A 57,671-nucleotide genomic window follows, 5' to 3' on the forward strand; every position below is an offset into this window, starting at 1 on the left:
AAGAACCGCGCATCGCGCGGTTCTTCCACCCCGAGTCCAGCGCTTGCGCTGGTTCGGGTCGAGGGGCGAACAGCCCCCGCGGGGTCCGGGGCAGAGCCCCGGCGCGGCGGCCCCAGGGCGGCCCCGGAAGGATCGTCAGTGCGAGATGTTGATGAAGACGTTCACGCTCCCGTCCTGCTGCGCTGGGGTGGAGACGACGAGGACATCCGGCCGCTGGTCTCCGTTCACGTCTCCGATTGCGAGGGCCTCGGTGAAGACGCTCTGGTAGATGATGGCCGTATCGAAGGTGCCGTCGCCTTTGCCGCGGAGCACGCCCAGCGTTCCACCTCCGCCGCGCGCGTAAAAAATATCGGGCCGCGTGTCGCTATCGAAATCCGCCGTCGTGAGTGCGGTCTCCAGGGGGAAAGGCGCCGGCATGGTGAGGGGCGCGCCGAACGTCCCGCCTCCCTGGCCGGGAAGCACGCCGATGACGCTCCCGCTGCCTACGGTCGCGTAGACCATGTCGAGCATGCCGTCGCCCGTGAAATCGGCGGGCGCTACGGTCCATGCGGAGGTATCCACTGGGCTGCTCGTCGGCGCCCCGAACGTGCCGTCGCCGACGCCGATCAGGACCCGGATATCCTTGCTGTCGTAATTTGCGGTTGCCAGATCGGGGATCCCATCTCCACTCAAATCGACGGCCGCCAGGTCCAGGATGTTCGTCCCCGCGGGATACACGACGGGCGTCGAGAACCCGCCGGCCTTGTCGTTGAGGAGCACCCGCACCTTGTCGAACGTGGTCGCGGCGATATCGACGGCGCCGTCTCCATTCATGTCCGCGAGCGCGATCCTCCGCCCGCCATCGTGGAGCGCCGCGGGGCCGAACGCGCCCGCCCCGTCGCCGAGGATCACGCCTACCTTTCCTGCTGAGCGCGTGCCGAACACGACATCGAGATGCCCGTCGCCGTTCACGTCTCCCGCGACGACCTGCTCCGGATCTGCGCCGCCGGCCTGCATGGCCACGGGCGTACCGAACGCTCCGCTCCCTTCTCCCGGGAAAAACGCGAGCGATTTGCCGCTGCGATAAGCGACGACCACGTCGAGTTTGCCGTCCTCGTTCCAATCTCCGAGCGCCGCGCCTTTGGCGTCCTTGCCCCCGAGGAGCGCGGGTGCGGCATGGAACGTCCCGTCCCCGCGCCCCCGCGCGACGACGAGGTTTGCCATCGACATGATGAGATCCGCCTTGCCATCTCCGTCGAGATCTCCCGACCGGATCTGCGATCCTCGGTCCCCACTGAAATAGGTCACCCCCGGCGCGAGCCCCCCGGCCCCGTCGCCCCGGAAGATGGTGAAGAGCGAGTCATCGGAACTCACGACCGCGAGGTCTTGCTTGCCATCGCCGTCCCAGTCGCCGATCACGACGCCGCTCGGCACGCGGCCGGCCGTGACGCGCTTGGTCGCGGTGAGCGCGCCTCCCGCGCTGCCCATCAAGAGGGTCATTCCCTTCGTGTCGACAGCGGCGAGATCCGGGTGGCCGTCGGCATTGAGGTCGCCCACCGCGAGATCACTCGCGCTGCCGACCGGAACGCCGTCCAGCGCGGCGAGCGTGTATTTCGTCAATGGCGCGAACGATCCACCGGCCTGCCCGAGGCGCACGGTGACGATCGGCGACGAGAACTCCGTGTCGTAGCCGATGATGTCGAGCTTGCCGTTGCTGTCGAGGTCCGCGAGCCTGATGTGGCGGGTGTTGGTCGCCCCGCTCAACGCATTCGAGAGGGTGAATGCGCCCGCGCCGTCCCCCGCGAGGATGGCGATGTGCGTGCTGTTGTGTGCGGCCACGAGGTCGAGGTTGCCGTCTCCCGTCATGTCCGCGAGGACGGGCGAGACGTAATCGGCGCCGGGGCTCGAGATGGGTGCCTGGAATGTGCCGTTGCCATTGCCGAGCAGGACGCGCACGCTGCTGGCGCTCAGCAGCGTGACGACCAGGTCCTGGTTGCCATCGCCGTTCACGTCGCCTGCGGCGACGTCGTTCGCTCCATTGACGGTGAACTCGGTCGAGGGGAGGAACCCGCCCTTGCCGTCGGCGAGGAGCACCGCGACTTTGTTGGCGCTGCGCAGCGCCAACGCGCTGTCGACCAGCCCGTCACCGTTGAAGTCTGCGAGCGCGAAGGGGGTGCCGTAATAACTCGAGTCGGTGTTGTAAAACCTGACGACATCGAAATCAATGGTCTCCGCCGCCTGAGGCGCGCCCCCACCCCCGCCTGCCCCGCCCGCGCCGCCTGCCCCGCCCGCGCCGCCTTGACCGCCTGCCCCGCCTTGACCGCCTTGGCCCCCGGCGCCGCCTTGACCGCCTGCCCCGCCTTGACCGCCTTGGCCTCCGGCGCCGCCTTGACCGCCTTGACCGCCTTGGCCGCCCTGCCCGCCGTGGCCGCCAGCGCCGCCGTGGCCGCCTTGACCATCCGATGGTGTATCCCCACACGCGGAGCCGATGAAAACGACGAAGGCAAATGCCAGGAGTCCGTGATGTGCGCGCATTTGATAGCACCTTTCAAACATGAGCAAACAAGACTGGACGGCCCGCCGCTCCGAGACCCGTGGAAGGTTCGAACGCGCCGCGCCGACGAGGACGTATCGTACAGGAGCCGTGCGGGAAAAGCATTCCCCATGGCGACACGCTCGAGCAGGCGGCGATCACCCACCGCCGTCGCCGTCCGCCACTCGTCGCGCCAAACACCTCGCCTCGTGCCGCCCTTGCTCGGTCCACCCTTCCTCGTAACGGACCATCGAGAGCCCCGCGCAGAGAGAAGGCAGCTCGCCGTCCTCGAGCAAGAACGCAGCCCCCGGTCTGGCGTGGCGCAAGAGGTTCGACCGCGTCGGATGCTCCACCACGAGGAGCCCATTCGGCGCGAGCAGGCGCGGATATCGCCGAAAGAGCGGGCGTTCGAGGTAGTGGCTTTGCAAGATCACGTCCCACGGGCCCTCGGGCAAAGGCTCCTCTTCGAGATCGCGCCGGAGCGTCTCGATCGTGACGCCCGCCTCCCGCCCGCGCTCCTCCGCAACGGAAAGTCCCACGGGCGAGATGTCCACGAGCGTCACCCGAAGTCCCCGCTTGGCCAGCCAAACCGCATTTCGCCCCGCCCCACCCCCGACGTCGAGCGCGCGCCCTTCCCGGGGCAAATGCCCGTCGAGCGACATGAGCCAGGCCGAGGGCTCCTCCGGCGCCCCCTCGGCCGCGTACCGCGCATCCCATTTCTGCCGATCTGCGTCTGCCACGTGCAGGTTCCTCCGCAGCGCATTCGATCAGATTCGCATCGTCCCGTCAATCCGGAGCAGTTCCTTCTCGGGGCCGCCGCGCCGGGGCTCTGCCCCGGACCCCGCGGGGGCTGTCCGCCCCTCGACCCGGACCAGGCACGGCCTGGACCGAGGGTGGAAGAACTGCGCTTCGCGCAGTTCTTCCAACGGGCCCGTTGGAAGGGACGATGTTGCCAGTCGAAATGGCAGCGACGCTGTTTCGGTTGGCAGGGTTCATTCCTCGGCCTGTTCGATGAACTGCGCATCGCGCAGTTCATCGACCCTGGGTCCAGCGCTTGCGCTGGTCCGGGTCCAGGGGCGGATAGCCCCGGTGGGGCCTGGGGCAACGCCCCAGCGAGACGCCCCAGATGAGAAGCGGGTGTCGGATGAGGTTCATCCGGGACGGCTCCCGTGGTAGCATGGTGAAACATTCTTCGCCTTGGCTGCGGTGGCCGCGCCGGAAAGGATCTCCATGCTCGGATCGAGCTCTCCCAGGTTTCCCGTCGTCATCTCCTCTTTGATCGGCGCCTCGGTCCTCTGCGCGAGTGGGGCGGCGTTCGCGGTCGTCACGCAGCCGAACGGCACCGTCATCCCCGTGGGAGGGGGCGCAGCGCTCAGCGGCTACCTCAACGGATCGGCCAACAACGACAACATCAACGAGGGGATCGACGTCGTGCAGAGCGCCGCCGTGGAGCCCCAGGTTTTCTCGCCGCTCTGCGACTTCAGCGGCAAGTACATCGCCAAGGGCGGCGGCGCCAATTTCGCCGTCGGCTGGTACAACGTCGACGACAACATCCCGAGCAACAATCCGCCGAAGTACGTCCCCGTGGACCTCGGCGCGAACCTCAACATGGCCGCGCCGGAGAGCGCCATCCAGATCCTGTTCCCGTTCTCGGGCGCCCTGCCGCCTCCCGACCAGGTCAACCTGACCGCCGTCTCGATCCGGGAGCACCCGGCCTACAAGGGGGGCTACATCGGCTTCGTGCTCGTCCCCAACCCGAACGGCACCGGCACCGGGAACGCGACGCAGTATCACTACACCGAGCACCGGTTCAACGTCACGTGCACGCAGTGCTCGACCCCGGGACCCTGGTACTCGGATCTCATCTACAAATCGAACATGCTCGCCAACACGATCTACCTTGGCTTCGAGGATCTCGACTTCAAGGACGCGGCGGGCGCCGAGGGCGTCAACGGCAACGACCTCGACTACGAGGACTTCCTCTTTCGCTTCACCGGTGTCGCCTGTCCCGGCGCCGGGCAGCCCTGCGACGTCCCCGACGCGCAAGGCGCGTGCGCCAAGGGCATCTCCGACTGCGATGCGCAGGGAACGCTCATCTGCAAGCCCGTCCTTCAGCCCGGCATCCAGGGCGAGGCGTGTGACGCCATCGACAACGACTGCGATGGCCTGATCGACGATGACGCGACGTGCCCGCCGGATACGGTGTGCAGCAATGGCACCTGCGTCGCGTCCTGCGAGTCGGGCGAGTTTCCCTGCCTCCCTTCGTTCGTGTGCAAAGGGAGCGTGTGCATCGAGGAGGCCTGCGCGAACGTGGTGTGCCCGGCGGGCGAGGTGTGCCACAGCGGCGAGTGCCGCGCTCCCTGCGCCGGCGTGGTCTGTCCCGCGGGCCAGGTCTGCAGCGGTGATCACTGCGTGGACCCGTGCGCGGGCGTCACGTGCGGAGACGGCCAGGTGTGCGTGAGCGGCGTCTGCATCGCCGGGTGCGCCTGCCGGATATGCCCCTCGGGCGAGAGCTGCCACGTGGACAGCGGCCAATGCGTCGAGACCGCGTGCCTCGGGGTGTCGTGCGAGGCCGGCACCCATTGCAAGGCGGGGAACTGCGTCGACCTCTGCGATGGCGTCACGTGCCCGCCGGGCGAGGCCTGCGAGGGCGGTCAATGCGCCGTGGCCGCGCCCTCCGCGACGAACTCGTCGTCCACGGGCACGTTCGTCGGGTCCGGCGGCGCAGGCGACGGCGGCGCAGGCGGCATGGGCGGCGCCATGACGGGCGGCGGCACGTCGTCCGCAGGCGGCGCGCCCCCCGGGAGCAGCGAGTCCGGGAGCTGCGGCTGCCGCGTCGAGTCCACATCCTCCACCGCCGGCGGCACAGGGCTCACCGCGCTGCTCGCGGCACTTCTGCTCGCTCGCCGCCGCCCGAGCGGTCGCGTACGCAGGCCGCGCGCGAAAGAGAGCCGCTGAGCTCCTCCCCACTGGAGGCCGCCGCGCCGGGGCGCTGCCCCGGACCCCGCGGGGGCTGTCCGCCCCTCGACCCGGACCAGGGCAAGCCCTGGACTCGGGATGGAAGAACTGCGCTCCGCGCAGTTCTTCCAACGGGCCCGTTGGAGGGTGAACAGGCGCGGTGGGGCGCTCGTGCTCGCGCGCGATGCGCGTGAGCACGCCCGGGGAGGCGCACGTGCTCATGCCCGGAGAGGGTGAGGACGCCCGGGGGCGCGCACGTGCTCATGCCTGGAGAGGCTGAGGACGCCCGGGGAGGTGCACGTGCTCGTGCCTGGAGAGGCTGAGGACGCCCGGGGAGGTGCACGTGCTCGTGCCTGGAGAGGCTGAGGACGTCCGGGGAGGCGCACGTGCTCGTGCCCGGAGAGGATGAGGACGTCCGGGGAGGCGCACGTGCTCGTGCCCGGAGAGGATGAGGACGTCCGGGGAGGTGCACGTGCTCGTGCCTGGAGAGGGTGAGGACGCCCGGGGGCGCGCGCGTCCTCGTGCGCGATGAGCGAGAGCACGCCCAGGGGGGCGCACGTCCTCGTGGACGGAGCAGGATGAGGATGCGCGAGGGGAATGGCTACGACGACACGACGCGGTTGCACAGGTCCGCGTGGCTGTCTTGATTGGCAGCGTTGCTCGCCGGTCTTGCCTTGGCCTGTTCGATGAACTGCGCATCGCGCAGTTCATCGACCCCGGGTCCAGCGCTTGCGCTGGTCCGGGTCCAGGGGCGGATAGCCCCTGGTGGGGCCTGGGGCAACGCCCCAGCGAAGCGCCCCAGATGAGACCAACCTCGAGCCGACCGCAGGGACTATGGAAGGGCGCAGGCGGGCACCTGGATCAGGTAGCTCGCGACGTCGTTCTCCATCGTGCTCTCCCAGGTCGAGGCGAATAGCACCTTCGTGAGGTCTCGGTTGGCGACTGCCTGCGCCGAGGTGAAGTAGCCGGCGTTGCCGTAGTGGGTATGGGCGAGATTGTAGACTTTCGGGTTCGCTTGGAGCTCGACGGCGATCACCTTATTGTAGAACCACTGCGCGGACGGGTCGCACGCTTTCGCGCCGTAGTCCTCGGAGCAGGCGTAGAACCCGATGACGGCGTAACCGGGCTTGTTCTTGGCGGTTCCGCTGATGTGCATGGCGGCGCCCGCGTTGTTCTCGCCGTAGAGGGGAACGAGCGGCGTCGCTGCTCCGCCTGCGAGCTCGACCATGACCACGTTGCCCGCATTCTCCCCGTCGTAGGCGGTGTAGACGAGCACCTCGTCGCCGCCCTTCGTCACCGCGAGATCGCTGTGCTCGCTGCGGTCGTGGAGCTGCGTGTAGCTCGAAAAATCGGTCTTGTAGGCGCGTGTCCCCATCGGGAGCCCCCAGGAGGGCACGCAGTAGTTCCCCTTCGGGCTCGTCGAGATGTGGTCGGGCGCCTCCGTCACCGGCATGTGCCCGAGGATCTTGTCGGCGTCGAAGTCATAAGCGAACAGCCCATCGGGCACGAAATTGCTGGCCGCCGTGTGGCCGGCTTCGAGGCACCAGATCTTGCCGTCGTCGGAGGGACGACCCTCCTGCTTCGTCCACATTCCGGTCGCGCCTGGGAAGAGCGCCTTCACGCGTGTCCCGAGATCTCTCGTCGTGGACTTCTCGTCGCTCGTGATGTCGTACGTCGAGATCGTGAGACCCTGGCCGTACGATTCGAGGAAGTAGAGCTTGTTCGGATCCGTCGGGTGCCAGTTTGGCTCCTGGGGCTCGCCCAGAGCGAGCGTCTTCAGGAAAGCCAGGGTGCCGTCCGGCTTCACCTCGTAAAGGCGTATCCACCCGTTCGAGCTGATCATGAGCGCGCGGGTCGAGTCGGCATTGAAGGCGGGCCGGCGTGAGTATTCGTGGCGGACCCAGCTCGGGATGTCGTGGTCGGTGACCTGCGAGGCGTCGGTCACGCGGGCGAGCTTCAGGTGGTAGTGCTCATCCTCGAAGGGGACGTTCAGCGCGGGGCGCATGTTCCCCTCGGTTGGCACCGATGTGTCGAGCCCCTCGACGAGCGTCACGTTGCAGGCGCCGCCGCCTGAGCCCGCGCTGCCGCCCGAGCCCGCGCTGCCGCCTGAGCCCGGGTCCCCGCCGCCCGAGCCTGCGCTGCCGCCCGAGCCCGCGCTCGAGCTCGAGGCTCCGCTCGGATCTCCTCCGCTCGAACCGCACCCCATTGCGACAAGGCCAGCGATCAGAACCAATGCCAAGGTCTTCATGCCGACGATGGTACACGGAGTCGTCGCAGCGCCCTTTGGAAATCGGTCGACATCCTTCGATATCGCGGGCCACCCAGAGCAAATAAATCCGGCTCGTTCGGATCCGGGTCACGCGTAGGCGTACACGCGCCGCTCGTTCGAATCGACCCCGAGATAGACGGCCCGTCCGCCTTCGTTCGCCGTTCCTCCGGGGGCGCGCTTCGGCGCCGGTCGGCCGTCGGCGACGGCGTCCTCGGCGCGGAGCCGCTCGTATTCGGCGACCGTCATTCGATGGCAGTCGCGCAGGGGACCGTCGATCTCCAGTCGCGCCACGAGCTCGGCAGCCTCCGGGTTCGTCCTGCCGGCGAAGAACTCCGCGCAGCAGCCCGATCCATAACTGAAGAGACCAATACGCTGACCGGCGAGCTCCCTCGCTTGCGTGTTCAGCAACGAGGCAAGCGCGAGGTAAAGCGAGCCCGTGTAGACATTGCCGATCCGGGACGGCAGGTCGAGCGACGGCTCTACTTCCGCCACGAACGACGCGTCGGCGGCCTCCTCGGTCAGGCCATCCAGCATCCGGCGATGCCGGTGGGCCTTGCGGGCCATCTTGCCATAAGGCACGTGATAACAAGTCCGCACGAGCGGCTCGTCCGTGGCGCCGTCGAGGCGGCGCCACGCATCGTAAGCGCCTTCCAGGGCGTCGAGATAACATTGCACCGAGTAATGCCCATCGACGAGGGCCTCCTTGTGGTGGAGCGGGCGCCAGAAATCGTGCACGTCGCGCGCGAACGTGCCGGTCTGGCCCACGTCGAGCGAGAGCAGCCGCGGGTTTTCCCGGACGAGCAGAGCGACGGCGCCCGCTCCCTGCGTGGGCTCGCCTGCCGAACGGAGGGGATATCGTGCAATGTCGGTGCAGACGACGAGCGCCGCGCGGCCGCGCGCCGAGCCGGAGGCGATCCAATCGACGGCGGAGAGGAGCCCCGCCGTGCCGCCGAAGCAGGCGTGTTTGGCCTCGAAGATGCGGCATGTGCTCGGCAGATCGAGCAGGCCGTGGACGAACGCGGTCACCGGCTTCGAGTGGTCGACCGCCGTCTCGGTGCCGACGATGCAGAGGCCAATCTCCGCAGGGCTCGCGCCGGAGCGCTCGAAGAGGCGACGCGCCGCGTTCACGGCCAGGGTCACGGGGTCCTCGTCCGGCGCGGCGATCGCCATCCGGCGCATCCCGAGCCCATTCGAATACTTCGACGGCGGGACTCCACGAGCTTCGGCGAGCTCGGACAGCTCGACGTAGCCACGAGGCACACTCAAGGCAATCGCATCGATCCCGACGTCGGGCACGCTTTTGCAAGAATTCATGGCGCGGAGCCTAGTGGCGACGCGTGCATCGGCCGAGGAGACTCGAAGGAGGGTCGAGGGAGCGGCCATGGGAAAACGGGGCGTATGCGCCGTCGCTCAGCGACCCGCCACACGCGCGAGCCACGCCCGGACACGCAGGAGTTCTTTTGCTTCCGCCTCACCCATGCTCGCGAGCACCTGCTCGGCCTGGGTCGAGAGCTGCTTGGCGCGGTCGCGCGCCTTTGCGCCGTCCCAGAGCGCCTGCGCGAGCTCGAAGCGCGCGAGCGCGAGAAAGACAGGGTTACCGTCGTAGGTTTCGAGGTTTTTCACGGCCTCTTCGAGCAGGGGCACTGCCTGCGCAGCGCGTCCCATCCGCCGCTCGACCTTGCCCCGCCCCGTGAGCGCGATGCCGATCTGGAAATCCTCGGGGCCGTTGACCTTCTCCCATGTCTTCTGCGCGCGGGTGAAACGCGCGCCGGCCTCCTCCGTTCGCCCGAGCTCCAGGAGGACATCGCCCATGGTGTTGAGGGCAGCGGCCACCTGGTCGTGCTCGGGCCCGAAGACCTGCTCGAAGGCCAAGAGCGCCTTCTCGCTCGCAGCGAGCGCCTTCTCCGGGCGGCCTGCGTCGACCTCCGCGCACGCGATTCCGATGAGCACCTCCGCGGAGAGCGGCAGCGCGCTCTTGTCCTTTTCGAAGATCGAGAGCGCCTCCTGGTAGGCGGCGAGCGCCTGGGCATTCTCGTGCAGCGCCGAGAGCGCGTGGCCCATGCCGAGCAGCATGCGCCCGACGTTGACGTGCCCAGGGTCGAGCGCCGCTCGCTGGATCGCGAGGGCTCTCTTGTAGACCGCGAGCGCCTCGACGTGATGCCCCTCGTTGAAATGCGCCGTCGCGAGCCCGCCCAAGACGAACGCGACCTTTGGGTGATGGGGGCCGAGGATCGCCTCGAGTTGCTCGCTCGAGCGGCGGGTGTGCTCCATGGCCTCCGCCATGTCGCCCCGCCACATCGCCACCTGACCCAGGTTGTAGAGCTCCGTGGCCACCCGCAGGTGCTGTGGCCCGACCACGCGCTGCCAGAGCTCGAGCGAGCGCGTGTACTGCTCCCCGGCGCGGGCGTGATCGGCCTGCGTCAGATAGACATCGCCCCGATTTTCGTGGAGCTGGGCAAGGAGGCCCTCGTCCTCTTTGCCCCTGCGGAGCAATGCCTCGGCGAGCCAGGCCCAGTGAAGGCCATCGTCGAAACGGCGTAGCTGCGCGCCCACGACGTCGACGAGCTGGATGGCCGCATCCGCCGCGGCGCGGTCGTGGCGTCCCGCCTGGGCCGCGGAGAACGCGCGCCGGAGCGACGCCTCGGCGGCCTTGGGGTCGCCGGTGGCGATCTGCAGATCGGCGAGCGCCGTGAGCGCCTCGGCCTCGGTCGGCGCGTGCGTGAGGGCCTCGGCGCGCGTGACCGTCGCCTCGGCGATGGAGAGGCCCTCCTGGTATCGGCCAACGGCGGACAGCGCCGAGGCGCGGGCGATCTGCTCACGAATCGCTCGGGCCTCGTCGGCCGCTGCTTGCCGCTCGGGCAGGCGTACCGGAGACCGGAGGCCCTCGACGTCCGCGCAAACGGAGACGTCGCCGAGCGACTTCGCGGCCTCGGGGGCCTTCGCCACCTGGTCCTTGCCGCTCGTCTCGAGCACGCCCACGAGCGCGCGCACCTCCTCGAGCCGCCGATCGAGGCAAAGCATCCGCAGCGAGAGCACCTCATCGGACTGATCGCCGCGCAGCCGCGTCGCCTCGCACGCCTCGGTGTGCATCGTCGACCACCCTCGCCCGTAGGCGTCGAGCGCCTGTTCGATGCCCCGCCAGGCATCCTGCGCGTACGAGAGCTCGGTCGCGAGGAACTGCTCGCGGATCGCGCGCTTCTGCGGTTCCCCCCAGGCGCCGGCGAACTTCTCCGGCGCCCCGCTGCAGAGCGGCACGCTCGGCTCGGCGCGCAGCGCGCCGAAGACCCCCACCCCTCCGAGCGCCGCCACGGCGAGCGCGCCGAGCACGCGGTTCCGGAAGGTGCGCTGCTCGTCTTGCGTGAGCGCCGAGAGGAGCGCGTCCATGGACGGGAAGCGCTCCTCCGGTGAGGGCCGAAGGCCTCGCTCGATCGCGCGCAGCACGCGCGCGGGCACGCCCGGCACGTCCTTCGGCCGCGGCAGCCTCCCGCCCGGCGCCTCGGTCAGGACCGCCTCGCGCGTGTTCACGGTGAAGGGCCGTTCGCCGTAGAGCGCCTCGAAGAGCGCGAGGCAGAAGCTGAACTGGTCGGCCTGCGCATCGACGGAGACGCCCTCGAATTGCTCCGGCGCCATGTAGGCAGGCGTGCCGAGGACGGCGCCCGAGCGGGTCAGCGATGCGAGGCTCTCGCCGTCCCCTCGCGTCTCCTGTATGTCCTCCGGGGGGAGCGGGGGCGCGGCGAGGGCGCGCGCGAGGCCAAAATCGGCGACGCGGACGCGCCCGTCGCTGGCGACGAGGACGTTCTCCGGCTTGAAATCGCGGTGAACCAGCCCCGCGGCGTGCGCCGCCGAGAGCCCCCGGCCGGCCTGTTCGAAGAGGTCGAGGATCTCGCGCCAGGAGCGCTTCCCCTGCGACAGCCACCCGGCGAGCGTGGTGCCGTCGACGTACTCCATGGCGAAGAACAGGCCCTCCCCGATCGTGCCCACGTCGTGGATGGCGAGCACGTTCGGGTGGGAGATGCGCGCCATGGCCTGCGCCTCGCGCATGAGCCGGAGCTCGGCGCCCGGGGCCCGCTGCAGGATCTCGGGCCGCAGGATCTTGAGCGCGACCTTCCGGTCGAGCTCGGGGTCGTAGGCGGCGAACACCACGCCCATTCCGCCCGCCCCCACCGTCTCCAGGATCATGTACCGCCCGAGGATCGCGCCCCGCGAGAGCTCCCCGGAAGGCGCGGCCGCCGCCGTGGCCCTGATTCGCGGCGTCGCCGCGCCCTCCGTGGCGACCGCCTCGCGGCCGGGGAGTTCCAGCACGGAGATCTGCTTGGCCAGCTCGGACAAAAGCCTCCGGCAGGCGGCGCAACCCGCGACGTGCCGCTCGACACGCTCGGCCGCCTGCGTCTCGAGCAAACCCTCCGCGAACTCGGCGACCGTGGTGTCACTCAGGCAGCTCATCCCATACCGTTTGCCGTGGACGACGTCGTTTTCCGCGGAAGCGCGCCCCGAAGCACGCGTGACTGTACAGGGGTCGCGTGAATCCGGTAAAGTCCGCGCGTGACCGCCCCGGCGTGCCGTCTCACCGAGGTCTTCCTGCAGCAGCAGGCCCGTGAGCAAGGGGCGGCGCGAGGCGAGGAGCACGACGCGCTTTCGGGGCTCCTCGAACGAGCCGTCGCATCCGCGCGGGCCGCATGGCCGGAGATCGATGTGCCCGCGGAAGCCTTCGTGCGCTGGCTCTCGGAGCGGATTGCCGCGGCGAACGTGGAGACACTCGAACGAGCGCTCGGCACGTTGCGCCTCGGCGATCTCTATCTCGCATGCGCTTGCGCGCGGGGCGACCGCGCGGCGCTCGCGGCGTTCGAGCGGTCCTACGTCCCGGATCTCATTGCAGCGATCCAGCACGTCGATCGATCCGGTAGCCACGCGGACGACGTCCTGCAGGTGCTGCGGCAAAAGCTGTTCGTGGGAGAACCTTCGACCGGGCCGAAGATCCGCGAGTACGGCGGCCGCGGGGAGCTGCGCCGGTGGCTCCGTGCCGTCGCGGTGCGCGGCGGCATCGACGCCCTGCGCGCCGCGCGTGAGATCCCCGTCGAGGACGAGCTGCTCGACGCCATCGAGGTTCCCGCCGACCACCCGGAGCTATTGCACCTGAAGCGCACCTCGCTCGCCGAGCTCAAGCTCGCCCTGCGCGACGCCCTGGGCGCGCTGTCCGCGCGGGAGCGGACGCTGCTCCAGCAGTACTACCTCGACGGCGCCCACCTGGAGGCGCTCGCCGCGCTGTACCGAGTCACACCCTCCGCCGTGAGCCGCAGCCTCGCGAAGACGCGCGCGACCCTCATGGGACGGGTGCGGAACGCGCTGATGGCGCGGCTACGGCTCAGTGGGCGTGAAGTGGACAACATCCTTGTCCTCGTCCAGAGCCAGCTCGAGCTCTCGAGGAGCATGCTCGACGGGCCGTCGTAAGGGGAAAGCCCCCGTAGTTTCGCACACAGACAAACAAAAAACGCAAACGCGCGCTGGTTCTCCGTCCTCTAGGGCGAGCGCCTGCTGCCGGGGCCTCCTCGGGCAGCGGAAGACGCATGCGGCTGCGCCCGCCCCTTCATACCCGGAAGACCATCGACCATGACACGTACGCTCGTTGCATCGCTGCTCGCCACGTTCGTCGCCGGATGCGGCTTCATCAAGGTGGGGGGCCTGCCCTCCGTCTCGTCCGGCGAGCCGTCGGAGGCCTCCGGCGAGGCCGGAGCCGCCGGCCCGAAGTCCACCGACGAGGAGCTCCTCAAGCTCTACCAGTCGATCGACTACACCTGCTGCACGCAGACGCGCGCGAGCGGCATGGGGTTCTTTCAGAAAGCCGGCGTCGATCAGACGGGGCTCTTCAAGCGGGGGAACGTCGATCCGGAGTGGATCCCCGGCTGGTCGAACGACCTCTCGACCATCGAGCTCACGAACGCGCTGGCGCAGGGCGCCGTCAACCGCACCTGGCAAAAGCAATGCTTCGCCGACTACGAGGACTATCGCAAGGGCTTTGCCGCCATCGAAGGAAAACACCGCCCGCGGTTCGAGGCGCTGCGCAAGCAGGGCAACTACTACGAGCAGGCCTCGGGCCTGAGCGCGCTCCTGTCCGACGTCGCGAAGGAGGCCGAGCAGAAGGGCCTGAAGCTCCCCGGCTCGCATCCGATGACGTGGGTGGGACTGCCTTACGAGATCGTCACCGCCCTCTTCCAGGTGCATCGCGACACGGGGCACGAGTACGCGCTCGCCGATTACGTGAAGCCCGTGGGGGATCAGGTCGAGAAGTTCTCGCGCTTCGGCCGGCCCTGGTCCGAGGACAAGACGTTCGATCGTGACGTCTTCTGCGCGTACGCCGAGGTGAACGGCACGCACCGCACGCCGAAGCTGCCCGATATCGGCGGCTGGGAGCCCGGCCGCGACGCGCCGGTGCGCTGGCCGGTCGCGGCCGAGCGTCACGCCGAGGTCGAGAAGAAGCTCCAGAGCCTGCAACCGCAATCGGCGGCGGCGCTCACGATCCAGGGATGGAAGGTCCCCAGGCTCGAGATGGGGACGCTCGATCGCGAGCCGAAGGCGCCCAAGCTCTTCTATACCGGGCCCTACACGATCACCTCCGTCCAGCGCGAGGGCGACAAGGTCGTGATCGGCGGCGAGCAGCGCAAGACCGAGCCGTTCAACTACGATTGCCGCTCGACGGGCGTCATCGAGTCGTACGACCTCAACAACAACCCCGTCTACGGGCGCAATTGCAAGGTGGGCTCGAAGACGAGCATCCGCATCGCGGAGGTCACGTTCCCCGACCTCCCTGCCTCGATTCAGCTCGGCAAGGGGGACGAGATCTCGTTTTATGGCGATCTCGTGCGGGAGGAGAAGGACAAGTCGGTGAAGCAGACCCCGTCGGAGGTCGTGACCAGCCGCGCCCACGCGTTCGAAGGGAAACACCTCGTGCAGGTGAAGCGCGAGGGCAAGGTGCTTCACTCGTTCTGACGCGTCGCGAGGGGACACGGCGCCGTCGCTGCGATTCCAACGTTTGAGAAAAGGCCCGGACGCAGGGGAGCGCCGGGCCAGCCCCTCGAGCTAGAACCGAATATCGCTGGGGTCGGAGACCAGACGGCGCCTGCTCCCCGCCTTCTCTTCCTGCCCGAAGCGATCGTGTTTCTTGAGATTCCCGAAATCGAGCCCCGTGAGCTGTTCGATCTCCTCGACGCTCACCTGATAGGTGCGGAATTGCCCATAGGCGAACTCCAGGTCCGTGATCATGCTCGCCTGGCTCAGCATGTAGGCCGTGACGGAGAGCTCCTTCGTCTCGTCGTCCCGCACCATGGCGACGACCTTCCAGAACTGACGCGGCAACTGGACCGATCGGTACTCCGGGTCTTCCGCGTCGAGGACCGGCCCGGTGAATACGCAGACCCTGAGCTCGTGCGCCCCCGCGTTGTCCAGCACGTAGTCTTCGAGATCGTTCCAGACCTTCTGGTTGAGGTCCTTGTGCTGCGGGCAGGCGTTCGTGAAATGGAAGGTATCGTCGTTCGCCTTCTTGGCATCGGCTCCCCAGACAGGGTCGAGGCGGCGCACCATGTGCCCCCGGTCGAGATCGTTGTTCGCGTACACGCTCGGCCCCGTCTGCCACTCGGCCGGAAGGCGAGGATCATAGCTCCACTTGTCGCGGGACCGGGGCAGCGCGAGTCGTGAACCGCCGTCGATGTTCACCGCCGTGAAAAACGGCATGCGCCGCGTCTTGTTCATGACGACGGAGAAGTTCGTGTAGCGGAGCACGAAGTCGTCTGTGCCGTCGATGACGGCGATGTGTGGCTCGAGCACCTGGGCGACCGTGGGAAGAGGAACCTCGTGACCCTTGCCGAGGAAGTCCTCGACGTACCCCACACGATCACTGTAATCGGTCTTGTTCCGGTCCTTCGCGCGCCCCTCGAGGTCGGCCAGCGACATCGACGGCGCCGCGATTTCGGCCGGCGCGCGGTCCAGCGTGCGAAGGAGCTCCTCCAGCACGGGGGCAGAGACCGCGTAATTCGCGACCTCCGACCTCCCGCCGAAATGGATCCCCACGACCGCGCCCGTCTCGATGTCGACGGCCGGCGAGCCGGAGTTCCCTGCGAGGGTCGTGCAGGTGTGGGCGAAGACCTTGCCGTCGGAGCTCAGGGCGCTGACCGTGCCCGGCGAGAGGCGCTTGACGTCGTAAATACCGAGGAAGAGCTCCTCCATCGCGCTTCGATCTTCGTAATAATCCAGCGCCGGATAGCCGATGACGGCGACGAGCTGGTCGACGCGCGGCGGAGCCTTTGCGAGGGGGATCGGCGGCGGAACGGCGAGCCCCGGGCGCTCCTCCAGGAGGAGGAACGCGACATCCGGCGTGTCATCGCCGTCCTCGGCAATGTACAGGACCTTGCTGATCCCGAGCTCCAGCGTGGCAGCCCGCTGATACTCTTCTTTGAAATCGACGCGCGCCTCCATCGGCGTGCCCATGAATTGCTTGAAAACGAACTTCTTCTCGGCATCCTTCCTGCCGAACTCCTGGGCGACGTGCCTGTTGGTCACGATCACGTTCTTCGCGATCACCCACCCCGTGCCGACCCAGGGAGCTTGCGGGTGATTGCGTAGCTCGATGCGACCGACCGACGCGATGGCGCTCTCGAGGACCCTCCTGTGCGGGAGCAATCGGGCCCTCCACGTATCGGTCTCCGGTACCTGAAAGGTGCCATTCTGGATGAAAAGGGCGGGGCGGCCTTTGCGGAGGACGATCTTCTCCGCCACAGGGTTTTTGGCGAAGAACGGCGTAGCCTCGGCCGCGCTCTCGGGAACGATGCCGACGGACTCGAGGCCTGCTCCCCAGGTTTTCCGCTTGCGGCCTTGAAACGATGCCGTGTACCGCGAGATTTCCCGGATGAGCTGCTTGTCGGCCAGAATCGCTTCCAGTTGTTTCTTGCGCATGGACTCGTCCCCTCCGCCCAGACGCCTGCCTCCCGTGCGTCGGCCGCCTCGGTGCGGCCATGCAAAGGTGGGCGTGACAAGACTCGACGCTGGATCGGACGTATGGTTAATCCCGAAGGGTACACACAACCATCATCCTTTGTAAATGATTTTTGTGCTACGCGGTCCCTTTTGTGCTCACAGATGATTCGGGTTCATGGCGAATGACTGTGGTAACCCGACGACCATTCAAGCTCACGTGGGCGAGGCGCACCGGAGTGCCGGTGCGCCTCGGGTCCCTCGCGTCTCAACCCTTGCGATCAGGCGTATTGACGGGGCGCCTCTGGTGCTGCTCCTGATGCGCCGGGAACATGGCCACGAAGAACTCCGACCAGCCCCCCATGCGCACGCGCAGGAGGTCGTACTTCTCGGGGTCCTTCCGGGCGCCTGCGAATGTCTCCGCATCGGCGCACGTGATCGTCATGATATTGGAGCCCTGGCCGTCGGCGAAGGCACGAAGGACGCGCTGGAGCGCCTCGCCGGGGAAGTTCTCGGGGATGTTGAAGTCCGTGGGCGCTCCGTCCCACATCGCCTCGGCGCCGGAACCCGAGAACCCCGCGAGGACCTTGGAGAAAGGCTGCGCTCGCGGATCGACGGGGGCATCGGCGTAGCTCGGCGAAGGGCTCAGATCGGAGGCGAGCGGATCGCCTCGATGACGGCCGTCCGCCGAGGCGCCGGTCATGGCTCCCCAATCGAGGTAATTCTCGAAGGTCCCCACGCCGGGCGTGATCTGGAACCCGCCAAAGGGGTGCTGGGGTGTCCCCATCCGCTTCGCGAGGTCCACCATCTTTTGCGCCGTGGGCTCGGCTGGATTCGTGAAGATCGAGACGATGGTCTCCGCGACGCGCTGGACGAATGCATTCCCGAACGCATCGATGGCGGCGCTCCCTCGGCCGTACTTGGGCATCGCCATCGCGACCTCGCGCAGCCGCTTGAATCGCTCGGCGCGCGCTTCGATACGCGCGGGGCCAGCCAGCGTCCCGACGAAGGGCTCGACCATGCTCTCGCCCCAATCGCAGAGAAGCGCCTCGACGAGCTCCGGCAGGGACGTGACCGCGGTGTTCGAATCGAAGACCATCGCGCGGATGGCCCACAAGGAGTCGATCGTCGTGGAGAGCCCGGTCAGGCAGGGCGCGATCATGTTGTAGCGCGGACCGCCTGCGTAGAAATCGAGGCCCTTTTCGACGCACCCTTCGACGAAGACCGAAAGCAAGGGCGAGGGGCAATAAGCGCTGAGCTGCCCGTAGACACCGATGGTGCCGTCGACTTGCTTGGCATACGAGAAGCGCATGTGCTCGAAGAACAGCTCACACAGCTCCTCGAAGGATCGGATCCCCTTCACGGCCTTCGACGTGAACGATTGCCGCTGCCCGCGGAACCAGACCGGCCCGGCCGAGGCCCACGTCATGCCCTGGTTCAGGGCCATCTCGAGCACCTGCGGCAGGGTCAACCCGCCGAGGGTGAACCAGCTCCGCCCCGAGAGCTGCGGCTCGTAGCAGCCGTCGCACGCGTAATCACGCGCATGGCTGAGCTCGACCTTGCTGTCGAAGAGGCCGCTCGACTTCTCGCGCACGGGCGTGGCAGCGGTGGGTTTTTCAGGGTCGCCCTCCCCGATCCGATTCCCGCACTGCGCGAGCCCCGGGATGATCTTCTCGTCCGAGAGCAGGATCGGGTGGGCCCCACCGCTCAGGATGGCGAGAGAGGCCTCGTGCAGGATCTCGTCGGGGATGTCCTTGCGTACGCGCAGGGATAGACACGGTGCATTGAGGGGCAGCCTGCGCGCGGCGCGAATGCAGAGGAGCGTGACCGCGTTGTACGCACCCGTCCCCTCCCCCGGCGCGTCATCGGCGACCGTACCCCCGACCGTGACCTGCTGGATCCACTGGTTGTTCGACGAGCCCTTCGGGTAATTGCCCGCGGAGCCGCCCATGGCCAGGTTTCCGTAGACCTGGTGATCCTCGACGAACTGGCGGTTGATCTGTACCTTTTCGCCGATCTTGATCCAGAAGCAATCGATGATCTCCTGGGCCTGTTCGTCCGTGAGGCGCCCCGCGGCGACGTCACGCGCATAGAAAGGCGCGAGGAGCTGATCGAGCCTGCCGATCGCGGTCGGCTCGCCCGTCAGGTGCATGCACGCATGCAGCGTGAAGACGAGCTGCGCGGCCTCCAGGAACGTCTCCGGAGCCGCCACCGCGAGCTTCTTCATGCGCTGCTCGATCACCAAGAGGTTCTTTCGCTCGGCGCTCTGCCCGGCGCCGAGCTGGGCGGCCATTTCCGCGGCGAGCCGCGCGTAGGCGAGGCTATACTCCGCGACGCCCTCCAGGGCGAGGATGGAGGCATTGTAGAACGAGCGCTTGCTCGCGTCCGTCGCCGCGTCGCGCAGGCTTGCGAGCTCCTTCTGGAGATTGCCGATCCCCTTCTCGAGCGCCTTCCCGAAGGCCGGGACGACATGCCCGACCCCGGAAGCATACCCGAGCCCGGCGAAGAAGTTCTGGGTACGCTCGTCGTCCCGCGCGTAATCGATGAGGTATTTGCCCTGCCCGAGCCCGAGGTTCGGCAATGCGCCGACGATCAGCTCCGCGGGCTGGATGCGGTAGGTGTCGGCGCCGTTGATCCAGTCCCCATGTTCGTCCCTCCGCCGCCCGCGGAATCCGTATTCGTGGCTCGTGAACACGTCTCCGAGCGCGACCTTGAAGGCCCAGGCCATGCGCTCCGCGACGGGCAAGGCCATCACCCTGTCGGCCTCCGCGCGGCCATGTTTTTTCTCGATGTAGGCGGAGAGATGCCCGAGCTCCTGCTGCGCGCGATCGAAATACCACCCGTCCTGCCAGCGCGAGAAGGCGTTCGCCAGGAGCTTGAGGACGCGGTTCGAGGGCGGCAGATACCGCTCACGATCCTTCCCGCTCATGGTCGCCATCCGGAAGAGGTACTCCTTGTGGTTGTAATGCATGTACCCGTTCTCGGACGCCTCGCGGAAATGCCGATCGAGCCGGCTCCAATCGACGCCGGGGAAGCGCTTCCAGTTGGTCGTCTCCAGCGGGGAGAGGTTCGTCGGCGCGAGGCCCAGATCCGTGAGGCTCGGGATATAATAAAACCCCCCGAGATCGGAGCGCGCATGAGCGAGGAGCCGATCGGCCATGAAGCCCTCGCGGGCGCCGATCTGCTGGTTCATGATGGTCTCGAGCACGCCCACGTTCTTCGCGTAACCCGCGAAATAGATGCCGGCCTCGTCGCGCACGCTCGCGCCCTTCGCGCGGAGATTCTCGCTGTTCACGGCCGCCGATTGGCCGAAGGGCAGCCCGAGGCGGAGCACCTGCATCGTGTTGCCATGCTGGTTCTGCGCCCGCGCGCACTTGATGTGGCTGTGATCGTCACGCGACGGGACGAGCGCGTCCTCCGTCGTTCGCCCGACGAGATCTTCGATGTGCTGGGGGCTCATGTCGAGGAGCTGGTCCCAGTTGAGGTAGAAGCGCTGGGCGAGCACGTACGAGGCGCCGATATGGTCGGGATCCTCGAAGCCGACGATGGTATTCTCCTGAATGCTCACGGGATCCGTGGGGTTGTTCAGGTTCTCGGAGAAGCGGCACCCGATGACCTTGCCCCCCATCTTGTCGGGGCTGTTCGATTTCGTGGCGGCACTCTGGTGGACGGTGCGCGTGGGATCCACGCAGCGATCGATCTCCTCGAGGCGACGCTTCAGGTACTCGAAGACCTTGGTGCAATTCTCGCTCACGTCGCTCTTGATGTGAAACCAGAGATCCGCCTCCGAGTCGACGAAGCTACTCCCGCGGCGCGTGAAGAGGGCCGAGCGGCTCTCGGACGTGGAGCCGTCCTCTTCCTGCGCGGGAAAGACGAGCTTCATGCCCGCGGGCGGCGCCTTGCCTTCCGCTGCGCACATCTCCCGCCAGAGCTCGAAGCCGACGCCCATGACGGCGGTCGTGTGGGAGTTGCCCCAGGAGATGTGGATTTCTTCGCGCATGTCCACGAGCAGGCGGCGGAGGGTCTGGATCGAGACCGGCGCGCCGACGCCAGGGGGATTGCGGAAAAAAGTCGCGAAGACCGCGTAAGGAGATGGATAAACGAGTCCCCGTTGCGTGAAAGACCAGATTCGATGACTCGTCTGGTTGCCCGCCTGGGTGGACAGATCCTCGGCGGACTCACGGTGCAAGGATTGACCGATCGAACCTTCCTGCATTGCAATGTTCTCCCTCGGAATTGGACAAACCATCCCCATGGCGAGACGTCTCCCGCTCCGGGAACCTATCCCCTCGCCCCGCCATGGGGCCGCGCCCCTGATCGACTGTCGACCGACGCCCCCGCCCCCGATTCGTTCGACCTGCGGGTTGTTGCAACGACAACAAGAAAGGACGAACACTGTCAAGAACTATTTGCCCACGCTCGCGCAAGCGCGCGGGCACAACGTGTTACGTGCCGTAACGTAGGCTTTGCTTGCCCCTCACCACCCGTTCATCCGAGCAGCGAGGGGCCCTCCACGAACGTGAATCCTTCCTGCGGCACCACGGCCCGCACCTTGTACCAGCGCAGCACCGCTTCCTCGGACCGATCAGCCATGGGCGCCGTCCACGCGCGGTCGAGGCGCATTCTGTCCCGGAGTCGCAGCACGAGCCCCCGGCCGTCACGCGCGGCCGCCACCCCCTCGAACCGCAAAAGTCGGAAGGATCGATCCGCGCGCTCCACCAGCACATCCGAGATCCCGGCATCACACACGGACGCAAAGCGCAGCCGTTCGACCACGAAGATCGCCCCGAAGAGCGGCACGTAATCGCAGCGGTTGCGATTGTGGCGCCCTCGACCTGGCACCGATCCTCGCGAAATGCGGCCCTCGTCGCTCGACAGCTTCCACATCCCATCGAGCACGCGCGCCGCCACGACCCCCTCGACCCGCCGGAGCTCTCGCAAGGAGATGAACGGCAGCGCAGGAAAACGCAGGCCGTGCGGCTCGTTCGGGGAATGATCGGGTCGCTTCAGCGGCGCGAGCGTCCGGTTCCAGCGCAGGCGCCTCACCAGTCGGATCCGCGTGGCGATTGCAGGGTTTTGAAGATCGTCCGGCAGCTCGCTCCCCGGACGCAGCTCGGGCTCCGTGGCGTCGCGCAATTCGAAGAGCGACAGTTCGTGCCGTGTCAAGCCATTGGCCTGCCTGAGCCGAAAGAGCAGGTCACGCGCCGACAGCGCCGTCAGGTGGACGAGCCGGCCATCCCCCGCGAACCCGAGGCCGATCGGCTCGATCACGCTCAGAGCCCGCTCGGCCCCGCGCCCGCTCCTCCCTCGGAGGAAGGAGCCCTCGGCGGCAGCACGTCGTCGAATACTTTGCTGATGGAGTCGATGACCCGCGAGAGAACGGGATCGTCCTCGTGACCGCGCCCGTTGGCTTCGTCGATGGCCACCTGAATGGCCGTGCCGAGATCCGTGACCATCTCCTCGAGCTTCTGGATGCGTCGGACCTCCAGTCCATAATCGATCTCGACCTGCTGGGATGCGCCGACCTTCTCGCGATAACGCTCCTCGTAGGTGCGCACCCGCGTGGTAGCGTCCTCCTCGTAGGGCTTGTAACGCACGCGTTCCTCGAAGGTCTCCTCCATTTTGCCCGCGAATGCAGGCCGACCGTCGACGGTCGTGTTGTGCACGACCTTCGGGTTTCGCCGCGGGAGCTTCTGGACCAGCATGGCGAGCGTGGCGTGAGCCTCCTTGAGCGCCCGTAGCTGCGGCACCGTCAAATCGGCCTCGATCCCCCTCCACGTGAAGCGCCCGGTGTTCTTGCCATTGGCGCGTTGCCGTGCGCCGTGCTGGCGCACGACCTCCACCACGATCCCGAGCACCTGACGGGCGACCTCCTCGGGCGGATAGTCGACGTAGGTCTCCCGGGTCTCGGTGAGCTTTTTGCCCTCCGCGTCGAAGGAGACCTTGCGGATCTCGTGGGCGCGGAGCCGCTCGATCCAGCTGGCCGCCTTGGCCAGCTCGCGTTTCTGGCGGGTAAATGTTGCCTGTACCATGTCGAGCCTCTCGTCGGATGGATCCACCCGCGCCGCGGCGCCGGGAGGAGGAAACAATGCGAGTGTTCGTGAAGGCTCCTGGCGCGCTTGGCGCCGCCGCGCCGTCACCGGCGCGGCTTCCCGGGGGCCTTGGGGACTTTCGTCCGGGAGTGCGGCACCAATCGACGCTCCACCCGCTGTGGCGCGCCGCCATTTCGAGCGGATCCTCGGGAGGCCTCACGGTTTTCGCCTGCCGCCGTCTCTGGATCCGCCCGGTGACGGCGCTCCCGCGGGAAACACGCCGCGGGCGTCGACCGGATCGATGTGCCGCGCCCTGGTTACTAGGCGCTCCCCGTGGCCCAGGGGGCGGCGGTTACCCGCCGGTCGGGGTCACGGCAGAACTCACGAATCCACCGCGCGTCACCGCTCGGCGGACCGTAGGGCTTCACTCCCGCACGCGCGACCATTCGTCCGGCCGGAGCCGGACCGGCTGTCGCTCGCCTGCCAGCAGAAGGAGGTGTTGTCTGCGAGGAGCCCCGCCAGGCCAGCGTGATGAGAGAAGTGAACGTTTCGTTCGATGACGGGCCCGCGTGGTGCAACCCTCGCGCGTTCATGTTCGTCTCCGGTGCGACATGGTCACTTGGACCGCCACACCGGACGAGGCTTTCATCGCTCACCGGGCCGAGGCCCGCGGTAGGGTAACAGAAGTACCCGACGGAGCTTTACGACCCCAACGACACAAGGGCTACCTTGCGGCTGCGGTTTGTCGCCGCAGCACCATGACGATGCGGGCACGCTCTACCTTCGTTCGTCCTTCGGTCTTTCGGGACCCGTCTGAGCCCCTACTTGCATGGCGGTGCGTACAGCCTTCGCGAGCCGCGCAGAACGCGTGCATTTCATTGCAGCATGCCCTGTGCGACCCTCGTGCTGCGTCCTCCAACCTTGACCTCCTTGAACCGCTCCGTCCTTCCTGATGACCTCCTTATGCCCTTGGACGAGCGCCTTGTGCGTGAACCTCGGTCCTTGCCGCTGCCAGCACCGGCAGACCGAGGTCACTCCCGGGATCACGAACACTCATGGCCAACGTATCCCAGATCGGCTCGCGGTTCAACCTGGTAGCAGGGGCGTTGGTCGAGGCCTCGGAAGCCGCACGCCTCCCTGGCGCTGCACGGGCGGCGGCATCACGAACTCGCGCGCTCCGCCGTCGGATCGAGGCCACAGGCATCGAAGGAGTGACCAAGGGACGATGCTCGAACGAAATTTGGATCTGCCTCACAGTCCTCCTAGAATGGGTCGTCTTCTGATGATGGCGGAGCGAAAGGGACATCCATGCGCGCAGCACTCGCTTTGGGATTGATCAGTTTCCTCGCAATTGGTTGCGTCGTCGGCGACGATTCCCTCGACGATGATGGTGTGGAGAATACGCAGGAGTCTCAGCTGGCACTGAAAGCACCATCCTGCGCGGACTCGATTCTAGAGCTCCCATGCGGTAGCGTTTGCATCCTCGACTCGCAGTACAAGGTTCGACACATCTGCTACAAGGATGGAAGTCACGCGTGGGAGATCATCGAGAGTCCTTCGTGAAGAGCTGCGACCACCGAGAACCCTACGTGGCGGTGCGTCTCTTCACCCCCGACGACCTGGAGCAGAACCAAGCGGGATCCTCGGCTCCTCGTGGAGGGGGCAGGAGGGCGTGAATCCAAATTGCGTCGCTGCGGAATGACCTTCACCTTCACCCTCGACACCGGCACCGTCGACGCCTTCTACTGGGGTGTGGCCTTCGGCTCGTAACGCGGACGATACAATGGTGCGCGGACGTGACACCGAGGTGTAACGACGGCGTTACTGCGCCCCCGCCGGCGTCGACACGCCGCACCGACACCGTGTAAAATTCCGAGAAACTGGCTCGGTGGTCGCTCTCCGGTGTGGAGAGGGAGGGCTTCTTCGCTGCCGCGGCCCGACGGCAGGTATGGCACGGCGTCTGCTATACCCGGCGGAGTTGCCGGGGGATTCTTTCCCTCCGGAACACCAGAGCCGTACGCGTGGGCTCCTGGAACGGCCTGCTCCTCGTCGCCGTCCTCCTCGCGGACGGGCCCCAAAACTCACATAGGAACGGTCCATGCTGGCGAATCTCCTTTTCCGCTTCGGGCTCGCGCCGCTCGCCTTGGCGCTCGCGTTCGGCCTCTCCGGCTGCTCTTGTGGTCCGGTGTATACCTGTACGTACAACCCAGCGATGGGTGGCACATGCAATGACCCGGACGCGGGGGGCAACAGCCTCCTGTGCTTTGCCGGAGACAACCTGATCACGACCGTCTGCGCCCCCGAGTTGCCTACAAAGAACCCCGTCTGGTGGTGCAGGCAGCAGTGCGAGGCAGATGGCCTGACCAATTGTGATGCGATCGATGAAGCGAAGAACGACTGCGATTGCGTCAAGTGCAGCCCGTCCGCGCCCCCACCTCCCCCTCCCTCGGGCTTCATCCAGTATGAGTGCCAGTGGAACACGAGCACCCCGCCGACCTACAACCTCCAGACCGGGACGGATAGCAATGGGCAGCCCGTGTGGTCCGAGGGGCAGCTGACCGCCTTTTATACGATCTGCGTCCTCGAGGAGCTCGAGTCCATGGCGACGGACCAGTGCCTCACCACCTTCCTGATCGACGTCGCGCAGGGCGGCGGGTATACCGGGAGCGGGGAGGACCCTGTGCTGTACCCGGACAAGCTGCCCAACGGCACCATGATCGAGGCGGAGGAGCTCGGCCCGTGCTCGGATGGCGTCTTCCCGTACACCCCGGTGACCTCCGATGTCCTCGTGACCCTGGTGCTGACGGAGGTGCAATCCTTCACGTCGCCCCCGTCGTCCACGTCGGCGCAGGCCGCGGGGCAGATGGTTTACGGCATCCCGAGCTTCGCGAGCGGGGCTTCCGCCGTGGTCGTCGAGGACCTGCAGCTCTCGACCCCGGGCCCGTACCTCGTCGACGGCGAGGAGATCTCGAATGTCACGATCAAGCTTCTCACGCGGGTCGCCGGTCCTCTCGACCTCACATCGTCCTCCGTGTCGATCCCGGCAGGCAGCGTGGACTTCCTGCTGGAGGCCGACGCAATCGCCGCGGATGGTTCCGACAAACGATACCTCAGCCGGGTCATCTCCCCCGACGACGTGACGCTGACGGTGGATGGGGGCGGCAACGCATCGATGAACGCGTTCTTCCGCGTCAGCCCGACCGAGACGTTGACGGTGAGCCTGAGCGGCGTGCCTCAGAGCCCGTGATCGAGCCACTCGTTCAAGTCATCATGTCATTGATGCGCGCGCTCTTCCGCTAGCCACAAGCGCCTCCGCGATCACGCTCGGCTCGATCGCCACGCGCGCAGCATACCTTCGCGCCTGCGGAGAACCACCCGCTTCTTTTTTTCGACGCTTCGCTCAACGAGGCGCGCGGGGCGCTTGCCGCTCCCGGGCGTCGGACAGGACGAACTCTTTGAGAGCGCGAGCGGCCGAGGACTGAACGGTCCCCCTCGGGTGAATCAACGAAAAGGGCCGGCTCGCCCCGCGGAAAGGCGCGAGGACCTCGATCAGGCTGCCGCGCGCCACGTCTTCTTCCACCAGGAAATCGTAAATCTGCACGAGACCGACGCCCGCCCGCGCGAGCCCGATCACGCCGAGCGCGTCCTCCGAGCACGTGTACGGCGCGTCAGGAACGAAGCTGCGCGGCGCGGGGTGGAAGGTCCACGGTAAAACCCGGCCCGAGCTCGGCATCAGGAATGCGACGCAGGCGTGCTCGGCCAGGTCGTCGGGCGAGCGCGGCGTGCCGTGCCGTGAGAGGTATGACGGGCTCGCATAAACCCCGAGCGGGTAATCGCCGAGCTTGCGCGCGACGAGCGTCTTGTCCTGGATGGTGCCCATTCGAATGGCGAGGTCGTGGCCGTCTCGCACGAAGTCGACGTTGCGGTTCGTGACGTTGACCTCGACGCGGACGCCTGGATATCGATCGCGAAATGCCCCGAGGATCGGCAGGAGGCGATGATGCCCGTACGTCGTGGGCGCGCTGATGCGCACGCGCCCCTCGACGAGCGCGCGTCCGCTCGCGAGGTCCCGCTCGCCGGCCGCGAGCAGGGAGAGGGCTTGCACGCACAATGCATAATAACGGCGGCCGTGCTCGGTCGGGGCGAGGCTCCGCGTGGTGCGGCGAAAGAGGGTGACGCCGAGGGCGTGCTCGAGGCGAGCGACGCTGCGGCTCGTGGCTTGCGGGGTGACGGAGAGGGCGCGGGCCGCGGCGGTGAAGCTCCCGGCCTCGTACGTGCGACAAAACGCCTCGATGCTGGGCAAGCTGCCGGCGAGCGCGGGGGCGATCATTTGAAACACGGTAGCACAGATGCTTGTACGAGCCGTCCTCTACCGGGCAGCCGCGTCCGTCGCTACCCTCCAGGCCATGACGAACCGAACTTCCGACACCGCGGGTGGGCGTCGCGTCGTGCTGCTCGCGCTGCTCGCCGCGGCGGGCCTCACCGCTTGTGGCGGCGCCCCGTCGCCCCATCTTTCCGACGTCTCGACATCCAAGAGCAAGGAAAAAGCCATGACCAAGCGTGTCCTCATCGCGACGACCAGCCACGACAAGAAAGGCGATACGGGCGAGAGCACCGGCGCCTACCTGCCCGAGGTCGCGCATCCGTATGCGGTCTTCAAAGAGGCGGGGTACACGATTGATTTCGCCTCGGTCAAGGGAGGCCAGGTGCCGCTCGACGGCGTGGACCGCAAGGATCCGGTGCAGGCGGCCTTTCTCGACGACGCGCAGGTCGTCGCACGGCTCCACGCGAGCGCGCCTGCGGAGAAGGTCGATCCTGCGGCGTATGACGCGATCTTTTTTGCGGGCGGTCACGGCACGATGTGGGATTTCCCGGACAACGCGGCCTTCGCGAGCGTCGCGGCGAAGATCTACGAGCGAGGCGGCGTGGTGGCCGCGGTTTGTCACGGCCCGGCCGCGCTGGTGAACGTCCGGCTCTCGACGGGCGAATACCTCGTGGCAGGCAAGCAGGTGAGCGCATTCACGAACGAGGAAGAGCGCGCGGTCAAGCTCGAGAAGGTGGTGCCGTTCCTGCTGGAGGACAAACTCGTGGAGCGCGGGGCGCGATTCGTGCCGGCGCCGAACTGGCAAAAGCAGGTGGTCGTGAGCGAGCGGCTGGTGACGGGGCAGAACCCGGCGTCGGCGGCGGGCGTCGCAGAAGCGACGGTGAAGCTCCTGGAGAAGTGAGCCGCCGTTTGTCTTGGGCACGAGGCCTCATGCTGCTATGCTGCGCCCGCAGACCAGCAGGAGATTGCCATGCCCCCGACGCTCTATTATCATCCCTTCGCCTCCTTCTGTCAGAAGGTGCTGATTGCGCTTTACGAGAACGGGACGCCGTTCGAGCCTCGGCTGATCGATCTCGGTGATCCTGCCTCGCGCGCGGAGCTCACGTCGGTGTGGCCGCTCGCGAAGTTCCCGGTGCTGCGGGACGTGGAGCGCGACGTCATCGTCCCGGAATCCAGCCTGATCATCGATTATCTCGGGCGCCATTACCCGGGGCCCTGCAAGCTGATCCCCGCCGATCCGGAGGAAGCGATGCGCGTTCACCTCTGGGATCGCCTGTTCGACAACTATGTCGCCAATCAGGTCACCAAGATCGTGACGGACCATTTCCGCCCCCAGGGACGGCGCGATCCGGATGGCGTGGAGCAGGCGAAGGCCATGATCGCCACAGCCTATGCGCTGATCGAGCGGGATCTGCCCCCAGGCGGCTGGGCTTGCGGCGACGGATTCACCCTGGCGGACTGCGCCGCGGCGCCGGCGCTTTTCTATGCCAATATCGCCGTTCCCTTCGCGGAGCACCCCAAGCTCGTCGCTTATTACGAGCGACTGTGTGCACGCCCGTCCTTTGCCCGGGTGATCGACGAAGCTCGGCCTTACCGGAAGCCCTTTCCATTGGGATGGCCTGCCTCCTACGCCTGAGCGCCGACGAGCGCGAGGTTCCTCGCCACGCGCCACGCGCTTCACGGTCACGTCGATCGTAACGAACCGCACATGGGTGCGCTCGCCCACCACGCGCGAGCGGCGCGGGGACCCCAGCCGTTTCGCTCTTGCCGCTTCTCCCTTGCCACCGACGCAGGGGCTGCTACCTTCGCGATGACCGGTTGACCAACTTCTAAAAATTGGTCACAGGGTCAGCAAGGAGCGCCCCTCGTGTCCGAACGCCCGCAACAGGTCCAAAGCCGCGCCGACCGGATCCTCGACGCCGCGGGCACGCTGCTCTTGCGCATGGGCTACCGGAAGGTGACCATCGAGGACATCGCCAAGCAGGCGGACATCGGCAAGGGCACGGTGTACCTGCACTGGCGCTCCAAGGAGCAGCTGTTCCAGGCGCTGCTCCGGCGTGAGTCCATCCTCCTCGTCGAGGAGCTGCTCTCCGGGCTACGCAAGGATCCGGCCGAGATCAGGCCCCACCGCTTCGCGCGGAGCAAGTTTCTGGCCGTCCACAAGAGGCCGCTCACGATGGCGCTGGCGCTCGGAAACACCGAATTGCTCGGCAACCTGAGGGAGGGCCCGGTCGGGCGACAGGAGCTGCTCGCGGCCGACCGGTCCATCGAGATGATGACCCGCCACGGCCTGATCCGCGCGGATATCCCGAACATCGTCTATGCGATGCGGGCCGCGTCGGCCGGGTTCTACCTGCTCGGCACCGTCGACCTCGGCACCGCCAGCCTCGACCTGGAAGCCAAGGCCGACGCCCTCGCGCACACCATCCGGCATTCCTTCGAGCCTGCCGGCGAGCCACGGAAGGAGGTGATGGCGGCGGCCGCCGCCGAGCTCTGCACCGTCTTCGAGGATCTCATCACTTGCTACCGCAAATGGATCTACGCCGCCGAGCCCGGCTGATCCCGGACCCGGAAGCGCGCGGAAAGGGGAACCGCAATGACGAACCTGGCCGACACCTGGGGCATTCACAAATCACAGTTCTGGCTACGCGGGCAAGTCCCGGACGAACCCGTCCACTTCGCTCCCGAACTCGGGATGTGGAACGTGTACGGATACCCGGAGACGCTGCGGATCCTCGGCGATCCCGGCCTGTTCTCGTCCAACACCATGCGTCTGGTCCCGGAGATCAGGCGGTCCATCGAGGGGAACCTGGTGCAGATGGACCCGCCGGAGCACAAGAAGCTCCGGAGTCTCGTCAGTCACGCCTTCACGCCGAAGGTCGTCGCGGACCTCGAGCCGCGAATCGCGCGTCTGACCCACGAGCTGCTCGACGCGGTGGATGGGCCGGATCGGCTGGAGCTCGTGGCCGATCTCGCGTACCCGCTCCCGGTCATCGTCATCGCCGAGCTCTTGGGGGTGCCCAGCAGCGACCGCGACATGTTCAAGCAATGGGTCGACAAGATGCTGGAGAGCTCCACGCAGTTCTCCCTCGTCAATCGCTCCGAGGAGCAAGAGCGCCAGGTAAAGGTGGCGCTCGAGCAGAGCCAGCTCCTGCTCGATTACCTCGGAAAACACGCCGCGGAGCGCAGGCAAAAGCCACGCGAGGACCTGCTCACCAAGCTCGTCGAGGCCGAAGTGGACGGCGACCGCCTCACCGAGACCGAGGTCGCCAATTTCGCGAACATCCTCTTGATCGCGGGGCACATCACCACGACCATGCTGCTCGGCAACACGGTGCTGTGTCTGGACGCGCACCCGGAGCAAGGGGCGAAGGTGCGCGCGGACCGGTCGCTGGTGCCCGGCGCCATCGAGGAGTCGCTGCGCTTCTTCAGCCCGTTCGCGACCGTCGGCCGATCCACGACGAGCGCGGTCGAGCTCGGCGGCAAGACGATTCCTGCGGACCAGTTGATCATGGTGTGGATCGCGGCGGCCAACCGAGATCCAAGGCAGTTTACGAATCCGAACGAGTTCGACCCGTCCCGTGACCCGAACCCGCACGTCGCCTTCGGACGAGGCATCCATTTCTGCCTCGGCGCGCCCCTGGCCCGGCTGGAAGGGCGGGTCGCGCTGGACATCCTGCTGGATCGTTTCCCGCGCCTGCGCATGGATCCCGAGGCGCCGCCGGAGTTCATCCCCAGCCCGAACATGACCGGCGTGCGCAAGCTGCCGCTGCTGGTCCGCTGAAATTCCCTGTCGATCTCCGCGAACCGCCCTTCCGGCGCGGCGGTTTCGTGCGCTGATCGCGCGGCGAGGCCCGTATGGCTGGAAGCTCGGCGCATGAGACCAGATCGAGATGCCCCGCGGCAGCCACGAATCCTCTTGGTCGAGGATGACGAGCGGCTCGCCGGGCTGATCCAGGCATTCCTCGCGGGGCAGGGCTTTCGTGTCGGGAGGGTCGCCGAGGGACGAGAGGCGATATCGATCATCCTCGGCGATCCGCCCGATTGCGTGATTCTCGACATGTTGCTCCCCGGCGTGGGCGGGCTCGAGGTTTGTCGCGCGGTCCGCGCCGGGTATCCCGGGTTCATCCTCGTGCTCACCGCGCAGGACGAGGACATCCACGAGGTCGTCGCGCTCGATACCGGGGCCGACGACTACCTCGCGAAGCCCGTACGCCCGCAGGTGCTGCTCGCGCGGCTGCGCGCCCTCCTGCGCCGCGGAGCGCGCGCAGCCGCGGCGCCATCGGACGAGCGCGCGCGCATCACCTCGGGCGACCTCGAGATCGATGCCGAGCGCCGGGCCGTCACGCAGAGCGGCGCGCCCGTCTTGCTCACCGACGCGGAGTTCGAGCTCCTCTGGCTGCTCGCCTCGCGCGCCCCGGCGGTGCTGTCGCGGGACGAGCTCGTCGCCGAGCTCCGGGGCATCACGTTCGATGGGCTCGACCGGTCCATCGACATGCGCATCTGCAAGCTCCGCAAAAAGCTCGGCGACGACGAGCCGCCGCATCGGCTCATCCGCACCGTGCGCGGCCGCGGCTACCTCTTCGCGAGGGAGCGATGAACAACCTCTTCCTGCGCTTTTATGCCGGTATCGTCGTCGCCCTCGCGCTGGCCGCGGTCCTCGTCGTCGGCTCGGCCGCGAGGCGCACCCACCCGAGCACCGCCTCGCCTGCGGAGCTCGAAGCCCAGGCGGCGCAGATCGCCGAGCATTACGTCGAGCTCACCGACGGCAACCACTGGCTCATGCAGGAGGCGCTCCGCGCCCATCCTCCCGAGCAGTGGGAGTCCGTGGTCGCGCGCTGGCAGCCCCATTTCCGCTACCCCATCGAGCTCAGGTCCGCGCCGGACGTGCTCGAGCCCGAGATGCCCGCTTTCACGCGCCGCCGCCTCGAGGCCGGCGAGAAAGCGGCCTGGGTCCGGGCCCGAGGGCCCGCGAGCGAGCACCTCGTGCTTTATCTGCCCCTTGAAGGGTCGGGCCGCGTCCTCGTGCAGGATCTCGATCTCGGCCCCCCCGTCGAGGTGCTGATCGAGCTCTTCGGGCGCGATCTCGTGGTGCTGCTCTTGCTCCTCGGTCTGGCCATTCTCGTGCTCACGCGCCCGATCGCGCGGCACGTGAACCGGCTCGCGGACGCGGCGAGCACCCTCGGTGATGGTCGGCTCGACGCGCGCGTAAATACCTCCGCGCCCGAGCCGGTCGCGCACCTCGCGCGCTGCTTCAACGCCATGGCCGAGCGACTCGAGCGATCGGCCGACGAGCAACAGGCGACGCTGCAGGCCATCTCGCACGAGCTGCGCACGCCCATCGCGCGCCTGCATTTCGCGCTCGAAGCGAGCGCGGCAGCCATCGAGGCGAAGGAGGCGCGCGTCCACCTCGACGGGATGGCGAAGGACGTGGGCGAGATGGAGGCGCTCGTCGAAGAGCTGCTCGCCTACGCGCGCCTCCAGCCCGGGGCGCCGCCTCTCGAGGCCGTCACGCTCGACCTCGTCGACCTGGTGGAAGGCGTCGTGCAGGACCTCGCGCCGCTCTCTCCGAATCTCTCCATCGAGATCGACGCGCCCGCGCCCGCCGTTGCCGTCGGGGACCCCCGGCACCTCCGGCGGGCGGTGTGTAACCTCGTGCGTAATGCCCAGCGCCACGCGCGCGCCCGGGTGATCGTTCGAGTTTCGGCGGGAGCGCGCGCGGTGGTGATGGTGGACGACGACGGTCCGGGCATTCCCCCCGAGCAGCGCGCGCGTATCTTTTTGCCCTTCGAGCGCCTCGACGCGAGCCGCAGTCGCTCGACGGGCGGGCACGGCCTCGGGCTCGCGATCGTGCACCGGGTGATGCAAGCCCACGCCGGCTGCGCGAGCGCCGAGAGCAGCGATCTCGGAGGGGCGCGGCTGATCCTCTCGTGGCCGGGCCCCGCCGAGACGCGCGTCGAGCGTTGACGTCGCCGTCAGCGCGGGAATGGATGGCCCTGGCGGGCGCGCTGGAATGCGCGCCGGACCTCGTCGAGTGCGCGGTCCGCGCGCGCTCCGGGCTCCGGCGCTTGCGCCTTGCCGCCGTCCTCCCACAGGTCCGCCGCGCCGAGCAGGGCCCCGGCCATCGCCGGATCGCCGTGGAAATCGAGGGGCACGAGGTCGGCGACGCAGGCCGTATCCACGGGCGCCTCGGGATCCGCTACGAAGCGCGCGAACATCGAGAGCGCGCACGGCGTATGCGGCGGCTCCACCGTCGGCGTCCGCATGACGAGCGCGTGGGGCGCGTCGGGGAACGTGACGAAGGTCTGATGGGGCTGGGTGTAGTTGGGCGCGATTTCTTCCGCGAATTCGAGCGGCGTCTGCGGATCGAGCGTCCCGTTCATGAGGAGCATCGGGACGGTGGTCGGCGCGTATTTGCCGACGTACGCGTCGCGGGCATAACGCGGCCACGCGTCGAAGAGGGCGTATTCGGTGGCGACGTCGCCCGTCCAGAAGAACGCCTGATCCTGGATCGACTGGGCCTCGGCGAGGGGCAGCGGATCGAGCTCCATCATCTCCGAAATGGCGACGTTGAACGAGAGCACCTGCGAGTACAGGTACGCGTCCGGGTTTGCCGCGGACGAGGCAGGCGGCGCCGTCAAGAAGCCGATGAGGTGCTCGAACGCCGCGACGTCCGACGGCGCGCATCGATGGCCCCGGTAGACGAGCGCGGGGACGAGCGGGCGCGTCTCCAGCGTCGCGACGAGCGCCGCGAAGAGCTGCTTCGCGAGGCCCCGCGTGACGCCGAGGTCCGTGATACCCTGGCACTTCTTCTCGTCGAGGCCGTCGAGGAACGCGCCCATGGCGGCGAGCGGCTCCGCCCCGAGTTTGCCGCCGCAGAAAGCGTCCGCGCCGCACGCGCCCATGAACTTCCGGCCGACGTGATCGACCCAGCGATCGAACGTCGTGAGCGAGCAGAGTCCCGCCTGGCAAAGGCCGTCGAGCGTCACCGAGGTCGGTTGGTCCGGGAAGAGCTGGAGGTACCGCTGCGCCCAGTACGTGCCATACGAGACGCCATAGACGTGCGCCTCCTGCCCCGGCGCGCGGGTCCGCTCGATGAGGGCGCCGACGTCGCGCGCGGCGTTCGTCGTGTTGAAATGGCCGAGGTCCGGCCCGAGGGTCGTGTCGAGGTGCGCGAGGCACGCGGCCCACTCGTTCGGATCGATGCCGTCCATGCCGGGCACTTCCTGGTCAGGGCATCCGAGCCGGGCCGAGCGCCCCACGCCCCGATGATCGACGAGATAGATGTCGCTCGACGGCGAGAGCGCCTGGAGCGGCACCGCGAGGGCCTCCTCGAGCCCGGCCCCGGAGCCACCCGGCCCGCCCGTCAAGAGCCAGACCTGCCGGCGTTCGGTCCCGGTCCCCGGAATGCGCTTCACGAAGACTTGCATTTGCGCGCCCCCGGGGTGCTCCCAGTCGAGCGGGACGTCGACCATGGCGCATTCGGCTTCCTTCCCTGCGCCATCGGTGACGATCGGGCAAGGGCTCCAGGCAATGGCCATCGGCGCGCCGCTCTCGCCGCCCCCCGTCTCGTTCGCCGCTCCCTCGTCGCTCCCGCAGCCAGCAACCATGGCGATTGCAGCGCCGGCGATTCCCCAGGTCATCCAAGACATGCTTTTCATTGTGGCTCCACTCCTCGATGGCCCCCCGGAGGACCACCGTGCCGCGTGAGCCGCAGCATGTCCGTCGCAAGTTTGTCGTCACCTTGTAAGTGTTCGTAACGCCGAGGTGAGAACTCTCACCGGCAGGTCGTCGAGGCCTTTTCTGGGGGCCGCCGCGCCGGGGCGCTGCCCCGGGCCCCGCGGGGGCTATCCGCCCCTCGACCCGGACCAGCGCAAGCGCTGGACCATTTGGGGAAGAACTGCGCGATGCGCAGTTCTTCCCACGGGCCCGTGGCAAGACCAGGGACAACGTCGTGGATTGAAGCCGTCTTGGTTGGCAGCGTCGCTCGCCGGTCTTGAATCGGCCTGTTCGATGAACTGCGCATCGCGCAGTTCATCGACCCTGGGTCCAGCGCTTGCGCTGGTCCGGGTCCAGGGGCGGATAGCCCCTGGTGGGGCCTGGGGCAACGCCCCAGCGAAGCGGCCTCCAGAAGAGACCCATGCTCAGCCTTCGGCGCGGTGCTCGCTGATGACTTCGATCGTCCCGACGATGGCGTCGTTGAAGGCTTCGAGCTCCTCGGCGGGGATCCAGTATTCGGCGTGGATCTTCGATCCGACCACCTGGACGTCGTACTTCGCGAGGAAATCCGACTGGACCTCGAACCGGGTCACGTATCCGACTGCGCCTTGCGCCGTGTTCCATCGGCTCGCGATCTGCGCGGCATAGGTCTCGTTGCAGACGGGGTAGAAGATCGGCTGATCCGGCAGGCGCGGCGGGAAGCGGCGGTAGCCGCTGGCCGCGATCAGGTCGAGCTCGGCCTGGCCGACGGGGCGGTAGAGGGTCGTGGAGGCGGCGGTCACGGGGCCACGATACACCGCTCGGTCGGGGGGGCAACTTTGGGACGCCGCTGCCGGACCTTCTTTCCCGGAGCACGAGCGCTGCGCGCCGCGGGGCGGACGTGGAGAGGATACGCGCGGGTGAAGCCTGGGGGCGCGCCGACCGAGACCTCGAGGCGCCATGCGATGCCGCGTTTGTGGGACGTGCACGGGGCTTCGCCGGGCAGCTCGATCGAGGCGTCGTATCGGACGGTTTTTCCTGCGTCCACGGACCGTCCTTGATCGAGGATGTATTCGGCGGAGAAGACCGGTTCTTTCTTTCGGCTGACTTCTTCCGCGACGAACCGCACGAGGAGCGGGTCGAGGGCGAGCGTGTTTCTTGGATTCAGCACGACCCGAAGGGAAAAGGCATGGTCCAGCGTCACCGAGAGCCCCTCGTCGTCGTGGCCGTCGATGCGGACGACCGAAGGCACCACGACGCGTGGATTCGCCCATGACCAGAATGCATAGACGAAGAGGGCGATGGCGCCGGCGCCGAATGCGATGCTCGCCAGGTCTCCATACCCCCCGAAGATGCGCGGCGCGAGCGGTACACCCCAGCGCAGCAGAACCACGGCCGTGACGACCATGCCCACGACGCGGCTGCGCTCGCGAGATTGAAGGCGAGCAAGGGAACGTCGATCCTCGGGCGCAGGTTCGACCAGCTCGCCCACCGGTTCGGTTTCGGGCATCGGGCCCTCCGGCGGCATGCGATATGCGGTCGTGCTCGTGGGATCCGCCGGAGCGCCCCTGTCACCCATGGGGCGCATATCTCACGAGCCGTAGTGGTTTGCAAGGCTTGGAATCACGGGTACGAAGCCTTCGTACCCGCCCCGCCGGACCGTGTCACCCAGGGGCCCGGTCTACGTGCTCGGGCCCCCGGTCTGCGCCAACCGAGGGGATGGGTTGACATCGCCAGCCGCAAGGAAGTGTCACCCGAGGTCCCGGTTTGAGGTGTCACCCAAGATCCCGGTTGCACAGCACACAACTCGCGTCCCTCCGCCCCCACTCGCACCACACTTCCAAGACAGTCGCCCGTGTCCCGCCGGTCACTCCCGCTTGGCCCTCCACCCACACCGGACCATCTCCCAAACTTGTCCAGAATCGTCCGGACATCTCCCCGCCTCCCCCCGCGACCTCTCTCTCCTCTCCCCGCGACCCGTCCACCTACCGCCGCCCACAGTCCCGCCCCTCTTCCCCCCGAAACTCTCCTCCTTCGCTGCCACGCCCGCCCATCCCCGCACCACCTCCACCACCCCCGCAAGCCCCTCGAAACCGTTCCCAGATCCTGCCCCGTCCCCCTTCCCATCCACCCCGCCCATCCACGCCCCCGACGCCCGATCCCTCCCTGCCACACTCGTCCCTCGCCCCTCGAAACCCCGACCCCACCCCCGCCCCCATCCGCGCACCCGCGACCCTGGCATCCCCCTTGCTCAAAGCCCCTGCACACACCGACGTCACCCACGTCGGAATCTCCTTCGACACACCATCACCCTTCCCTCGCGGGAGCCCTCTCAGGCCGCGTCGGCGAGAGCGAAGATCTCGACGTTTTCCGGGACGTTCTCGAGGAAGCTCCGCCGAAGCTCGGGATCCTCGATCTTCGCCGCCTGGGCGAGCAGACGCGCGCGGGCCTCGAAGAGCACCGTCCGCGCGCGCGCAAGGTCGCCGGTCGCGCGCAGGGCCTTGGCGTGGGTGAGCTGCACGAATGCCTCAAAAAGGCCGGCTGTACCGATCTCTTTGCGCTTCGCGACCGCTTCTTCGGTGAGGCTCCGCGCTTCGGCTGCGCGGCCTTGCTGGAGGAGGATGCATGCGAGCGTCGCCATTGCGACCGAGCGCTCACTGGGGGTCGCGGCCAGTTGCTCGATGGCCTCTCGCGCCTCGCGTTCGGCTTCTTGATAGGCCCCGCTGCGCCAGAGGACGTAGGACAGCTCCCTGCGGGCCCAGCCCTCGTAAAACCGGGCACCCCGCGCGTGCTCCCGGTCCACGAAGGAGGAGGCCATTGCGCGCGCTTCTTCCAGCGCGCCGCGGGCCACGAGCACCTCGATGAGCACGTTGTTTGCCCAGACGGAGACTGGGCCCAGCATATTGCCGTGGGAGCGCAGCACGCTCCGCACCTCTTCTTCTGCACGCGCGTATGCCCCGAGGTGGCGGAGCAACGACGCGCCCCATACACGCATGTCGTCGACCTGGAGCCGATCGCCCGCCTCGTCGAAGGAACGCTGTGCCTCTTGCGACGCCTTCAAGCTCGCCCAGAGATTCCCCTCGAATGCGCGCGCACTGGTCTGCGTCCTCTGGAGCCTGGCTCGGACCGTCGGATCACGCTCCCGAGCCCTGCCTCCCACGTGCTCCATCCGCGTCGCGCAGACCTTGGCGAGGTCACGCATGCCGAACATCATCACGACGGAATACACGAATCCGAGGGCCTCGACGATTCGCCCCACGCTCTCCGGGCTTGGCTCCACCTCGCAGATGGCCTGGACGAAGTCGAGGGACACTTCCCGCGTCCCGAGGAACACGGAAGCCACCAGCCTGCCCGTCATGGCCAAGGCCCAGGTCGTATCCCCGACTTCGACCTCGCGCAAAAGCTCATCGGCGACCGCATCGAGCGAAGCCCCGTTCCCGCTCCACCCGTGGGCCATCATGAGGACGATGAACAGCTCCTCGCGCAGCTCCCCCGCCGCTCCGCTGCGGAGCCCGCGCTCGGCGAAGGCGATCGCCGCGGGCAGGTCATTTCCAAGGAGCGTCTGCCTGGAACCTTCGAGGTACCATCTCGCTGCGCGCTCCGGCGCCCCGCCGCGCTCGAAATGCTCGGCGAGGATCATCGCGTCCGTCGACCCGGATCCCTCCAACCATTCCGCCGCGAGCCTGTGCCCGAGCGCGCGATCGGCGTCCCGCAGCGTCGCATAGGCCCCCTCGCGTAGCAGGGAATGCCGGAACGAATACTGCTCCTCCTCGGCAAACCGGCTCGTCGCGCTGCGCTGCACGACCTCGCGCTCGACCAGCATGGCGAGCCACTCGTCCACGCAGAGCGTGTCGTCGAGAGGTCCCAGGAGCGATTCCACGCCGCCCCGCCAGAAGACCTCCCCGAAGACGCTGGCCGCGCGCAGCACGCGGCGCGCCTCGGGCGGGAGCGCGGACAGGCGCGCCTCGACCATCGCGAGGACGGTCTCCGGCAGCACGTCGCCGCGGCCCTCGGCCACGGCCCGGATGAGCTCCTCGAGAAAAAACGGATGGCCGGAGGAGCGCTCGACGACCCGCGCGATCGTCTGCGGCCCGGCGGAATCCCCGAGGGCGTGCCGGGCGAGCTCCTCGGCGGCCCGCGGCGTCAGCTCCCCGAGGCGGAGCTCGGAGAGTCCACGCTCGCCCCATAACCGCGGGAAACGCTCGTGCACCTCGGGCCGGCCAAACGCCGCCACGAAGAGCGGCTTGCCCTTGAGCTCCCGCAGCGCGGCATCGATGAGCTTGACCGAAGCGAGGTCGCCCCAGTGCAGATCCTCCAGGACGAGCAGGAGCGGCTGGGCTCCACATGCGGCGGCGAGAAAGGTCTCCCAGGCGTCACGGATCTGCTCGCTCATGATCCGCGCCTCCCGCCGCGCGACTCGCAGCTTCACGCTCTCGGCGTCGGGGAACGGCGTGCCCGTCATCTCGCCGAGGAACTCCGCCACCCGATGGACGTCGCCCTCGGCCACGTGGCGCGCGACGCGATCGACGAGCTTTCTGCGTCGCTCGTCGACAGGCTCGCCCCCAACCACGGCCGCCGCGTGCCGGATCGCAGAGCCCGCCAGGGCGAACGCAGAGCCCACGCTCATCGGGTCGCCGCGACCGACCCACACGTCGACGCCGGGGCGGAGGCGGTGTACATCGCTGACGAACTCCCGGCGCAAGCGCGATTTGCCGATGCCTGGCGGCCCCGTCACGAGCACCACGCGCGCGACGGCCTCGACGACGGATTCGTCGAGCAGATCGAGCAGCACGCGGAGCTCCCGGTCGCGGCCGACGCAGGGGCTCGGTTTCCCGAGCAACTGGCGCGGGGCCTCGACGATGTCGCTTTCTCCGCGCAGCATGAGCCCGGCGGGTCCCGCTGTCACCTGGAAACGGATATCGAGCAGCCGCGCCGTCACCTCGTCGAGCAGCACCACGCGCGGGGGCGCGGTGCGCGAGAGCGTGGCGGCCCGATCGATCACCTGACCGACCGGGATCCGCTCCTGGAGCTCACTGAGCCCCGTCGCGATTGCAATGGGCGCCTCCGGCTCGTGCTCCGCGAAACGCAGCGCGCACCGCGCGGCACGCGCCACCTGGTCCGCGGCGCTGCCGGTGCCCATGAGGATCGCCAGCACCGAGCCATCCGCGAGCCCCTCGACACGCACGCCGAACGGCGCCGCGACGGCCTCCAGCGCCTTTCGCCGCGACCCCGTCTGCTCCATCGTGAGCGTGCTTTCCCGCGGCGCGCCTCCTCCGCCTCCGCCTCCGCCGCCCACGCCGACGGCGACGATGCTGAGCAGGCGCAGCTCGCCTCTCGTCAACGCCGGAAGGCGCGACGCGGCGGCGTCCCACCACGGCGATGCCTCCTCGGCCTCGAGGGAGGCGAGCGCGTCCGCGACCTCCGCCGCGTCGGCGAGCCGATCCGCCGGATCCTTTGCGAGCATGCACGCGACGATCGCCTCGAGCATCACCGGCACCTCGCGCCTCAGCGTACGCAGCGGCGGAGGGTCCTCGAGCAGGAGCTTCGCGAGCACGGCCATGGCATGCTGGCCCATGAATGCTGGCTGCCCGGTCAGACACTCGAACAGCACGGCGCCGAGCGCGAAGACATCGGCGCGCGCGCCGACCTCCGCCGCGCCGCGCGCCTGCTCCGGGGCCATGTACCCAGGCGTCCCGAGAATGACGCCCGGCTCCGTGAGCCGCGTCGACATGGGGCCGAGGCGCGCAATGCCGAAATCGAGCAGCTTGATGTGATCGAGGGCGCCGTCCACGAGGAAGAGATTGCTCGGCTTGATATCGCGGTGCACCACGCCGCGCGCGTGCGCCTTCGAGAGCGCCTCGGCGACCGAGTGGACCAGCGCGACGCTCTCCTCGACCGCGAGCCTCCCGCGGGAGAGCCGCGCGGCGAGGTCCTCGCCGTCGAGCCATTCCATGGCGAGGAAGGGCTCGCCCGCCACGGTGAACCCGTGCGTGAGATAATGGACGATGCTCGGATGCTCGAGCTCGGCGAGGAGCCGGGCCTCCACGTCGAATCGTGCGATCGCGCGTGGCTCTCTGGCATGGACGACCTTGATCGCGGCCGGTCCACCCTCCTGCAGGTCACGTGCCCGGAAGACCGAGCCCATCCCCCCTGAGCCGACCAGCGCCTCGACCACGAACCGCCCCCCGACGAGCTCGCCTTGCTGCATCGGCGACCCCCCGGTGATCTTTAATGTCGTGCCCGGGATCCGGTCGTCCCATGCGCGGCCGAGCGCCACAGCTCAGTCGATCTCGACGACGGTCTGCGCGAGGATCTCGCCGGCGCGCGCCTCGACGCGACAGGTGCCGCGCTCGACCGCGCGAAGCTCCCACGCCGAACGCTGATAATCACGCGAGCGAGGAAGGTGGAATTCGAGCACCTCTCGCGCGCGCTCCGGCTGCGGCGCGGGCGCGAGGGTGCAGACCTCCGGCGTGGCCGAGCGCGGCGCTTCCGGGAGACCAACGATCGCGCGGCCGTCGCCCGCTCGCAGCCGCACGAAAAGAAATCGCCGCTCGCCTCTGTGCAGGTGGCTCACCGGCTGGTCGAAGGGCGGCGCCGGCGGAATGCAGCCATATCCGACGTTGGTATCGTCCGCCTGCAGGTCCAGGTCGATCCCCGCGATCGCGCTCGGTTCGATCGACTCCGTCTGGATCGCCCCGCCGAGCAGCGCGAGTTTGCCCTCGCCCGCGCGCTCGGCGCGGACGTGAAGCTCCCCGTCCGTGCTCGGAAGCAAGGACACCGCACCCTCGGCGCGCGTCGTCTCGAGGGCCCGATCCCCGACCACCTCCCGCCCCTCGGCGTCGCGGAGGCGCACCGGCAGCCGTACGTCGGCGCCGACCAGAAGCAAGACGGGCGCCGCCGCGGTCGCGCCGGCGAGAGGAGGCAGGATCTCCGCGCGGACGGCGGGCGCGACGACCACGGAGATGCGCGCCTCCTCGCCGTGGCCATGGACGACCAGCTTCGCGGTGCCGGCCGCGCGACCGTGCACCAGAAGCCGACCGGGGCGCTGCTCGACGACCTCGAGCGTCGCGGGGTCCTCGCTCTGCACACGCAGCGGGAAATACTCGCTCGAGTTCAGCGACCCGTCGCAGCCGAGGCGACGCAGCCCCTGCAGATGCAGCTCGGTGGTCGCCCCGGGCGCGATCGCTGGGCTCCGAACACCCGCCGCCCAGGGCTCTAGCTCGAGCAGCGTGCTGTGACACTCCTTTGGACCACACCCCGTCAGCGTCCCGACGAGCGCGGCCGCAAAAAGCGCGCACGACGGCGCGCTCGGGCCGAGCCTCTCCGCCTTGCGAGCCATGACGCGGAGCCTACCACACCATCACGCATTCCTCCGTCTTCCTCGACCGGCGCGGGCATTCCTGCTCGCCACTTGTAAACCGCGTGGGAGCAAGGCAAGGGCGTGATGCACCAAAGAGACGCACCATGACGATCCATCGCTTGAACGAGTTGTCCCGAGCTCATCTCTCCACGGCCGGCGGCAAAGGCGCGAACCTCGGAGAGCTCACGCGGCTCGGGCTCGCCGTGCCGCCCGGGTTCGTCGTGAGCGCAGGCGCGTACGCAGAGCATGCGCGCGCGTGGGGGCTCGCCGAGCGCCTCGCGCCGCACCTCGCCGCGGAGAACTGGGAGGCGGCGGCCGCGGAGGCGGCGAAGCTCTTCGAGAAGGGCGAGCTCCTGCCCGGACTCGAACGCGCCGTCCGCGAAGCGCATCGCGAGCTCGGCGCGCCGCTCGTCGCGGTGCGCTCCTCGGCGACGGCCGAAGACCTCGCCGACGCCTCGTTCGCGGGCCAGCACGAGACCTTCCTGAACGTCGCGGGAGAGGACGAGCTCCTCCTCGCGCTGCGGCGGTGCTGGGCGTCGCTCTGGAGCGCGCGAGCCCTCGGCTACCGAGCCGCGCGCGGCGTGGAGCACCTGGGGGTCGACATCGCGGTCGTGGTGCAGCGCATGGTGTCGGCCGATTTCGCCGGGGTCCTGTTCACGGTCGACCCGGTGGCCCAGCGCGCCGACCGCATGCTCCTCGAGGTCGCGCCGGGGCTCGGCGAAGCCGTGGTCTCGGGACACACGACCGGCGACGTCTATCGCTTGCGGCGCGAGCCTCTGGCGATCGAAGACCGAGATCACCGCGTGGCAGGGCGCTCCACGCCGAGCGACACCCTCGTGCTCCAGCTCGGCCGCCTCGCACTCGACCTGGAGGCCCATTTCGGCTCCCCCCAGGACGTGGAGTTCGCCTTCGAAGGCCGCACCGTCTACCTCCTCCAGTCCCGCCCCATCACCACCCTCGGCGGGGCCGAGATCGAGCCGCTCCCTCCGCCCCCGGAGCTCAGCCGCCTGCAGCGGAAGATGCTCGAGTCGAATGACAACGACCGATTCCCCGTCGCCCCCAAGCCGCTCGATCAATGGACCTTCCGGATGGTGATCCCCGCGCTCATCAATGCGGTGCGCATCATGGGGCTCGACGTCGACGAGGCCGACGAACACGCGCTGATGGCCGAGGTCTGGCGTGAGTTCTTCGTCCTGCCCTCACCACGCCCCACCCTGAGGCTCCTGGGTTTGCCCGGGAGGGTCGCGGCTTGCCTGCGCAAGGACTGGATGGCGTGGTGGGAAGCCGAGGCCTTCGTGCGGATCCTGGAGGTCTGCGCGCCGGTGGATCTCCGCACCCTCGACGACGCCGCGCTCCTCGGCCGCGCCGATCGGATCGAGGAGACCACGCGAGAGATCCTGTTCAAGCGGTTCGAGGGGATCGTCAGCCAGATGGCCGCGGTCGCCTTGCGGATTCCGGTCACCGCCGCCGTGGGCCGGAAGCGGGCCGAGGCCGTCATGGGCGACCTCGTCTCGGGCCTGTACACCCGGACCTCCGAGGTCAACCTCGCGCTTTACCGCCTCGCGCGCAAAGCCGTGAGCGCGGGGCCCGAGGTGTACCGTTCGATTCGCGAAGGGCGCCCCGAGGACCTCCGCGGATCGGACGAGGGCCGTGCCTACCTCGCCAAGGTGGAAGCTTTCCTGGACGAGCACGGGCACCGGGAAAGCACGGGCTTGTACCTCTCGGCGCCGACCTGGCGGCAGGATCCCGCGCCCATGTGGGGGCTCTTGCGCAGCCTGCTCGACACCACCGAGCCCCCGTCCGAGGAGGCCGGGCAAAAGCGATATCAAGCGGCGCTCGACGAGGTCACCCACGCGCTTCGTTTCGTGCCGGGGCTGTCCGATTCGTTCCGCGGCACCCTTTCGCGGCTGCGGCAGGCGATCGTCTTCCGGGAGCGCTCGCATTACGATATCGCCCGCATCTTCTCGGCGATGCAGGCCATCGTGGCCGAGATCGCGCGTCGCCTCCACGAGCGGGGGCACCTGCCGAGCCCCGACGATATTTTCTACCTGACCGAGGCCGAGGTCCGGGCGTGGCTCCGCGAGGGGGTGCCGCCGCTCTCCGAGGTGAAGAGGCTCGTGCAGCGCAGGCGCGCGACGTACGGGGTGGTCAACGGGAAGTGGCAGAAGAGGGCCTTCGGGGCAGGCGCCCTGGCCGCCGAGGGCAGCGACGAGCTTCGCGGCACCGGGGCCTCGTCCGGCGTCGTCCGCGGCAGGGCGCGCATCGTGCGCGACGAGCGCGAGTTCGGGCGCCTGAAGCCCGGGGAGATCCTGGTCTGCCGGTACACGAACCCTGCGTGGACGCCGCTCTTCACCCTCGCCGCGGGCGTCGTGACGGATACCGGCGGCGCGGCCTCGCACGCGGCCATCGTCGCGCGTGAGTACGGCATCCCCGCGGTGCTGGGGGCCGCCGGGGCGACGACGCGCATCACGGATGGCCAGGAGATCCTCGTGGACGGGTCGGAAGGCCGCGTGCTCCTGTTGCGCCTCGGCGTCACGGGGGAGGTCGCCTTTGCCTGAGCCCTCGTCCCGCCTGCCGGTGCGGCTCCTCGTCGCCATCGCCCTGTCGGCGGCGCTCGCGCCGCTCAACTCCACGATGGTCGCCGTGGCGCTGCCGGAGATGTCGCGCACCCTCCCGGCCGACTCCGGCGCGCTCCGGCAGGCGCTCGTGACGAGTTATCTGCTCACGAACATCGTCCTGCAGAGCCCCGGGGGAAAGCTCGGCGATCGCCTCGGCCACCGGCGCGCGCTCGGCCTCGGTCAGCTCCTTCTGGCGGTCGGCGCCGCGCTCGCGTACGTCTGGCCCGTCCTCCCGGTGCTCGCGGTGTCACGCGTCGTGATGGCCGCGGGCGGCGCGATCGTGGTCCCGAGCGCGACGGCCCTGCTCCGCACCGAGCTCCCGCCCGAGGTACGTGGGCGCGCGTTCGGCGCGTTTGGCGCGGTGATGGGGATCGCGGCGGGCACCGGACCGATGGTCGGGGCGCTCCTCGTGGCGCGCTTCGGCTGGACCTCGATCTTCCTCGCGAACGTCCCGGTGCTGCTCCTCTCTGCGGCGCTCGCGCACCTCGGCGCGCCGGCGCGCCCCGCGGCCTCGACGCCCGCCGGGCCGCGCGCGCGTTTCGACCTCCTCGGCTCGGTGCTTCTGGGGGGCTCGCTCGTGGGGCTCGTCCTCGGCCTCGAGTCCGCGCACCACCGCTGGGCGGCCGTGCTCGGCGCGCTGGGCCTCGTGCCCTTCGTGCTCTGGGAGCGCCGCGCCGTGGACCCCATCATCGACTTCTCGCTGTTCAAGCGTCGCGCGTTCGTGGGGGGCAGCCTGATCATCGCCATCCAGAATTTCGCCATGTACGCGACGATCTTCGAATTGCCGCAGGTGGCGGGAAGGCTCTTCGGCGTCGCGCCGCGGGACGTCGGCCATACGCTGCTTTCCATGATGGGCACGATGGTGCTCGTCGCGCCGTTCGCGGGTCGCAGCTCGGATCGCTTCGGGGCGCGCGTGGTTTCGCTTTGCGGATGCTCGCTCGCCATCGCCGGCATGTTCCTGCTCGCGGCGCGGCCTCTGGGCGCGATCACGGACGCGGTCCCGGCGCTCGTGATCCTCGGCGCGGGCCTTGGACTCTCGTCCGCGCCGTCGCAGTCCGCGGCGATGAGCGACGTCCCTCGGGAGAAAAGCGGAATGGCCGCGGGCCTCACCTCGACGATGCGTTACATCGGGGGAATCGTCGGCCTCACCGTGCTCGGCCTCGTCCTCACGGACCGCCCGGCCGGCGACGTCGTGATGCACGAGCACATCACCGCCATGTCCATCTTCTGCGCGTCGTTGCTCCTGACGATAGGCTGCGCCTTCCTCCTCCCTGGCCGCGCTGCTGCGCCCGCGCCCGCCGCGGGCGCGCGGTGAACCCGCCACGCCATGGCTCTTGACGACGCGCGCCTTGGCGCATCGACTCGGGAGCCTCGTCGAACATCATCACGCCGTACGGCATCAGGAGGCCCTTCACGATGCATCAAGACCGCTTCCCACAGGCTGCCCTCGATTCGCTTCGACCGAACTTCCGCGGCGAGCTCATCGACCCCGATCACGGGCGTTACGACGCGGCCCGCGTCGTCTGGAATGCCCGCATCGACAAGAGGCCGGCGCTCATCGCGCGCTGCGCCGGCGTCGCGGACGTCCTCGCCGCCGTGCGATTCGCGCGGGAGCACGAGGCCCGCGTCGCGGTGCGCGGCGGCGGGCACGACATCGCGGGCAGCGGCGTATGCGACGGCGGAATCGTGATCGACCTGTCTCCCATGAAGGGCGTCCGCGTCGATCCTGCGCGGCGCACCGTCCGCGCCCAGGCGGGGCTCACCTGGCGGGAGCTCGATCACGAGACGCAGGCGTTCGGGCTCGCGACGACCGGGGGCCAGTGCTCTGCGACCGGGATCGCCGGGGTCACGCTGGGCGGAGGGATCGGTTGGCTCATGCGCCAGCATGGCCTCACCATCGACAACCTCCTCTCGGTGGATCTCGTGACCGCCGACGGCCGGCTCGTCACGGCGAGCGCCGACGAGAACGCGGAGCTCTTCTGGGGCCTCCGCGGCGGCGGCGGCAACTTTGGAATCGTCACCGAGCTCGAGCTGCGCCTGCACCCCGTCGAGCAGGTGATGGTCGCGATGCTGTTTCACCCGGTCGATCGCTTCGCGGATGTGCTGCGCTTCTACCAGACGTTCGCCCGGACCGAGCCGGAGCGCATGAGCAGCACCTTCATCCAGATCGCGCTCCCGCCGATGCCGCAGCTTCCCGCGCGCATGCACGGCGTGCCCGGGGTGATCCTCGTGGCCTGTTACAACGGCCCGAGCGTGGATGCGGAGGCGGCCTTCGCGCCGCTCCGCGCGTTCGGCCCCCCGGCCGCGGAGCTCGTGAGCCCGATGCCCTATACCGTCCTCCAGGGCATGTTCGATACGGCGCCGGCGGGCGCCTCGGGCTATGGCCAATCCATCCGCGGGCATTACGTCTCCACGCTCGGGGACGAGGGCATCGAGACCATCGCCGCGCAGCTCCGCGCGGCGCCGTCACCGCTTTGCCTCTTCGAGATCGCCCACCTGGAGGGTGCGATCGCGCGGGTCGGCGAGGACGAAACCGCGTTTCCGCGACGGAAAACCCCGTTCTTTGCGATGTTCCAATCGAGCTTTCAGGATCCGGCCGACGCCGAGCGCCACGTCCGCTGGACGCAGGACGCCTGGCAGGCCATGAAGCCGTTCGCCGCCGAGGGCGTTTATGTGAATTTCATCGACGCCGACGAACCCGCCGGGCGGGTGCAGGAGACGTACGGCGAGGCCAAGATGAAGCGCCTCGTCGCCCTGAAGCGCGCTTACGACCCGACGAATTTCTTTCGGTTGAACAAGAACATCGCGCCGTAGCGCAGAGCGCCGCGACGTCCCTGCTCGGGCGGCCCTCTCGTGGTACGGTGCCCTCGATGCTCCCCGGCGCTGCCCTCGGAATCCTCGCGTTTCTGGCGGGCGTCCTCTGGCGCCTGGAGGTCGAGTGGCGCGGCTGGGAGGGGCTCGTCTGGACGGGATACTTCCACCTCGCGGTGCCGGTCTCCGTCGCCGCATTCCTCGTCTGGACCTGGATCTTCCTCGACGTGCCCTCGCCTCGGCGGAGAGCCGCGCTCGTCGCCGCCCTCGCGCTCGTCGCGGCGCTCGCGGTACCTCTCACCGAGTCTTCTCTCCGGACGGCATTCAGCCGATTCTTCTTTTTGAGCAGCCTGCCCCGGCCCTTGTTTTTCTGGTGGCTGCTCACCCCTTCCCTCGTCGCGGGCATCCTCCGGGCGTTTCGCGTCCCCGTGGGCTTGCGACGCTGGGCGCTGGGCCAGGCCCTCTTCGTGGCGGCCTGGCCGATGGCCACGGCCGTCATGCAAGTGTTTCCGCAGCACGGGTATACCGATGCGATGCATGCGTTCAAGAGCGGGCTCGTCGTGCCCTTCTTCGTGATCGCGCTCGGCATCTCGATTCCCACACGAAAGCTCGGCGAAGCATGAAGCACGAGGCGCATCCCTCGGGACTCCTGAGCCCCGTGGAGATGGAGCGGACGCTCCGGAATGCCCGCACGATTGCCGTCCTCGGCATCAAACCGGAGAGCCGGGCCCACCTCGACGCGCACCAGATTCCGCTCTACCTCCAGAAAGTCGGCTACCAGATCCTGCCCGTCCCGACGCGTTATCCGGACGCGACCCACGTTCTCGGCGTCCCCGTCCGCCGCCGCCTGACCGAGCTGCCTCGGCCCGTGGACGTGCTCAACGTCTTCTGCAAGCCCGCCGATTTCCTGCCCCACCTCGAAGACGCGCTCGCCTTGCGCCCTTCGGTCGTGTGGTTCCAGTCCGGCCTCATCGAGCCTTCCGCCGCGCGCCGGCTGCTCGATGCGGGGATCCCGGTCGCGGAGGATTGCATCGGCTGCCGGCGAGCATCGATGTGGCCGTCCGTGGAGCCATTCGATGCACAACGAGGCTCGTGGAAACCATGAGCCTCAGCCGTGGATGACGTTCGTCGACTCCGTTTTCAGGTACCTCGACGCGAGCGCTCGTGGTAGGGACCGCGTCGCTCATGAAAACCGCCGGTGTCGTCGGGGCCTTGCTCATCGCAATCTCGTTCTTGTCGGGCTGCAGCGGAGCGGCCGGGACCGTCCCCGCCGAGCCGCCGCGCGCCACCCCGGCGAACGCCGCCCCGGAGGCCGCGAGCGCTGCCCCTTCGGCGGTGTCGATTCCCGCGCAGGGAGCCTCGGCGCCGGCCTCCATTCCGGCTCCCCTCCCCGCGCCCACGTTCACGGGGACGGCGGGAAAAGGCCTCTATTTGCTCAAGCCGGCGCGTGTCTTCGACGGCGAGACCGCGCGTCCGCACGAGGGATGGGTGGTCCTCGTGCGCGGCAATCGCATCGAGGCGGCGGGGCCCGAGGGGCAGATGCAGGCGCCGAGCGACGCGGTGGTCGTCGATTTGCCGAACACGACGCTCTTGCCCGGGCTCATCGAGGGGCATTCGCATTTTTTTCTGCACCCGTACGACGAAGCCTCCTGGGATGCGCAGGTGGCCCGGGAGCCGCTCGCCCTCCGCGTCGCCCGCGCGACGAATCACGCGCGGAATACCCTGCTCGCCGGCTTCACGACGGTCCGTGATCTCGGGACGGAGGGCGCGGGGTACGCCGATGTCGGGCTCAAGCAGGCCATCGACCAGGGGATCATCCCCGGCCCGCGGATGCTCGTCACGACGAAGGCCATCGTCGCCACGGGGAGTTATGGTCCAAAGGGCTTCGATCCCGGCTTCCACGTGCCGCAGGGCGCAGAAGAAGCCGACGGGCACGATCAGCTCCTGCGTGTCGTGCGCGACCAGATCGGCCACGGTGCCGATTGGATCAAGGTCTATGCGGACTACTATTGGGGGCCCGGCGCCGAGGTGCGGCCGACGTTTTCGGTCGAGGAGCTCCGGCTCATCGTCGAGACCGCGCATTCGAGCGGCCGGAGCGTCGCGGCGCACGCGTCGTCGGCCGAAGGAATGCAGCGCGCGGCCCTCGCCGGCGTCGATACGATCGAGCATGGAGATGGGGGGACGCCGGAGGTCTTCAAGCTCATGGCGAAGAATCACGTCGCGTTTTGCCCGACGCTCGCGGCAACGGACGCCATCGCGCGTTATCGAGGCTGGAAGAAGGGCAGCACGCCCGAGCCCGAGAGCCTCACGAAGAAGCGAAAGGCCTTCAAGGCGGCCCTCGATGCAGGGGTGAGCCTCGTGAACGGGAGCGACGTCGGCGTGTTCGCCCACGGAGACAATGTCCGCGAGCTCGAGCTGCTCGTGGAATACGGCACGACGCCTGTCGATGCACTACGCGCGGCGACCTCCCGCGGGGCGAAGGTGCTGCGCCTCGATGCAGCGATCGGCTCGGTCGCGGCCGGCAAGCTGGCCGATCTGATCGCGGTCGAAGGGGATCCCACCCGGGAGATCGTGGCGTTGCGGAATGTCCGCTTCGTGATGAAGGCAGGGGCGGTCTACCGGCGCCCGTGAGGCCCGTGAGGCCCGCATCGCCTCGGGCCGCGCGCCCGCTTCCGCGAACGAACGATCCCGACCTCGAGAACTCACGGGACGGCGGCGGTAGCGGAAGTGCAGGCGGAGGCCTATGGATCCGGCCGTGGGAGCTCTCGCCCTGGTCTTTCCCACCGGGCGCGTCTGTTGGTGGAGCCGATGAAGAGAGGGGCCCGGAGGCCCAGGAGCCGGTGCCTTTCATGTACACGCTGACAGAGACGCTCTCCGAGCGTGACGGGGTCGCCGTTTATCGTGGACGCAGGGACGCCGATCAACGTCCGGTGGTCATCAAGATGCTCGATCCTCGGCGGTGCCGGCCCAGGGATCTCGAGCGCCTGAAAAACGAGTACGAGCTCGGCAGGATGCTCGACATCCCCGCGGTCGCGAAGCCACTCGCGCTCGAATCGCTCGAGGGCTCGCCGGCTCTGGTCACGGAGGACGCGGGCAGCGTCTCGCTGCTCCACCTCCTCGGGGCGCCGATGGGCGTTCCCAGGTTTCTCCCTCTCGCGGTGTCCATCGCGCAGGCCGTGGCGGAGATTCACGCCCAGAGCGTCATTCACAAGGACCTCAAGCCGGCGAATATCCTCGTCCATCCCGCGACCGGCGCGGTCCAGATCGCCGACCTGGGAATCGCCTCCCGTCTCCCACGCGAGCGACGGGCTGCCCAGCCCCTTCGCCTCATCGAAGGCTCCTTGCCGTACCTGTCGCCGGAGCAGACGGGGCGGATGAACCGCGCCATCGACAATCGCTCCGATCTCTATTCCCTCGGCGTCACGTTTTACGAAATGTTGACGGGCCGGCTGCCCTTTCAGGCGACGGATTCGCTGGAGTGGGTGCATTGCCACATCGCTCGGTCGCCCGCTCCCCCTCGGGAGCTCGTGCCGTCCGTGCCGGAGGTGCTCTCTCGCATCGTCATGAAGCTGCTCGCCAAGGGAGCGGAGGAGCGCTACCAGAGCGCCGCCGGTCTCCGGCACGACCTCGCGTGTTGCCTGGCGTCGTGGCAATCGACGGGCCGGCTCGATCCCTTTCCCCTGGGCGGTCGAGACGTGGGGGATCGATTTCGAATCCCCGAAAAACTCCATGGTCGTGACGAAGAGCTCGCCGCGCTCCTCGGGGCGTTCAGGCGGGTCGTCGCCGAGGGGACCCCCGAATTCGTGCTGGTCTCCGGCTACTCGGGCGTCGGCAAATCGTCGCTGGTGCACGAGCTCGACAAGCCGGTCTTCCGGGAGCAGGGCTTGCTCGCCTCGGGGAAGTTCGAGCAATACAAGCGCGACATTCCCTACGCCACGATCGCGCAGGCCTTCCGGGACCTCGTGAGCGAGCTCCTCGGCCAGACCGACGAGCGGATCGAAGGCTTTCGGCAGCGGCTCCGCGCCGCGCTCGGGGTGAACGGTCAGCTCATCGTCGATGTGATTCCCCAGATCGAGCTCGTCATCGGCCGGCAGCCGCCCGTCCCGGAGCTGCCCCTCGTCGAGGCGCAAAACCGCTTCCACATGGTGTTCCGGCAGCTCGTCTCCGCGTTTGCCCGGGAAGAGCACCCCGTGGTGGTTTTTCTCGACGACCTCCAGTGGGCGGACTCCGCGAGCCTCGAGCTCCTCGCGCACCTCGTCACGCACCCCGATACGAGGTATTTCCTCCTCATAGGCGCGTACCGCGACAACGAGGTCGACCCGTCGCATCCGCTCATGCGCATGCGGGGCGAGGTGCGGAGGAGCGGCGTTGCCGTACGTGACATCGTCCTCGCGCCCCTTTCGGAAGCGCACGTGGCCGAGCTCGTCGCCGATATCGTCCACCGCCGCCCCGAGGAGGTCGCGTCCCTCGCGCGGCTCGTGCACGAGAAGACCGCCGGCAATCCATTCTTCGCGATCCAGTTCCTCACGACGCTGCACCAGGAGCACCTGATCACGTTCGATCCGCGATTGGCATCCTGGAGCTGGGATGTCGACAAGATCCAGGCCAAGAATTTCTCCGACCACGTCGTCGATTTGATGGTGGGAAAGTTGAGGCGCCTCGCGGCGACCACGCAGGACGCCATGAAGCTCGCCGCCTGCGTCGGGAACACCGCGGAGACCCGCGTCCTTTCGATGATCGACGGCCGCTCCGAAAGCGACATTCACGGCGCGCTCTGGGAAGCGGTCCACGAGGGGCTCGTCCTGCGCCGCGACGACACGTATGCGTTCCTTCACGATCGGGTGCAGGAGGCGGCCTACTCGCTCATCCCCGAGGAAGAGCGGGCTCTCGTGCACCTCCGGATCGGAAAGCTGCTCGTCGCTCACGTATCCAAGGGGGAGCTCGAAGAGAGGATCTTCGAGATCACCAACCAGCTGAACCTCGGCGCGTCCTTGCTCGCGTCCCGCGACGAGAAAGACCGGGTCGCTCAGCTCAATTTGATTGCTGGAAGGAAGGCGAAGGCGTCCACGGCCTACCTCTCGGCCATCAAATACCTCTCGGCTGGGATGGCGCTGCTCGCGCCCGATGGCTGGGAGACCCAGTACGAGCTCACCTTCCGCCTTCACCTGGAGCGCGCCGAATGCGAGTTCGTGAGCGGTGGGTTCGCCGCGGCGGAGGGCTTGCTCTCGGTGATCCTCCGCCACGCGAGGACGAACGTGGACCGCGCTCGCGCGACGTCCGTGAAGGTGTACCTGCACGCGATCCAGGATCAATACGATCAGGCCGTGGCGGCGGCGATTACGGGCCTTTATCCGTTCGGAATCGTCCTGTCGCCGCACCCCGGCCGAGACGAGGTCGATCGGGAGTACGGGCGGATCTGGCAAATGCTCGGCGAACGGCGGATCGAGGACCTGCTCGATCTGCCACCCATGATCGACACCGACGGGAAGGCGGCCCTCGACATCCTGGTGGCCATCAATTCGCCGGCGCTCTACACTGACATCAACCTCGTCTGCTTGACGACGTGCCACAGCGTGACCTTGAGCCTCCAGCATGGCAACGCCGCGGGTTCGAGCTTCGCTTATGTGTTCTTCGGCATGCTGCTCGGGCCCGAGTTCGGCCAGTATCCCCTGGGTTTTCGCTTCGGGAAGCTGGGCTATGATCTGGTCGAGAAGCGCGGCTTGACCGGCTACAAGGCGAAGGTTTTGCTCGAATTCTTTCTCCTCACGCACTGGGCGCGACCGGCCTCGACACGACGGGCCCTGGTGGACAGTGCCTTCGCCACGGCGGTGGAGGTCGGTGACCAGACATTCGCCTGTTATGCGGGCAATAACCTCATCACGTACCTCATCGTCAAGGGCGAGCGATTGGAGGATGTCCATCGCGAATCCGAGCGAGCACTCTCGTTCGCGCGCAAGGCGAAATTCGGCATGTTCGAGAGCGTCATCGTCGTCCAGCAGCGCCTCATCCAGAACCTCCGCGGCCTCACCGCCCACTTCGGGGCGTTCGACGGCGCGGGATTCGACGAGGCAGAGCACGAGGCCTTCCTGGCCAAGCGCCAAACGAGCATGGCGATTGCCGTCTGCTGGTACTACGTCTGGAAGACCCAAGCGCGCTTCATGGCCGGTAATTACGAGGAGGCCGCCTCCGCGGCAGCCATAGCCCGTTCCCTCCTGTGGTCGTGCCCATCGTTCGACGAGGTCTCGGAGTGTCATTACTATGGCGCGCTCTCCCTCGCGGCGCGCTATTCCAAGGCGCCGCTCGAGGAGCAGGCGGAGGCCATGGCGATGCTTCGCGCCGACCAGGAGCAGCTCCGCGTGTGGTCGGAGAGCTGCCCCGAGAGCTTCTTCAACAAGTATGCGCTCCTCTCGGCCGAGATCGCCCGCATCGAGGGCAGCGAGCCCGAAGCCATGCGGCTCTACGAGCAGGCCATCCGCTCGGCGCGCGAAAACGGCTTCGTTCAAAACGAAGGAATCTCCTGGGAGCTCGCCGCGCGATTTTATCGTGATCGGGGATTCGAGCTCATCGCCGACACCTACCTCCGCGAGGCGCGCGCGTGTTACGTGCGCTGGGGGGCCGAGGGCAAGGTGCGGAGCCTCGACCGGTCGTATCCGCATCTGTTCGAGCGGACGTCCACTGCGCCGACGGCCACCTTGGCCGTGCGGGCCGAGCAGCTCGACCTCCTCGCGGTGGTCAAGGCGTCGCAGACCATCTCGGGCGAGATCGTGCAGGAGAAGCTCATCCACACGCTGCTCCGGGTCGTCCTGGAGCTCGGCGGGGCGCAGAAAGCCTATCTGCTCATCTCCCGAGGCGGTGCTTTGTGGATCGAAGCGGAGGCCACGCTCGACGCTGAGGGGGCGCGCGCGAGGATGCTATCGCCCGTCCTGGCGGAATCCTCGGAGCTCGTCCCCGCTTCCATCGTGCATTACGTGCGTCGCACGAAGGAGCGTCGGATCCTCGACGACGCCAGCGCCGAGGCGGGCAGGTTTTCCTCGGACGAATACATCGTGCGGCGCGCGCCGAAGTCGATCCTGTGTTTGCCGATTCTCCGGACGGGCGAGGTGTTCGGCCTGCTTTATCTCGAGAACAACCTCGTCCCGGGGGCCTTCACGGCCGAGCGCCTCAGCGCCCTCGAGCTCGTGGCTTCGCAAGCCGCCATCTCCCTGGAAAACGCCCGGCTGCTCTCCAGCGAGCAAACCGCGCGGCAGGCGGCCGAGCAGCACGAGCGCCGCTCGGCATTCTTTGCGGAGGCAAGCGAGAGCCTCGGCGAGTCGCTCGAGTACGAGCAGGTCCTCCGCCGCCTCGCGGAGCTCTGCGTCCGCGGTCTCGCCGACTGGTGCGTGATCGACATCGTCGACAACGGACGAATCCGGCGCGTATCGGGGGTTCACCGAGACCCGGCAAAACAACCGCTGCTCGAGGAGCTTCAGCGGCGCTATCCGCCATTTCCAAGCTCGTCCCACCCAGCGGCGCAGGTGATACGGAGCGGCGAGCCGCTTCTCCTTTCCGAGATCACCGACGCGACGATACGCGCAACCACCGTGGATTCGGAGCATTTCAGGATCCTCCGCGATCTCGGGCCCAAGAGTGGAATCCACGTGCCGCTCATGGCGAGGGGGCAGGTCTCCGGAGCCGTGAGCCTCGTCTCTGCCGAGATTGGCCGCCCCTACGGGGCCGCCGATCTCGGCATGGCCGAGGAGCTCGCGCACCGCGCCTCGATCGCCATGGACAACGCGCGGCTCTACCGCGCGACGCAGGAAGCCGTTCGTATGCGCGACGAGTTCCTCGCGGTCGCCTCCCATGAGCTGCGCACCCCCATGACGTCGCTTGGGCTGTCCCTTCAATCTCTCCTCCGGTCGAGCCAGTCGGACATGCCCATCCATCGCAAGGCGACCGAGGATCTCATCCAGCGCGCCTGTCGCCAGAGCGATCGAATGAACAGGCTCATCGACGAGCTCCTGGACGTCTCGCGGTTCGATTCCGGGCAGGTCGCGCTCGAGACCGCGGAGGTCGATCTCAGCGCCCTCGTTCAGGAGGTGGTCGCGCGGTTCGAGCTCGATCTGAAGCGATCGCGATGTCCGGTCCGGATCCACGGTGACGCTCCCGTGATCGGTGTCTGGGATCGGTCCCGCCTCGAGCAGGTGGTCACGAACCTCCTTGGCAATGCCATCAAGTTCGGCGGCGGCAAACCCATTACGATCGCCGTCCGCAAGGAGGCGGGGAGCACGAGCCTCGTGGTCTCGGACCAGGGAATCGGGATCGCGCCGGACCAGCAAGCCCGCATCTTCGAGCGCTTCGGGCGTGCCGTGTCGGCGCGCCATTATGGCGGGCTCGGGCTCGGCCTGTACATCTGCCGCAGGATCGCCGAGGCACACGGCGGTTCGATCCGGGTCGAGAGTGGGCCGGGGCTCGGCTCGACGTTCGTGGTCGAGCTTCCCGGTGGCACGTAGCCCTCAAGCAGGGTCGTGATAAACGTCCCGGAAGGCGAGCATCGCGCCGATCTTGCGCTCGTTGTCGCGGGGGAACCCGCAAGCCGGGGCGAACTCGTCCGCGTCCTTGTACGTGCCGAAGAGCCGATCCCACAGCGGCAGGTCGGAGAAATTGTAACGGTGGATGTCGAGCTGATGGTGCACGGAATGTAGCTCGGGCGTCTGGATGAACCATTTCAGCCAGCGAGGGCTCTTGAAATTGCCGTGATAGAAATACTCTCCGGTCGCGGCGAAGAAATTGAACCAGAATGCGCCCTCGAGCGAGATGCCGAGCAGGAGGTACGCGATCGCCGCGCTGAGCAGCGCGTCGGAGAGCATCTCGACGGGGTGTTTGTAGAAGGACGTGAGAATCTCGATGCGCGCGGGCGAATGGTGGATCTGGTGGAAGACGCGCCAGAAGCCGTCGGCATGGCGCAAGCGGTGCCACCAGTAATAGAAGAACGTACCCACGAACCAAGCCACGAGCCCCTCGAGCCACGGGCGCCCGAGCGCAGAGAGCGTGAAGAGCGAGGCGCCCTGGAACAGCCACGCCCAGACGCGATTCAGCGCGAGCGTGATGCCAAGCTGCGCGAGGTTCAAGAAGAGCGCACGCACATGCCAGCCGGCAACGTGCGGAAGCGCGCGGCCAGGCCGCACGCGCTCGAGCACGAGGAACGCGAGCGTCGAACCGATGGTGAAGATCGTGGGGAGCGTGAGGTGGGGCATGCGATCGCGCCGCCGAACATACCAGCAGACCTGGCAACGGCGAAAGCGGCCACTCATGTCGAAGCCGCCGCGCTGGGGCGTTGCCCCAGGCCCCACCAGGGGTTGTCCACCCCTGGACCCGGACCAGCGCAAGCGCTGGACCCGGGGTCGATGAACTGCGCGATGCGCAGTTCATCGAACAGGCCGAAGAAGGACCCCTGCCAAGCAAGACCGCCGCGCTGCCCTTTCGACGGGCAAGGCTCTCTCACGGGCCCGTTGGAAGAACTGCGCATCGCGCAGTTCTTCCACCCTCGGTCCAGGCCGTGCCTGGTCCGGGTCGAGGGGCGGACAGCCCCCGCGGGGTCCGGGGCAGAGCCCCGGCGAAGCGCCTCCAGGCGTCACGGACAGGCGGGCGGCGGCAGGATGCGCGTGCCGGGCATCCGGCCGCAGGGGGATGGCTTTCGCTTGGCGGCGGCGCGCGTGGCGTCTTCGGGCCCTCGCACGAGGCTGTGAAAGACGGCCGTGGGACAGCCATCGATGCCGGGGTAGTCGTCCCAGATCATCCCCGGCTCCACGGGACAGGCGTCGCAACGATCCGGGATACCGTCCGCGTCGCCGTCGGGTTCGGTAGGACAGACCTGCGGTGCATTCTTCGCCGGAGGCTCGGGAGATGCGTCCTCGACATCGAGGAGATGCGGCGTGACCCAGCGCTCCCGCACCTTCCACGTCGTGCCGACACGCGCGCGGAGCTCGTATGTGACCTGCGGTCCCGACGCCCAGCGCGTGATGTCGGCGAGACCGTCGCCGTCGACGTCGATGTCGAGCTCGTGCACGAAGGTGCCTTCGGGCGCCTTCTTCCACGCGTCGATCCATCGATCATCTTGGAAGGTGACGCGCGCCTTCGTGAGCGGACCCA

The 57,671-nt window shown here is 68.1% G+C and carries 34 protein-coding genes (1 of these 34 running past the window's edge); 17 read left to right on the forward strand and 17 right to left on the reverse strand.

Translation table 11 applies throughout. The features are described 5' to 3' along the window. Positions 1-135: 135 nt before the first annotated feature. Both QHF83_RS35840 and QHF83_RS35845 read right to left on the reverse strand, forming a co-directional pair. Positions 136-2,514, reverse strand: coding sequence for a VCBS repeat-containing protein (locus QHF83_RS35840; RefSeq protein WP_282422530.1), 2,379 nt, complete (start codon positions 2,512-2,514; stop codon positions 136-138). 156 nt (positions 2,515-2,670) lie between these two features. Beyond that, the gene (locus QHF83_RS35845) at positions 2,671-3,252 is read right to left on the reverse strand and encodes a class I SAM-dependent methyltransferase (protein ID WP_282422531.1); all 582 of its coding nucleotides are present in this window, start codon (positions 3,250-3,252) and stop codon (positions 2,671-2,673) included. Between the two features lie 490 nt (positions 3,253-3,742). Between QHF83_RS35845 and QHF83_RS35850 the strand changes: the two genes are divergently transcribed. Next, entirely contained in the window at positions 3,743-5,470 is a 1,728-nt protein-coding gene (locus QHF83_RS35850; RefSeq protein WP_282422532.1) for an MYXO-CTERM sorting domain-containing protein, read from the forward strand. An 832-nt stretch (positions 5,471-6,302) separates the two neighbouring features. Here QHF83_RS35850 and QHF83_RS35855 read toward each other — a convergent pair. The 3 genes from QHF83_RS35855 to QHF83_RS35865 all read right to left on the reverse strand — a co-directional run bounded on the left by QHF83_RS35855 (position 6,303) and on the right by QHF83_RS35865 (position 12,182). After that, positions 6,303-7,718, reverse strand: a complete 1,416-nt coding sequence (locus QHF83_RS35855; RefSeq protein WP_282422533.1) for a hypothetical protein — start codon at positions 7,716-7,718, stop codon at positions 6,303-6,305. 108 nt (positions 7,719-7,826) lie between these two features. Further along, on the reverse strand, positions 7,827-9,053 hold the full coding sequence (locus tag QHF83_RS35860; protein ID WP_282422534.1) for a hydroxymethylglutaryl-CoA synthase: 1,227 nt from the start codon (positions 9,051-9,053) through the stop codon (positions 7,827-7,829). Between the two features lie 96 nt (positions 9,054-9,149). After that, positions 9,150-12,182, reverse strand: coding sequence for a serine/threonine-protein kinase (locus QHF83_RS35865; protein ID WP_282422535.1), 3,033 nt, complete (start codon positions 12,180-12,182; stop codon positions 9,150-9,152). A 99-nt stretch (positions 12,183-12,281) separates the two neighbouring features. On the opposite strand from QHF83_RS35865, the gene QHF83_RS35870 reads away from it, so the two are divergent. Together QHF83_RS35870 and QHF83_RS35875 are read left to right on the forward strand one after the other, a co-directional pair. Continuing rightward, positions 12,282-13,187, forward strand: a complete 906-nt coding sequence (locus QHF83_RS35870) for a sigma-70 family RNA polymerase sigma factor (protein WP_282422536.1) — start codon at positions 12,282-12,284, stop codon at positions 13,185-13,187. Positions 13,188-13,346: 159 nt separating this feature from the next. Next, complete coding sequence (locus QHF83_RS35875; RefSeq protein ID WP_282422537.1) at positions 13,347-14,723, forward strand: hypothetical protein; 1,377 nt, start codon at positions 13,347-13,349, stop codon at positions 14,721-14,723. A gap of 90 nt (positions 14,724-14,813) precedes the next feature. Here QHF83_RS35875 and QHF83_RS35880 read toward each other — a convergent pair whose 3' ends face one another. From QHF83_RS35880 to QHF83_RS35895, 4 genes are all read right to left on the reverse strand, one after another. Then, positions 14,814-16,682, reverse strand: a complete 1,869-nt coding sequence (locus QHF83_RS35880; protein WP_282422538.1) for a DNA/RNA non-specific endonuclease — start codon at positions 16,680-16,682, stop codon at positions 14,814-14,816. Positions 16,683-16,968: 286 nt separating this feature from the next. Continuing rightward, the gene (locus QHF83_RS35885) at positions 16,969-20,916 is read right to left on the reverse strand and encodes a Dyp-type peroxidase (protein WP_282422539.1); all 3,948 of its coding nucleotides are present in this window, start codon (positions 20,914-20,916) and stop codon (positions 16,969-16,971) included. A 272-nt stretch (positions 20,917-21,188) separates the two neighbouring features. Next, positions 21,189-21,971: a hypothetical protein gene (locus QHF83_RS35890; RefSeq protein ID WP_282422540.1), complete on the reverse strand. Its 783-nt coding sequence runs from the start codon at positions 21,969-21,971 to the stop codon at positions 21,189-21,191. A gap of 2 nt (positions 21,972-21,973) precedes the next feature. Then, on the reverse strand, positions 21,974-22,732 hold the full coding sequence (locus QHF83_RS35895; RefSeq protein ID WP_282422541.1) for a hypothetical protein: 759 nt from the start codon (positions 22,730-22,732) through the stop codon (positions 21,974-21,976). 2,098 nt (positions 22,733-24,830) lie between these two features. On the opposite strand from QHF83_RS35895, the gene QHF83_RS35900 reads away from it, so the two are divergent. Next, complete coding sequence (locus QHF83_RS35900; protein ID WP_282422542.1) at positions 24,831-25,979, forward strand: hypothetical protein; 1,149 nt, start codon at positions 24,831-24,833, stop codon at positions 25,977-25,979. A 153-nt stretch (positions 25,980-26,132) separates the two neighbouring features. On the opposite strand, the gene QHF83_RS35905 is transcribed toward QHF83_RS35900, so the two are convergent. Further along, positions 26,133-27,062, reverse strand: a complete 930-nt coding sequence (locus QHF83_RS35905; RefSeq protein WP_282422543.1) for a LysR family transcriptional regulator — start codon at positions 27,060-27,062, stop codon at positions 26,133-26,135. A gap of 76 nt (positions 27,063-27,138) precedes the next feature. Between QHF83_RS35905 and QHF83_RS35910 the strand changes: the two genes are divergently transcribed. From QHF83_RS35910 to QHF83_RS35935, 6 genes are all read left to right on the forward strand, one after another. Beyond that, positions 27,139-27,957 carry a type 1 glutamine amidotransferase domain-containing protein gene (locus QHF83_RS35910; protein ID WP_282422544.1) on the forward strand — a complete coding sequence of 273 codons (819 nt, stop codon included), beginning with the start codon at positions 27,139-27,141 and terminating at the stop codon, positions 27,955-27,957. A gap of 69 nt (positions 27,958-28,026) precedes the next feature. Further along, the gene (locus tag QHF83_RS35915) at positions 28,027-28,692 is read left to right on the forward strand and encodes a glutathione S-transferase family protein (protein WP_282422545.1); all 666 of its coding nucleotides are present in this window, start codon (positions 28,027-28,029) and stop codon (positions 28,690-28,692) included. Positions 28,693-28,923: 231 nt separating this feature from the next. Continuing rightward, positions 28,924-29,616 (forward strand): TetR/AcrR family transcriptional regulator, encoded by a 693-nt coding sequence (locus QHF83_RS35920; protein ID WP_282422546.1) that lies wholly within the window; start codon positions 28,924-28,926, stop codon positions 29,614-29,616. Between the two features lie 36 nt (positions 29,617-29,652). Continuing rightward, positions 29,653-30,840, forward strand: coding sequence for a cytochrome P450 (locus QHF83_RS35925; protein ID WP_282422547.1), 1,188 nt, complete (start codon positions 29,653-29,655; stop codon positions 30,838-30,840). 93 nt (positions 30,841-30,933) lie between these two features. Next, the gene (locus tag QHF83_RS35930; RefSeq protein WP_282422548.1) at positions 30,934-31,656 is read left to right on the forward strand and encodes a response regulator transcription factor; all 723 of its coding nucleotides are present in this window, start codon (positions 30,934-30,936) and stop codon (positions 31,654-31,656) included. Beyond that, the gene (locus QHF83_RS35935; protein ID WP_282422549.1) at positions 31,653-33,023 is read left to right on the forward strand and encodes an ATP-binding protein; all 1,371 of its coding nucleotides are present in this window, start codon (positions 31,653-31,655) and stop codon (positions 33,021-33,023) included. Before QHF83_RS35930 ends, QHF83_RS35935 begins: the two co-directional genes overlap by 4 nt. Before the next feature lie 8 nt (positions 33,024-33,031). Here QHF83_RS35935 and QHF83_RS35940 read toward each other — a convergent pair whose 3' ends face one another. The 5 genes from QHF83_RS35940 to QHF83_RS35960 all read right to left on the reverse strand — a co-directional run bounded on the left by QHF83_RS35940 (position 33,032) and on the right by QHF83_RS35960 (position 42,093). Further along, positions 33,032-34,717, reverse strand: a complete 1,686-nt coding sequence (locus QHF83_RS35940; protein WP_282422550.1) for an alpha/beta fold hydrolase — start codon at positions 34,715-34,717, stop codon at positions 33,032-33,034. Positions 34,718-35,200: 483 nt separating this feature from the next. Further along, positions 35,201-35,557, reverse strand: a complete 357-nt coding sequence (locus QHF83_RS35945; protein WP_282422551.1) for an ADP-ribosylation/crystallin J1 — start codon at positions 35,555-35,557, stop codon at positions 35,201-35,203. Continuing rightward, entirely contained in the window at positions 35,554-36,333 is a 780-nt protein-coding gene (locus tag QHF83_RS35950; protein ID WP_282422552.1) for a hypothetical protein, read from the reverse strand. Before QHF83_RS35950 ends, QHF83_RS35945 begins: the two co-directional genes overlap by 4 nt. Positions 36,334-37,086: 753 nt before the next feature. Continuing rightward, the gene (locus QHF83_RS35955) at positions 37,087-40,962 is read right to left on the reverse strand and encodes a protein kinase (RefSeq protein ID WP_282422553.1); all 3,876 of its coding nucleotides are present in this window, start codon (positions 40,960-40,962) and stop codon (positions 37,087-37,089) included. A gap of 72 nt (positions 40,963-41,034) precedes the next feature. Further along, entirely contained in the window at positions 41,035-42,093 is a 1,059-nt protein-coding gene (locus QHF83_RS35960; protein ID WP_282422554.1) for a hypothetical protein, read from the reverse strand. Positions 42,094-42,218: 125 nt separating this feature from the next. Between QHF83_RS35960 and QHF83_RS35965 the strand changes: the two genes are divergently transcribed. From QHF83_RS35965 to QHF83_RS35995, 7 genes are all read left to right on the forward strand, one after another. Next, the gene (locus QHF83_RS35965; protein ID WP_282422555.1) at positions 42,219-44,672 is read left to right on the forward strand and encodes a PEP/pyruvate-binding domain-containing protein; all 2,454 of its coding nucleotides are present in this window, start codon (positions 42,219-42,221) and stop codon (positions 44,670-44,672) included. Then, positions 44,665-46,047 carry an MFS transporter gene (locus tag QHF83_RS35970; protein WP_282422556.1) on the forward strand — a complete coding sequence of 461 codons (1,383 nt, stop codon included), beginning with the start codon at positions 44,665-44,667 and terminating at the stop codon, positions 46,045-46,047. The genes QHF83_RS35965 and QHF83_RS35970 overlap by 8 nt, the downstream gene beginning before the upstream one ends. A gap of 101 nt (positions 46,048-46,148) precedes the next feature. Beyond that, positions 46,149-47,546, forward strand: a complete 1,398-nt coding sequence (locus tag QHF83_RS35975) for an FAD-binding oxidoreductase (RefSeq protein ID WP_282422557.1) — start codon at positions 46,149-46,151, stop codon at positions 47,544-47,546. 56 nt (positions 47,547-47,602) lie between these two features. Beyond that, complete coding sequence (locus QHF83_RS35980) at positions 47,603-48,166, forward strand: hypothetical protein (RefSeq protein ID WP_282422558.1); 564 nt, start codon at positions 47,603-47,605, stop codon at positions 48,164-48,166. Next, positions 48,163-48,648, forward strand: a complete 486-nt coding sequence (locus QHF83_RS35985; protein ID WP_282422559.1) for a CoA-binding protein — start codon at positions 48,163-48,165, stop codon at positions 48,646-48,648. Before QHF83_RS35980 ends, QHF83_RS35985 begins: the two co-directional genes overlap by 4 nt. 80 nt (positions 48,649-48,728) lie before the next feature. Beyond that, positions 48,729-50,174 carry an amidohydrolase family protein gene (locus QHF83_RS35990; protein WP_282422560.1) on the forward strand — a complete coding sequence of 482 codons (1,446 nt, stop codon included), beginning with the start codon at positions 48,729-48,731 and terminating at the stop codon, positions 50,172-50,174. 218 nt (positions 50,175-50,392) lie between these two features. After that, positions 50,393-56,032: an ATP-binding sensor histidine kinase gene (locus QHF83_RS35995; protein WP_282422561.1), complete on the forward strand. Its 5,640-nt coding sequence runs from the start codon at positions 50,393-50,395 to the stop codon at positions 56,030-56,032. 3 nt (positions 56,033-56,035) lie between these two features. Here the strand turns inward: QHF83_RS35995 and QHF83_RS36000 are convergent, their stop codons facing one another. Together QHF83_RS36000 and QHF83_RS36005 are read right to left on the reverse strand one after the other, a co-directional pair. Beyond that, a complete protein-coding gene (locus tag QHF83_RS36000) occupies positions 56,036-56,776 on the reverse strand; it encodes a sterol desaturase family protein (RefSeq protein ID WP_282422562.1) in 741 nt (246 codons plus the stop codon). Positions 56,777-57,153: 377 nt separating this feature from the next. Continuing rightward, positions 57,154-57,671: the 3' portion of a hypothetical protein gene (locus QHF83_RS36005; RefSeq protein ID WP_282422563.1), read on the reverse strand. Its footprint extends 349 nt past the window's final position; the window shows 518 of its 867 coding nt (coding positions 350-867); its start codon lies off the right edge, out of view; it ends in the stop codon at positions 57,154-57,156.

Origin of the sequence: Polyangium sp. 15x6, assembly GCF_029960785.1 — a bacterium.
In the GTDB taxonomy this organism is placed as follows: domain Bacteria; phylum Myxococcota_A; class Polyangia; order Polyangiales; family Polyangiaceae; genus Polyangium.

Bases quoted from the DNA above. Each gene is read 5' to 3' on its own strand.
- QHF83_RS35915 (WP_282422545.1), top strand. From the start codon at position 28,027: ATGCCCCCGACGCTCTATTATCATCCCTTCGCCTCCTTCTGTCAGAAG.
- QHF83_RS35990 (WP_282422560.1), top strand. From the start codon at position 48,729: ATGAAAACCGCCGGTGTCGTCGGGGCCTTGCTCATCGCAATCTCGTTC.
- QHF83_RS35905 (WP_282422543.1), bottom strand. From the start codon at position 27,062: ATGATCGCCCCCGCGCTCGCCGGCAGCTTGCCCAGCATCGAGGCGTTT.
- QHF83_RS35855 (WP_282422533.1), bottom strand. From the start codon at position 7,718: ATGAAGACCTTGGCATTGGTTCTGATCGCTGGCCTTGTCGCAATGGGG.
- QHF83_RS35880 (WP_282422538.1), bottom strand. From the start codon at position 16,682: ATGCGCAAGAAACAACTGGAAGCGATTCTGGCCGACAAGCAGCTCATC.
- QHF83_RS35840 (WP_282422530.1), bottom strand. From the start codon at position 2,514: ATGCGCGCACATCACGGACTCCTGGCATTTGCCTTCGTCGTTTTCATC.
- QHF83_RS35995 (WP_282422561.1), top strand. From the start codon at position 50,393: ATGTACACGCTGACAGAGACGCTCTCCGAGCGTGACGGGGTCGCCGTT.
- QHF83_RS35860 (WP_282422534.1), bottom strand. From the start codon at position 9,053: ATGAATTCTTGCAAAAGCGTGCCCGACGTCGGGATCGATGCGATTGCC.
- QHF83_RS35930 (WP_282422548.1), top strand. From the start codon at position 30,934: ATGAGACCAGATCGAGATGCCCCGCGGCAGCCACGAATCCTCTTGGTC.
- QHF83_RS35950 (WP_282422552.1), bottom strand. From the start codon at position 36,333: ATGGGTGACAGGGGCGCTCCGGCGGATCCCACGAGCACGACCGCATAT.
- QHF83_RS35935 (WP_282422549.1), top strand. From the start codon at position 31,653: ATGAACAACCTCTTCCTGCGCTTTTATGCCGGTATCGTCGTCGCCCTC.
- QHF83_RS35850 (WP_282422532.1), top strand. From the start codon at position 3,743: ATGCTCGGATCGAGCTCTCCCAGGTTTCCCGTCGTCATCTCCTCTTTG.
- QHF83_RS35910 (WP_282422544.1), top strand. From the start codon at position 27,139: ATGACGAACCGAACTTCCGACACCGCGGGTGGGCGTCGCGTCGTGCTG.
- QHF83_RS35900 (WP_282422542.1), top strand. From the start codon at position 24,831: ATGCTGGCGAATCTCCTTTTCCGCTTCGGGCTCGCGCCGCTCGCCTTG.
- QHF83_RS35865 (WP_282422535.1), bottom strand. From the start codon at position 12,182: ATGAGCTGCCTGAGTGACACCACGGTCGCCGAGTTCGCGGAGGGTTTG.
- QHF83_RS35985 (WP_282422559.1), top strand. From the start codon at position 48,163: ATGAAGCACGAGGCGCATCCCTCGGGACTCCTGAGCCCCGTGGAGATG.
- QHF83_RS36000 (WP_282422562.1), bottom strand. From the start codon at position 56,776: ATGCCCCACCTCACGCTCCCCACGATCTTCACCATCGGTTCGACGCTC.
- QHF83_RS35975 (WP_282422557.1), top strand. From the start codon at position 46,149: ATGCATCAAGACCGCTTCCCACAGGCTGCCCTCGATTCGCTTCGACCG.
- QHF83_RS35925 (WP_282422547.1), top strand. From the start codon at position 29,653: ATGACGAACCTGGCCGACACCTGGGGCATTCACAAATCACAGTTCTGG.
- QHF83_RS35955 (WP_282422553.1), bottom strand. From the start codon at position 40,962: ATGCAGCAAGGCGAGCTCGTCGGGGGGCGGTTCGTGGTCGAGGCGCTG.
- QHF83_RS35980 (WP_282422558.1), top strand. From the start codon at position 47,603: ATGCTCCCCGGCGCTGCCCTCGGAATCCTCGCGTTTCTGGCGGGCGTC.
- QHF83_RS35885 (WP_282422539.1), bottom strand. From the start codon at position 20,916: ATGCAGGAAGGTTCGATCGGTCAATCCTTGCACCGTGAGTCCGCCGAG.
- QHF83_RS35875 (WP_282422537.1), top strand. From the start codon at position 13,347: ATGACACGTACGCTCGTTGCATCGCTGCTCGCCACGTTCGTCGCCGGA.
- QHF83_RS35895 (WP_282422541.1), bottom strand. From the start codon at position 22,732: ATGGTACAGGCAACATTTACCCGCCAGAAACGCGAGCTGGCCAAGGCG.
- QHF83_RS35960 (WP_282422554.1), bottom strand. From the start codon at position 42,093: ATGGCTCGCAAGGCGGAGAGGCTCGGCCCGAGCGCGCCGTCGTGCGCG.
- QHF83_RS35965 (WP_282422555.1), top strand. From the start codon at position 42,219: ATGACGATCCATCGCTTGAACGAGTTGTCCCGAGCTCATCTCTCCACG.
- QHF83_RS35940 (WP_282422550.1), bottom strand. From the start codon at position 34,717: ATGAAAAGCATGTCTTGGATGACCTGGGGAATCGCCGGCGCTGCAATC.